Genomic DNA, 57,671 nt, shown 5'->3' with positions numbered 1-57,671 from the left:
AATAAAATTGAGGTAGCCACGTTAGCGGGCGTGATTAACCCTGATTATGACAAGAGTATCGCTAACGGCTGAGCGGACCTAGCGCCACTCAGCAGCACAGGAAGCGTTCTGTCGACCAATGAATGGTAAGACCAATGCACCACGGTCTAGACAGACGCGCAAAAAAAGCCCAAATTGAAACCACGTGGCGCAAACGCGCTGTACGTGAAATATGCACGTGCCTGAAATATGTTCGTGAAAATAGCCAGCGTTATCCTTTAATGACAATAAGCATGGGATGTCATCATGAATATCCTCTTTGATGAGCGCCTAGATGGTCCGCTCGTTAGCCGTGATAAAGCAGAGGTTTTAAACGACCTGCAGCAATCCATTCCCGCAATGACACTTCTGCATCGTGAGGAAGACCTGAGACCTTTTGAGTGCGACGGGTTAGCAGCCTATCGCGTATTGCCCATGTTGGTGGCGCTGCCTGACTCGCTTGATCAGGTGGAAAAGCTGCTCAAACGCTGTCATGCACTCAGCGTACCCGTTGTCACCCGCGGTGCAGGCACCGGGCTTTCAGGCGGCGCGCTGCCGCTGGAGCAAGGTGTACTGCTAGTGATGTCGCGCTTTAACAAGATTTTGAAAGTCGACCCTGATGCTCGTTTAGCGCGTGTTCAACCCGGCGTGCGCAACCTGGCTATTTCTGAAGCCGCCGCGCCCTACTCGCTCTACTACGCGCCCGACCCTTCATCGCAAATTGCCTGCTCTATTGGCGGCAATGTGGCTGAAAACGCCGGCGGCGTGCACTGCTTAAAATATGGTCTTACGGTGAATAACGTAATGCGCGTTGACGTGCTCACCATTGAGGGCGAGCACATGACATTGGGGGCTGAGTCGCTAGATGCGCCCGGTTTTGACCTGCTGGCACTAATGAACGGTTCAGAAGGCATGTTGGGGGTAGTTACTGAAATTACCGTCAAGCTATTGCCCAAACCGGAAACGGCTAAAGTGCTGATGGCAAGCTTTGATGACATCGAAAAAGCCGGTCGGGCCGTTGGTGACATCATTGCCGCAGGCATTATTCCCGGCGGCCTAGAAATGATGGATAAGCTCGCCATCCAAGCCGCTGAGGATTTTGTCAGAGCTGGCTACCCACTCGACGCCGAGGCAATTTTACTCTGCGAGCTAGACGGCGTTGAGGCTGATGTCGACGACGACTGCGCTACCGTACGCCGAGTATTGGAAGATGCCGGGGCCACCAACATCCAGCAGGCTCGCGATGAAGTCGAGCGTGCCAAGTTCTGGGCGGGGCGTAAAAATGCCTTTCCCGCAGTGGGCCGTATGTCGCCGGATTACTATTGCATGGATGGCACGATTCCACGCCGCGAACTTCCCCGGGTGCTTAAAGGCATTGCCGCCCTTTCACAAGAAAGCGGGTTAGCCGTGGCCAATGTGTTTCACGCAGGCGACGGCAATATGCATCCGCTGATCCTATTTGATGCCAACCAAGAGGGCCAGCTGGCGCTTGCCGAAGAGGTGGGTGGCAAGATTCTTGAGCTCTGCGTGGCCGTGGGCGGCTCTATCACCGGCGAGCATGGCGTTGGTCGCGAAAAAATCAACCAAATGTGCAGCCAGTTCCAGCCGGATGAAATTAGTGTTTTTCATGCGCTAAAAGCGGCTTTTGATCCACAGCGGCTGCTGAACCCAGGTAAGAACATTCCGACGCTGGCACGCTGCGCTGAATTTGGTGCGATGCATGTGCATAACAACGAGTTACCACACCCGGAGTTGCCACGTTTTTAACATTTACCCTAGCCACGATAATAACTAGGCAAGACCCAAAACTAGGAAAGACCATGACCGAACGAGCGATGCATGCCGCCGACCGCGATATCGCTGATGCCCTGTGCGAACAGGTGCGCAGCGCGTATGCCGAACGCACCCCGCTACGTATTGTAGGCGGAGACACCCGCGCTTTTTATGGCCGCCCCGTGGAAGGCCAAACACTGCAAATGACCGAACACAAAGGCATTGTGAGCTATGACCCGGTAGAGTTAGTGGTAACCGTGCGCGCTGGCACGCGTATTAATGACTTAGAGGCCGTACTAGCAGAGCAGAATCAAATGCTGGCATTCGAGCCACCACTATTCGCTGAAAGCAGCACCATTGGTGGCGCCGTCGCCACTGGGCTTTCCGGACCTCGCCGCCCCTGGGCGGGTGCGGTGCGCGACTTCGTGCTGGGCACGCGAGTGATCACTCAAGAAGGCAAGCTGCTCCGCTTTGGCGGCGAAGTGATGAAGAATGTCGCCGGTTACGATCTTTCGCGCTTAATGGCTGGTGCACAGGGCACTCTAGGCGTACTGACCGACATTTCCTTTAAAGTGCTGCCGATCCCCACAGCCACTCACAGCCTGCGGTTAACGTACAGTCTTGATGATGCGCTCAAAAAACTCGCCGAACTGGGCCGTCAGCCGCTGCCAATCACGGCGGCTGCCTGGCATCACGGCGAGCTGTTTCTACGCTTAGAGGGCGGCAAAAGCTCGGTTCAAGCGACGCAGGAACGCTTGGGCGGTGAGTCGCTTGATGCCAGTTTCTGGCGCGAGCTACGCGATCATACTCACACGTTCTTTCAGCCCGACGATGATCAAGCGCTGTGGCGCCTATCGCTGCCGCCGAACACGGCGCCTCTAGCCTTGGATATTCCTAAAACAAATATCTTTTACGACTGGGCGGGCAGCCAGCGCTGGGTAAAGACAACGTTGGATGCAAACACGCTGCGCGCTACCTGCAACGCCGCGGGCGGCCATGCGACCTGCTACACACCTCATTCCCAGGGCGGCGCCGTAGATCCCTTCACACCGCTAAACGCGGTAGTGGAAAAATATCATCGTAACCTGAAGGCGGAACTGGATGCCCATGGCATATTTAATCCCGGTCGTCTTTATGCGGCGTTTTAATCAGGAGAGCTGACATATGCAGACGCACTTTACCGATGCCGATCGTCAAAAGCCGCATATTCAGGAAGCGGAGCGCATTTTACGCACCTGCGTTCACTGCGGCTTTTGCAACGCCACTTGCCCAACGTATCAACTGCTAGGCGATGAGCGCGACGGCCCGCGTGGACGCATCTATTTAATGAAGGAGTTGCTCGAAAGCCGCGACGATGACGACCAGGTCACCGATGAGACTCGCCTACACCTTGACCGCTGCCTGACGTGTCTTAACTGTGAAACCACCTGCCCTTCGGGCGTGGAGTACCATAAGCTGCTTAACATTGGGCGTGCTGAAATTGAGCGCCGCGTACCCCGCCCGCCCGGTGAGCGGGCTCAGCGCTACGTACTGCGCAAGATGATGGTTGATCCTAAACGCTTTCAAGCGCTCTTGAAGCTTGGGCAAACCTTTAAACCGCTGGTGCCTGCCAAGCTGCGCAGTAAAATGCCTCCGGCCCCCGTGGATGCCGGTACTCGCCCCGATGCCCACAGCCACGCTCGCCAAGTATTAATGCTAGAAGGGTGCGTACAGCCGGGGCTGTCACCGAATACCAATGCCGCTACCGCGCGCATACTTGATCGTTTAGGTATTAGCGTAACGCCTGTTTCTGAAGCAGGCTGCTGTGGCGCGGTGGATTTTCACCTCAACGCCCAAGACGACGGCCGCACCCGCATGCGCGCCAACATCGACGCCTGGTGGCCGTACATTGAACAAGGCACCGAAGCTATTGTACAAACCGCCAGTGGCTGCGGCGCCTTTATTAAAGAGTATGGTTACATGCTCAAGGATGACCCCAGCTACGCGGTGAAAGCGGAAAAGGTCAGCGCTCTGGCTAAAGATATTGTCGAAATCTTGCGCGATGAGCCGCTAGAGGCGTTGAACGTTAACGACTCAAAGCGGCTGGCCTTTCACTGCCCGTGTACGCTACAGCACGCTCAGAAACTCAATGGAGCGGTCGAAGGCGTGCTTACTAAGCTAGGTTTCTCTTTAACGCCTGTTCAGGATGGGCACCTTTGCTGTGGGTCGGCGGGCACATATTCTATTACCCAGCCTGAGCTTGCCACGCAGCTGAGGGACAATAAACTCAATGCACTTGAGGCAGGCAAGCCGGACGTTATTGTCACGGCCAATATCGGCTGCCAGACGCACCTTGCCGGCGCAAACCGAACCCCAGTGCGCCACTGGGTAGAAATCGTCGATGCAGCACTTCCCTAACCCTTAGCTTTTAAAACTTAACCCCTGCGCCGCGCTGCTACTTAATAGCGCGGCGACTCACTCCCTCCCTTAAAAAGGATTACACCATGCAAACAAAAGCCATTCTTGCCCAAGCCGATGTGATTAGCGTACTGGATGCTGCACAGAAAGAAGCCGATAGCAATAGCTGGCCCGTGACCATCGCGGTAACTGACGACGGCGGCCACCTGCTGGGCCTGCGCCGTTTAGATGGTGCTGCCCCCTTCAGCGCTGAAGTAGCTACGCAGAAAGCGCGCAGCGCAGCGCTAGGCCGTAAAGAGACACAGGTATTCGAAGAGATGATCAACGGCGGACGCACTGCGTTTATTTCTGCGCCGCTGCAAGGTCTTCTCTCAGGAGGCGTGCCGATTATTGTCGATGGTCATGTAGTGGGTGCCGTCGGCATTTCAGGCGTCAAACCTGAGCAAGATGTGCAAATTGCTAAGGCGGCCGTTAGCGCCATTGCTTAATACTCGCGCGCCGCTAAGCGGGTAGACGCAATAAAAAAGCCCGGATCAATGATCCGGGCTTTTTTGAATTTGTTCGGCTAATGCCGATATAGCTTTTACATCATTACGACATCTTAAGTGCTTTAATGGCGGACCGGACGAGACTCGAACTCGCGACCTCCGGCGTGACAGGCCGGCATTCTAACCGACTGAACTACCGGTCCACGTTAAGACACTTCTATCATACCCATTACACAGCTACTATTTGCAAGCGGTTCAGAGGCGCTCTTAAATCTTAGCGATAATGGTGGGTGGTACTGGGTTCGAACCAGTGACCCCCAGCTTGTAAGGCTGGTGCTCTACCAACTGAGCTAACCACCCAATCTAGCTGACTATCTAATCTAGCTTACTATCCATCAGTGTTATCGTGGCGGACCGGACGAGACTCGAACTCGCGACCTCCGGCGTGACAGGCCGGCATTCTAACCGACTGAACTACCGGTCCGAAGTGCGATAACATACTTTTACTGCAACATCTATTCTAGAACATCTTTGTTACAACAGCATCAGTGAAACAGTATGCAAGCTGGGTAGCGATGTGATGTTGGCGGACCGGACGAGACTCGAACTCGCGACCTCCGGCGTGACAGGCCGGCATTCTAACCGACTGAACTACCGGTCCGTTATGCACATCAATACTTAATTTCACTTGGCTTACTATTACGCTATTACTGCTTTTCCTACAACGTATCTTTACCATCTAAGATGGTGGGTGGTACTGGGTTCGAACCAGTGACCCCCAGCTTGTAAGGCTGGTGCTCTACCAACTGAGCTAACCACCCGCTGGACACGTGGCGCTGAATTCTACAGAAGACTTGTTCAATGTCAACATGCTACGTTTAAAACTGTTCTTAAAACGATGCTTTAAACCCGCGTGCTGCTCTGCTTCTGTGAAGCCTTAGCCGTAAGCGCGGACGAAGGATGCCGCAATTTGGGTCGCTTCGTCAATCAAAACCTTATGCGTTTGGCCAGAAGAGCGGCGAGGCCTGAAATCATGGTCGCCATCTTCTAGCCATGCGAGGTGGGCATTGGCTGGCAAATCATAGCTTGCGACGTCATTGCGGGTGCCGAACGGATCTCTCTCGCCTTGTAAAACAAGCAAAGGGCACTCAATGGCTGGCCAGTGGTCCAGTCGAAGCTTGTCAGGCGCTTTAGGCGGATGAAACGGATAGCCAGCCACCACGACCCCAGGACATGCCTGCTGGCTCGCTAGCAGCGTTGCCACACGCCCTCCCATTGATTTCCCCCCGACCCACAAAGGAAGCGCCGACAGTGGGCTGAGCAATGCATGCCACTCAGTCAACTGCACAAGTGTTTGGGCAATTGGCGGAGGCGGTCGGCGCTTACCCGACTCTTGCATCTGCTGCATATACGGAAAGTCGATACACAGCACTTGCACTCCCTGCTGGGCCAAAGAAGTGACAAATTGCTGCATGAACGCTGACTGCTGGCCGGCCCCCGCCCCGTGGGCAAACAGTAATCGCCCTACCTTGGCCTCGCCATGTACTGAGAGCGGCCCCCTATCTTGCACCAAAAAACGCCCCGCTGGCTGGCGACGAAACGCGTCGCTCAAAGCCTCAGGGCGTACCGTGTTATATCCAGATAACGCATAGTGTGACACGCACGGCTCCTAGCTATTCAATTAGGCTAGCCAACGTTAAAGGCCTGGATACGCCCCGCCATCAACTCCGCTTGCTTGGCCTCTAAGCCTTCGAAATTGAAAAGGCTGCGGTCTGCCAACTGTGATGGCGCAATGTTGGTAACGGCTTTAAACATGCTTTCCAGGCGGCCGGGGAATTTCTCATCCCATTCGGCGAGCATTTCTTTGACCACTTGGCGCTGCATATTGGGCTGAGAGCCACACAGATTGCAGGGGATAATCGGGAATTCCATTAGTCGCGAGAATTCAGCAATATCGGCTTCTTTGCAGTAGGCCAGCGGCCGAATGACCATGTTTTTACCGTCATCGGACAGGAGCTTAGGGGGCATTGCCTTCAAGCTGCCGCCGAAAAACATATTCAGAAAAAGCGTCTCAAGAATATCTTCGCGGTGATGCCCTAAAGCAATCTTATTGGCCCCAATCTCTTCAGCAAAACCATACAGCGAACCACGCCGTAGGCGTGAACACAGTGCGCAGGTGGTTTTACCTTCGGGCGTTTTCTCCTTCACCACCGAGTAGGTATCACGCTCCACAATGTGATACTCCACGCCTTGCTTATCCAGATAGGCAGGCAGCACGTGCTCAGGAAAACCCGGCTGCTTTTGATCTAAGTTGACCGCTATCAGCGAAAAATTGATCGGCGCGCTGCGCTGTAAATTGCGCAAAATTTCCAGCATGGTGTAACTGTCTTTACCACCAGACAGGCACACCATTATGCGGTCACCCTCATTGATCATTTGATAATCAATAATCGCATTGCCCACTTCTCGGCGTAAACGCTTTTGCAGTTTGTTAAATTCGCGCTTTTTCTTGGCGCCAGCAAAATCCTCTGAGGCGCCCTGCGCAGGATTAACGTGAGCCGAGGAAAGATGAGGATCAAAATGATGAAGAGATTGCATGGTATAGGCACTACCGAGGGTGAAAGATGCTGAAAATGAAAAGCAGCTGCCATTCTAGCAACACTCGCTGCATTGACCCAACATTCAACCTCGCCGCTCGGCGCCAGCCCTTGTCTAAATAGCCTCTGCCATAACGCGCTGCAGGCGCATGTACAGCAGTGCGCTAGCCGTGGCCTCACCTAATATGCCTTGGGCAGCCCCCATTGCGGGCACCTGCCAGCAGGCCAGCGCCTGGGCAAAGCTGCTTGGCGCGTCAACCTCAGGATGCACGCGCCGTAGCTGGCGCTGGTGTAATTTCGCCACATCGACCTGGGCATTAGGCAGCTCAAAGTTTAGGCGCGCGCTTAGCAGCGCATTGAGCGCTCCAATTCGCTGATCCAACTGCCAGCCCACAACGGGGCGATTACCGATGAACTCCACTAACGCACTTAAGTTACCGCTGCTTGGCGCCGTTATCTCACCTGCTTGCCACAGCAGGCGATGGCGGCGCAGCGACGCATTATCAGCCTGGCCCGGCGTGCCTAACGTCAGCACAAAGGCCTGGCTGGTCAGTATCCGTTGCTGATTAAACACGATAGCCGCCAAGCTAATGACCGGTGATGACCCTGTTGGCGTTACACAACAGGTGAGCGCCACCAGCTCTTCTCCCATGTAGGGTTGAAATAGCCAGGCGTAGGGGGAGCCAGCACAACGCCTCCGGTCGCTTTCACGACGCAGCAACGTGCGTAGCGAGCCGCTAAACAGCGCCACGTGCCGGTCTAGCAGCCATATTCCACTCACGAATACTCCAAATGATAACGATGCGAAAGACGCTGTTTAAAGTCTTTAACAATGTGCAGCGCCTGACGCAGTAGGTCGCGCTCTAGTGATGAAAGCGATTGCACCACGACACGATTAGCTCGGCTTGCCTCTTGAGCTCCGTGAAGCGTTCTTTGGTCACTCACCGCTTCTAACGCATCAAGCTGCTGCTTAAGACGCAGCTCGGCAAACAGCGATAGCGCCTCTCCGAGATCCTCAGCAAAGCGACGATCCAAGCGACCATCTGAAGCCAAAGCATCAAGTCGGTCTAGCGTCGAGGTCGCGTTGATACGCCGCTCAAGTGCCATGGTGCGCACACCGTGAACAATAGGAAAAATACCGCCCTTTTTAATATCGATACCGTGCTGAGGCTTTTTTAACGAGCCAAATAGAGTCAAGGGCGTTGAGAAGCGCAGCGCCGTACGGGCAAAATAGGACAGTAACAGCTCGTCATTTGAACAACGTGCAAACAGCTCTTCTCTGACGCTTTCAAGTAGACTTGGATTGCCCGCGACGGCGTGAGTATCAAGCATAATCGCCAGCTTCATCAGGCTATCGCCATCGCGCTCACGGGCCCACTTTGCAATACTGGCTTTCCACTGCGATACGGTGCCCACCCACTCAGCATTAGACACCATAATATTGCCGGGACATGTCGGGTAACCGAGCTGAACCAAGCTGCTAGTAAGCCTTTTCATATCGGCTGAAAGATCAGGCCACTGGACATCATCAGCAAGAATAAGCCCGTTATCTTGATCCGTTTTCAGAACTTGCTCGCCGCGCCCTTCGCTACCCATCACCATCATGCAGCTATGCTCACGATATCGCTCGTCGACGATAAACTCCCAGGCTTTACTTATGATGCGGCCGTTTAACGCAGCGAGTAGATCCATCGCAAAACGCAGTTTAACGCCCTGAGCCATGAGCGCCTTAACAAGCTCTGGAGTGCGCTGGCTAGCCGCCGCCAGCGCCGCCAAGCTGGTCGCCTGCTCAACCTGCAGGCTCACAACAAAACTGCGGCTTGAAAAGTAGCTAAGTACATCGGTAAGTTCGACAACGCCGGTTAAAACGCTGTTTTCCATCACCACTACTCGGGCTACTTGATACCGTGTCATTAGCACCAATACTTCAAACAAGTACTGACCCGGCTCAACGGTCACTAAATTGAAGCGGGCAATCTCATTAAGCGGCGATGTCACATCGCAACTACCCAGTACCAAGCCATTGAGCAGATCGGTTTTGGTCACCATTCCCAGCGTACCCTGGGTGTCCACCAGTAGGCTGTCGGCATGGCTATCGTTAAGCTGCTTCACGGCACTAGCAATATCGGTAGATGCTGCAACCAGCAGCGGCTCGCGCATGCACTCGCTGACCTTAGCCAGCATGAAACCCGCCATGGCGACGCCCCCTCCGGCGCGCTTTTCAGTCAGCAAGCGCGCCTTGTGGGTCAACGATTGACGAAAGAAGTCATTAAAGGCTGGGTAGCGATGGCAAAGCTGCTGAAACAGCGCTTTGGGCAATAAATAGCAAAAGCACTCCTGCTCGGCCTTAAAGCGATAGCGGCTTTTACCGTTCAAAATACTGATCGCGCCAAATATATCGCCTGGCGTGTAGTGGCCGATACGCGAGGTAGTCGATGGAAGGGTGGCATCTATTTCAGCCACTTCCCCTTTATGGATTAGGAAAACAAACTCACCCACTTGGCCTGTCTCTAAAATAATTTCGTCGCGATCAAAATAGGCGAGATCAATGCCACGGCGAATGTGGTCACGTCCTTCATCATCAAGAAGCGTAAACGGCAGTTGGGATAAGTCCACCTCAACCATTGTGCATGACCTCATTCAACTAAAAGGTGGGCTAAAAAACGTGGCATAACGCTCAGCGCTGACCCGAGGTAGTCAATCCTTACTTCTACGCGATAAAAAACCCGCTGTTATTATTTGAAACGCGCTATACGGGTATAAAGGATTCACTTCCCAATAGGCAAGCAGAAGGTTGTTATACCTTTAGCTATCACGCTAAAGTCGAAGCGACTTTAGCGACGCGACCAAAGTATTGATATGTTTCTATCAGCATTAGACTAAAAACAAAGTATTTATTTAAAGCAGCCAATAACGCACCACTTACTTACCTACTAGACTATCGTCCTATAGCTCTCAGAACGCCGACCAACTTCGCTCAAATAGCGGTTAAAAATTCTTATTTTCAAGAACATGCACATCACCCATCGATATCTAGCTACACATTGATACCAAAGTCTGGGATTTATTTTTTTGCATTTATTAGCCACTATTAGCACTGAGCCATGCAGGGTAATCGCACGTTACTAACTCACTCAACTTTGTCTTCTTGACAATAAGCTGACTTACTAAAAAATATCAGTTCGTCAGCCCTAAAACTGAGTAGTTTTCGACGTACGATTACCTTGATGGATTACACGCTATTTCTCGTGAACTTTCCCAACCTTAAAAATCACAAGTGGAGAGAAACACAATGGCAGACGACAAAAGCAATGCTGCTGAATACTGGAAAGCTAACGTCCGCTTAATTTATGGATGCCTAGCCGTTTGGGCATTCGTTTCTTACGGATGCGCTATCCTTTTTCGCCCTCTCCTGGCCGGCATTCCGGTTGGCGGAACTGACTTAGGCTTCTGGTTTGCACAACAGGGCTCAATTCTGACCTTTATCGTGCTGATCTTCTTCTATGCCTGGAAGATGAATAAGCTCGATCAAAAATATGGCCTTGGGGAGTAAGCCGGTATGAGCCAGTTTGCAATTAACTTACTGTTCGTCGGCTCTTCCTTTGCCCTTTATATCGGCATCGCGATTTGGGCACGAGCAGGCTCGACGAAAGACTTCTATGTGGCCGGCGGCGGCGTTCATCCTATCACCAACGGGATGGCTACCGCGGCGGACTGGATGTCAGCGGCGTCGTTTATCTCTATGGCTGGCTTGCTCGCCTCTGGAGGCTACGCGAACTCCACCTTCTTAATGGGCTGGACCGGCGGCTACGTGATTCTGGCGATGCTGCTAGCGCCTTATTTGCGTAAGTTTGGTAAGTTCACCGTGCCAGACTTCATCGGTGACCGCTTCTATAGCAATACCGCGCGTCTCGTCGCGATTGTATGTTTGATTATCGCCTCCGTTACTTACGTTATCGGTCAAATGACCGGCGCAGGTGTTGCCTTCTCTCGCTTTTTGGAAGTTAGCAACACTTGGGGTATCTGGCTTGCCGCGCTAATCGTTTTCCTCTACGCCGTATTTGGCGGTATGAAAGGCATCACCTACACCCAGGTTGCTCAATACGTGGTGTTGATTGTTGCCTACACTATCCCTGCGGTGTTTATTGCCATGCAGTTAACTGGCAACCCCATTCCGATGTTCGGGATGTTCAGTACGCATACCGAATCCGGCGTGCCGCTGCTTGAGAAACTGGACAGCGTCGTAAGCGCACTTGGCTTTCAAGACTACACCGCTGACGTAGATAACAAGCTCAACATGGTGCTGTTCACTCTGTCGCTGATGGTCGGTACTGCCGGTCTTCCTCACGTTATTATTCGCTTTTTCACCGTGCCTAAAGTGGCCGACGCGCGCTGGTCTGCCGGCTGGGCATTAGTCTTCATTGCACTACTTTACCTCACCGCACCAGCGGTAGGTTCCATGGCTCGCTTGAATCTGATGACCACGGTCTATCCAGAGATGGCGGGGCAGGTTGAGAACTACGAAGAAGCGGCGCAAACGCCGATCCTATACGAAGAGCGCCCTGAGTGGTTCCGTACCTGGGAAGACACTGGGCTGATCACCTACAACGACATCAACAACGATGGCCGCATTCAGTTTTACAATGATGCCGTTGACTACACCGATCGTGGTTGGGAAGGTAACGAGCTCAGCGTGAATAATGACATCCTGGTACTCGCTAACCCTGAAATCGCCAACCTACCCGGCTGGGTAATCGGTTTGATTGCAGCAGGCGGCATCGCAGCGGCGCTTTCTACCGCGGCGGGCTTGCTACTGGCCATCTCTTCAGCCATCAGCCACGATTTGATCAAAACGATGATCAACCCAAAAATCAGCGAAAAAGGCGAGATGCTGGCGGCAAGGATTTCAATGGGCGGTGCGATATTGTTGGCCACCTATTTGGGGCTCAACCCGCCTGGGTTTGCAGCACAAACGGTCGCCCTGGCCTTTGGTATTGCCGGTGCATCGCTGTTCCCAGCGCTGATGATGGGTATTTTCTCTAAGCGGATGAACAATTCAGGCGCGATTGCCGGCATGCTGGCAGGCTTAATCAGCACCCTGCTGTATATCTTCACCTATCTGGGCTGGTTCTTTGTTTCGGGTACCAACATGCTGGCAAACACGCCTGACAACTGGTTCCTAGGCATCTCGCCACTCTCCTTCGGTGCAGTAGGTGCAATGATTAACTTTGCCGTTGCCTTTGCGGTCTCTAGCGTGACAAAAGCTCCGCCGCAAGAAATTCAGGACCTAGTGGAAAGCGTTCGCTATCCGAAAGGTGCTGGCATGGCAATAGATCACTAAGTCATAATCGTTCCTGGCGTGTTAGCGTAATGCGGTGATCACGCCTTGGAATCGACCCACCATCGGGCTTCCTCAGGGAGGCCCGATGTCTTTTAATAAGGATAATTTATGATATGGCATTTGATCGCCGCCGTGTTTGCGGGCCTGGCGACCGCAGGGATCGGTTTAATACTGCGTACGCTGAGCGGCAAACGGCTACCCAAATGGATAGTGCCAGTATTTGGCGGGCTGGGGATGTTGGGCTATCAGGTTCAGGTGGAATACAGCTGGTTTGAGCATAAGCAGGCCCAGCTTCCCGCTACCACCACGGTGATTTCCAGCGACACCTCCACGGCAGTATGGCGCCCATGGACGTTTGCGATCCCCATGACCACGAAGTTTAGCGTGATCGACAGCGAAAACATTCGTCTCAGCGAGCAAAATGGCGCCCGCTTAGCAGAGTTTATCCTTTATCAGTTTGAACGCCATTACACGGACATCATCATCACCCAGCCTTATCTGCTTAACTGCGAAAACCGCGAATTAGTCCCACTCGATAAAGAGACACGCGCCCCCATCCTTGAGCAGATACGCACGTTGCGCGATAGCTCCCCCCTGCTTCTCAACGTCTGTGCCACATAGGCTTTAACTGTCGCCAGCAAACCTGCGTATCAATGATCGTACAGCGCGCGATATTTCGCCTAGAATAAGGCCTTTTATCAGCAGCGCACGTTAAGCGGATCGCAAACTCTGGCGGGAGAAAAGCATGTTTCACGGCGGGCTACTGGTCGCGGTATCGTTCCTCTATATTGCCGTTTTGTTTTGCATAGCATGGTACGGTGACCGCCGAGCGCGCACGCATGGCGCCACCCGCCGGCGTCCGATTATCTATAGCTTAGCGTTGGCGATTTACTGCACTTCATGGACCTTTTACGGTGCCGTAGGGCAAGCCGCTACAGCCGGCTGGTCGTTCGCCAGTATCTTTGTTGGGCCCATATTAACGTTTTTACTTTTCTGGCCCGTGCTGGCCAAAATGATCCGTGTTGCTAAGCACCAAAACGTTACGTCTATTGCCGACTTTATTGCCTCCCGCTACGGCAAAACTCAATCGTTGGCCGCCTTTGCCAGTCTCGTTGCGCTGGTCGGAACCCTTCCCTACATTGCTCTACAGCTGAAAGCGGTTTCCACCACGTTTAGCGTACTCACCGACGCCACCGATGTAACTCATACGCCGTTGTTTGGCGATACGGCGTTCTATGTCGCCATTGTCATGGCTATCTTCGCGATTTTATTCGGCACCCGGCACACTGATGCCACCGAACATCACGAAGGATTAATTCATGCGGTCGCATTTGAATCGCTGGTCAAGCTGCTGGCTTTCGTGGTGCTCGGTGCCTTTGTCACCTGGGGTATGTTTGGCGGTCTAGGGGAATTAATGGGCCATGCCGAGAGCCAGCTTCAGCTCCAGCGCCAGCTCGCCAATCAGGACTTTGGCCAAAGCTTCTGGGCGCAAACACTACTCGCCATGCTGGCGATTCTTTGCTTGCCGCGCCAATTTCACGTGGCGGTGGTGGAAAACATCCACCCTGACGATGCCTCCAAAGCCCGCTGGCTGTTTCCACTTTATCTGCTAGCCATTGCGTTTTTTGTAGTGCCCCTAGCCGCGGCCGGGCTACTGTTATTTTCTGAAACCGGCGTAGAGCCCGACACCTACGTCCTGGCGCTGTCGGTGGCGTCAGGACACCAGTGGCTGACGCTACTCACCTTTATTGGCGGATTTTCTGCTGCAACGGGCATGGTGATTGTCGCTGCGGTGGCGGTATCCATCATGATTTCCAACGAAATTATCATTCCAGCGCTCTTTCGCCTGCGCTGGTTTGATACCAAAGCACGCGACTATGGCCGTCTGGTGCTGCGCACTCGTCGCCTGACGATTGTCGCTGTACTGGCCATGGCCTACGGGTTTTACCAGCTGCTTGCTGAGTTCACCTCGCTGGCCTCTATTGGCATGCTGTCGTTTGCGGCCGCAGCGCAGTTTGCACCCGCAGTGATTGGCGGGCTTTACTGGAAGCGCGGCAATCGGTTCGGGGTTATCGTCGGCATGAACGCAGGCTTCGCGATCTGGGTATATAGCCTGCTAATGCCCGCCATGATCAATGCCGGCGTGCTGCCAACCCTGTGGCTTGAAGGTGGACCGCTTGGGCTTAACTGGCTATCGCCAACGGCACTCTTTGGGCTTAATTTGGGCGATAGCTTTACCCACGGTGTGATGCTGTCCCTTGGGATTAACCTGTTTTGCTACATTTTTGTCTCCCAGGTCACCTCTCAGCGAGTAGTTGAGCGTATTCAGGCATCACTGTTTGTCGATAGCGTGGAAACACGCCAGACCTCGGTCAACCGGCCCTGGACCGGGGCAACCACCGTGGGCGATTTAAAAGTGCTCTGCGAGCGTTTTCTAGGCGCCAGCCAAGTGGGTCGCGCTTTTGAAGACTACGCCCGCCGCACGGGCAAACCGCTGGATGACGGCACCCGCGCATCGATTGATATCATTCAGTTTACCGAGCGTTTTCTGGCCTCAGTGCTCGGCGCATCATCTGCTCGAATTGTGGTCAACTCGGCGCTTCAAGGCCGCGGCATCGGCATTTCGGACGTGATTTCAATTGTCGATGAAGCATCACAGGTATTGGAGTTCAACCGAGCGCTGCTGCAAGCCACTATCGAAAATATCAACCAGGGCATCAGCGTAGTCGATCAGAATCTGCGCCTGGTGGTCTGGAACCAGCGCTACCTGGAACTATTCCGCTTCCCTGACCATCTCATTCGCGTCGGGGCGCCGATTGATCGCATCTTCCGCTACAACGCCCACAACAGCGAATATGGCCCGGGAGATCCAGAAGAACATGTCCAGCTTCTGCTCGACAATATTCGCGAAGGCCAGCCCCATCGCTACGTGCGCTATCGCCAGGACGGCAGCGTGCTGGAAGTTCAGGGCAACCCGATGCCGGGTGGCGGTTTTGTTTATACCTATCAGGATATTACCCAGCAAAAGCGTATCGAAGAGGCGCTGATCCGCTCGGAAAACAATATTCGTATTTATACCGACAACGTGCCCGCGCTGATCGCCTATTTCGACAAAGAGTGCCGCTACCTGTTTACCAACCGCGCCTACGAGCAGGCTTTTAATATTGATCGCAACGCGGTCATTGGCCGTCGTTTTGAGGACGTGCTTCAGGTCAAACAGGCTGAGGAGCGCACGCCCTGGGTTACCCGCGCACTAAGCGGAGAGCGCGTGATTTTTGAAGTCTCGCTGCGCGTTAACGAGGCCATGCGCTATATGCTCGTGACCTACACGCCCCACTTTGGCGACAGCCAAACTATTTTGGGTTTCTTTGCCCTTTATCAAGATATTACCGAGCGCCGCCAAGCTGAGATTGCCCTAGAGGAAACCAACGAAACGCTTGAAGAGCGCGTTCGTGAGCGAACTCAGGCGCTTTCGGAGGCCAACGCAGCACTGCGCCAGGAGAACCGAGTGCGCGCGGAGGCAGAGCTCGCCCTGCGCCAGGCTAAACAGCTGGCGGAAGATGCCAACGCCTCTAAAACGCGCTTTCTCGCCGCGGCCAGCCATGATTTACTGCAGCCTCTTAACGCTGCCCGGCTGTTTACATCGGCGCTAATGCAAAATGTCACTACCCCAGATACCCAGCGCATCGTTGGCCATATCGATAACTCGCTCCAGGCGGCCGAGGAGCTGCTCAGCACCCTGCTGGATATCTCTAAACTAGATGCTGGCGCCTTAACGCCACGTCGCAATCACTTCCCGCTGGCGGATATCTTTCGCCCACTGCGCGCCGAGTTTGAGGTAATGGCTGACGACAGAGGGCTGGATTTAGAAGTAGTGCCGACCCAGCTGTGGGTCGACTCAGATCCTCAGATGCTGCGGCGTATCGTACAAAACTTCTTATCTAACGCTATTCGTTATACCCAAGAGGGCCGGGTACTGCTGGGCTGTCGCCGCCAAAATGGCTGGCTCTCTATTGAAGTGTGGGACAGCGGCCCTGGCATTCCTGAATCTAAACTGACCGAAATTTTCCAAGAATTCCGTCGCTTGGATCAAGTCTCGCGGCATAAAGAAAGCGAAAAGGGGCTGGGGCTAGGTCTCTCGATTGCTGATCGCATGAGCCGTGTGCTGGATCATCCTATCAAAGTGCGCTCTACGGTAGGCAAAGGTGCAGTTTTCTCGGTCAGCGTGCCAACAGTGGCGGCCCGGGAAGCTAACGCATCCGATCTAGAGCCTCAAATGCGCCGTGGTGGCCATAAATTGAACGGTACGCGTATCGTGTGTATCGACAATGAAACGCTGATTCTAGAAGGCATGACGGCCATGCTAAGCGGGTGGGGCTGCGAAGTATTTACGGCCACTAGCATTGGGGGAGCGAAATCCATTCTGCGTAATATGGACGGTGAGCCCGATGCTATTCTGGCTGACTATCACCTGGATAATGAAGTGACTGGCTTGATGGCACTGGAGGCGCTTAGCGAGCGCTTTGAAGGAGCCGTGCCGGGCATTGTGATCACCGCTGACCGAACTGAAGCTGTTGCTGAAGAAATCAAACGGGCGGGTTACCAACTGCTGTTAAAGCCGGTTAAACCAGCTGCGCTGCGGGCGCTATTGACACGTACGTTACAGGCCAATCGCGCGGCGCGTTAAGCGCCGCGTAACGTGCTAGTAAGCGCTTACGATGCAACCTTCGGTGGCTCAACTTCCAACTTCTGTGCAGCAATGACGGCCTGGGTACGTGAGTGCACGCCCAGCTTACGCAAAATCGCGGTCACGTGCGCTTTGATCGTCGCTTCCGAAACGCTCAGCTCGTAGGCAATCTGTTTGTTCAGCAGCCCTTCCGTCAGCATATTCAATACGCGAAATTGCTGGGGGGTAAGCGAAGCAATCGCTTCAGCAAAGCGCGACTCCTCTTCACTGGTTTCTTCCAGCACGTTGGCTAATGCCTCGGGCAACCATACTTCACCCTTAAGAATTTCACCGACGGCCTCAGCAATTAGTTGTAGAGACGAAGATTTAGGGATAAAACCCGACGCGCCGTAGTCAATAGCACGACGAACGACGTAAGGCTCGTCGCTTCCAGATACGACAGCAACGGGAATATCGGGCATTTGGCCACGTAACTGAATCAAGCCAGAGAAGCCGTGGGCCCCAGGCATATGCAGATCCAAGAGAATCAAGTCAGCATCCGGGTGGCGATTCACCACTTCATTAGTGGCTTCCATGGTATCTGCTTCGACAATTTCCGCCTGGGGAGCTAACTGGCGTAACGCTTGGGTCAGCGCTGCACGAAACAGCGGGTGATCGTCAGCGACGATAAACTTATGAGCTACTGCCATGGATATTTCTCCGGTTCCTTGAACAGCGGGGCTGTCTGCTACCCCGACGCTAGGCTCTTGCGGTTGTGAAGCATGGTACCCCATGGGCCTCATCATGCCCAAGCATCACATGCATAATTTGTAATCGATCGATCGATCGTACCATTGAAAACTCATACAAAGAAAAATTCATATCAACCAACACAACAGTGCCGACCTACTCGGGTCGGCACTGTTTAATTAAAACGGCGCATTACCGCCAATGTTATTAAAAGAATGTTGTTGAAAGAAAAATATCGCCGCTATTGATTCGCGCGATGTTCAATCAACTGGTCGACCACCGATGGATCAGCCAAGGTGCTGGTATCGCCTAACCCATCGCACTCGTTTGCGGCTATCTTGCGCAGAATGCGCCGCATGATTTTACCGGAACGAGTTTTCGGCAAGCTTGGCGCCCACTGAATGACATCCGGCGATGCAATCGGGCCGATATCTTTCCGAACCCACTGCGTCAGCTCTTTTTTGAGCTCGTCAGTCTCCTCGATACCGTCATTCAAGGTGACATAGATGTAGATCCCTTGCCCCTTAATATCATGCGGAAAGCCTACCACGGCCGCTTCAGCAACAGCGCTGTGTGCTACCAATGATGACTCAATTTCGGCGGTCCCCATGCGGTGACCAGACACGTTAAGCACGTCATCAACGCGCCCGGTGATCCAATAGTAGCCATCCTCATCGCGGCGGCAGCCATCACCCGTGAAATACATACCGTCATAGGTCGAAAAATAAGTCTGGATAAAGCGCTCGTGATCATTCCAGATAGAGCGCGCCTGCCCCGGCCAAGAATCGAGAATAGCCAGGTTACCTTCGGTGGCACCCTCAAGTATCTTGCCTTCATTGTCGACCAAGGCCGGCTTCACGCCAAAGAACGGTACGGTCGCAGAACCAGGTTTAAGCGGAGTGGCACCCGGCAGCGGGGCAATCATGATCCCGCCGGTTTCGGTTTGCCACCAGGTATCGACAATTGGGCAATTCTCGTTGCCGATAACCCGATAGAACCATTCCCAGGCTTCCGGGTTGATCGGTTCACCCACAGAGCCAAGCAGGCGCAGGCTGTCACGCTTGCTCGAATCCATAACGTTGTCGCCGTGCGCCATTAATGCACGCACCGCCGTGGGCGCTGTATAAAGAATATTAACGTTGTGCTTATCAACGATCTCGCCCATCCGACCGTGGGTCGGATAGTTCGGCACGCCCTCAAACATAAGGGTCGTCGCGCCGTTAGCTAACGGGCCATATACGATATAGCTGTGGCCCGTTACCCAGCCCACATCCGCCGTACACCAGTAAATTTCACCATCCTGATAGTCAAACACATACTGGTGAGTCATAGCGGCGTAGGTCAGGTAGCCACCGGTGGTGTGTTTGAGTCCTTTCGGCGCACCTGTAGAGCCTGAGGTATAAAGAATAAATAGCGGGTCTTCCGCTCCCATGGCTTCGGCTTCGCACTCGCTTGACTGTTTGTCGACAAGCGCATCAAACCAAATATCACGACCTTCTTTCCAGTCAATGTCACCGCCGGTGCGCTTCACCACCAGTACATTTTTGCATACGTCAGTGCCTTCGCGGGTCAGTGCGGAATCCACGTTTTCCTTAAGCGGCACGTGCTTGCCACCCCGCACCGACTCATCGGCCGTGATCACTAGCTTGGAGTCCGAACCAATCACGCGTTGGGCAACCGCATCCGGAGAGAAGCCGCCAAATACCACCGAGTGCACCGCACCAATGCGCGCACAGGCAAGCATCGCCATAGCGGCCTCAGGAATCATCGGCATATACAGCGTGACGGTATCGCCCCTACCAATCCCTAGCTCTTTTAGCGCGTTGGCTAGCTGGTTCGTACGTGCGTACAGCTCGCGATAGCTAATGCGCTTGGATTCATTGGGATTATCGCCCTCCCAAATAATCGCAGTTTGATCGCCACGCTTGTCTAAGTGGCGATCCAAACAGTTGGCGCTGACGTTAAGCAATCCATCTTCAAACCAACGGATATCGACGTTATCACGCGCAAAGGAAGTGTTTTTGATCTTAGTAGGTGCCTTAACCCAGTCAAGGCGCTGGGCCTGCTCTGCCCAGAAGGCTTCCGGATCGTCCAGCGACTGCTGATACATAGCCTCATACTTGGCTTTGTCGGCCCATGCTTTGGCGGCGAAATCGTCGCGCACCGGATAGACTTTCTGTTGATTGCTCATGACATTGCCTCTGTGCGTGAAAATGCACTTTCTAAATAAATGATCGTGCTAAAGAAACTGTCGTCGACATCTGTCTTTATGACGTGGGCTGAGTATTATCAGGCCTATCGACTGCCAATAAGGTTCCTCTAGCATAAACCTCCGTGAGCAAGCTTCCCTTTAGACATTGGTATTAAAAACTTTTACTTAAAAAACATATGCTTAAATTAACATCAGGACGTATTTTCTGGTGCGTAGACCAAGGTCTTAACACAGTGTCGGCAGCGATACCCACGTCCGCTTGCCGCTAGCGCGTGGCGTCTTGGTGTAAAACGATGAATTCGACAGCCACACTGATAGCGATAAGGTGCCGACTGCGCCTGCTGAATATCGAACTGATGCGTCACACGTGGCGCCAAACCGAACAGATCCCGCATCACCGTTTTCCACTCACGTCCGTGAGGCTTCAAGCGTGGGCCATTATCTAAATGAAATACCAGCCAGTGGGCCATTTCATGTGGGATAACGTCATCAAAAAAAGCCGTGCGGTTTTCACTTAGCAGCACCGGGTTTAAGCGTAAGCCGCCACGGCTGAGATGCGCCTGGCCAGCGCAGGCGCCTCGTAAGTCAAACCAAACCTTCGGAGCGGGCAGCGGCGGGCATACCTCACAGCAGCGTTGCCACGCCTGCTCTACGCGCGTGCACGCGGCATGGTGCAAATCGGTTGTCGTCATGGCGGCCAGTTCGGCAGCAGGCCATGGAGGCAGAGGTATAGTACTCATTAGTGATAAACTAGCCGTAATAGGTACACGTTGATAGGGATACATAGTATCCGATGATGACCGATTCGCATTAATGAGGCTTTACTCATGGCAGAGCGTAGCGACACCCAAGAACCGAACACGCCACCGCACCCCCTGCTCGACGATGAGCAGTTGGATAGATTGGACGACTTCCTTGCTTCAGATCAAGTGGATGAAGACGCCCTGGATCTAATCTCCGCCCATGGATTCTTAGTCGCGCTTGCCGTCGCGCCTAGTGAGCTGCCGCCCGGCCAGTGGCTGGCCGAGCTGTTCCAAGGAGAGCCGCGTTACGCCGATGACGCCGAGCGCGATGAGATTATTACACTACTCACCCTGCTGCGTGACAATGCAGTGGCGGTATTGGAGCAAGGCGGCTTAACGGAACTGCCTTTCGAGCTGACGCTAGGCGGCGAACCTGCTGAAGACACCCCGATTGGCGACTGGTGTGCGGGCTTCATGGAAGGCGTTTTCAGCGATGAGAGCGCCTGGTTCCAGGACGATGAAGAGGCTGCGGCCACACTACTACTGCCGTTCATGCTGCTATCGGGCCTGTTCGACGACGAGCCAGACATGGTCGAACTAGCCAAGGACCAGCAGCGCCAAGAGTCGCTGGTGGTACAGCTGCCAGAGCTGGTGCTGGATCTTTACCTGCACTACCGCGTGCCGCCGGAAACGCCTAAGCCTAAACCACGCAAGAAGACGCCCGCTAAAGGTAAAAAACGCTAGGCGCTCTTGCAAACTTCCATGTGCTAATTTTCAAAGCGGGTTTCAAGAACAGGTCTCGAGAACAGGTCTCAAGAGCAGGCTTCAAGAGTCAGTTTCAAGCGCTATTTAAGACGCGTCACCATCGCATCTAGGACCCCATAGACCCACTCTTTGGCGCGCTGCCCCCAGGGGCGCGCTGCCCACGTTTTCGCATCCACTTCTTGGCTGGTGGCGAAGTTGCGCTCAAAAAGCTGGCGTACTTCAGTTGCCAGCCGTGGGTCCATTACCTCTTGATTGGCCTCGAGGTTCCAGTGCAAGTTCCAGTGATCAAAATTACACGAACCGATACTGACCCACTCGTCGGCGAGCACAAACTTGGCATGAATAAATGTCGGCTGGAACTCAAAGATACGCACCCCGGCCTTGAGCATTGTCTGATAAAAACGCTGGCCGGCAAAACGAACGCCGGGATGATCATGCTTGGCACCGGGCAGCAGTAAGCGCACATCAACACCTCGACGCGCCGCTCGAACTAAGCGGCGGCGCAGGGCAAACGTGGGCACAAAATACGGCGTGCATAGCCATAGCTGTGTTTTGGCATTACTCACACGCCCGTGCAATGAATGGCGAATAGCTTGATAGCGATAGCCCCGTGCCGACATCGCTCGCCCGGGCATGCCGTTAAGCTGCGCCTGCGGCTCGCGTCTTTCAGGCAACCCGACCGCACGTTCGTCACCCTTTTCAGCGCGGGTTAGACGCGAATGCCACAGCCGCCGAAATAGCAGCTCCCAATCAGCCACAACCGGGCCCTCAATACGCAGCGCAATCTCGTACCAAGCATTGAGAAACTCATCGACCGCACCAAAACCACCGGTAAACGCCTGCTCACCGTCAATAACAACAATTTTACGGTGATCGCGGCTCAAGTTCAGGGCTAAAGAGTGAAAGCCTAGCGGGTTAAAAAAGCGTAGCTGAACACCGCCCTGCTTCAACCGCTGTCGATCATCACGGGACAGCCCCATCGAGCCGTAGCCATCGAGTAGCAAACAGACACAGACGCCGCGCCCTGCAGCGCCAATGAGCGCATCAATAGCTTGACTCGCAAGCTCGCCAGACTCCATCAGATAAAGTTCGACCAGCACATAGTGCTGCGCGGCATTGACCGCTTCAAACATGGCCGGAAGAAAGCGCGTGGCTTCTGGCAGCAACGTAAAATGATTCCCTTCTCGCCACGCATTCTGCATGGGTACTCCTTGCGTTACCGGTGAGCTACCGTACTAACGAACGATGGACGTATAAATCATAGCGACTGGTTTTGCCTTCTAGCGTGTGCTGAGGCGCAGGCCCAGCAATAGGCGGCGCCTTGCGCGGACGCTTAACGACCACGCGATGCGTCGCCACATCCAGCGCTGCCTCAAGCAGCCGCGGGGCATCGTTATCATCACCGGCGAGCTCGCGAAACAGGCGCATCTCTTTTTTCACCAGCGCGGACTTCTCACGGTGGGGAAACATAGGATCAAGATGTATGACCTGCGGCGTAAAACAGGCGCTGGCAACCAGCTGCGCCAACGATTGAGCAGCATCGCCGTGTGTGAGCATCATGCGTGCAGCAATATCTGCCGTCTCGCTATGCTTCAATGCCCGCTTTAAGCCATCTTCCAGCAGCGCTGCAATCGCCGCTACCCGCTCAATTAACAGCACCTGCGCACCGAGGCTTGCGAGTACAAAGGCATCGCGCCCCAGCCCTGCAGTTGCATCAACAATGCTCGGCGATACGCCTTTGCTCAGCCCGCAGGCTTTGGCGACTAGCTGACCACGCCCACCGCCAAAGCGGCGTCGATGGGCAGCCTTGCCCGCCGTAAAATCGACGCTTAGCGGCTTCCCGTAGCGATCCTCATTACCCACCAGCGCCAGCCCTTCATCGCCTTGTATTAGGCGCAAACCCGCTGGCAAAGCGATGTTATTAATATCGCTCTCAAGGTCACTCGGCACACCGATCACGCGGGCTTTTTCCAAGCAACGTCATTACGCAGATAAACCGGTTGAATCAAATGCGCCGCTTGGCCAAGCCCAGCAGCAAAGTCACGCGCCGCTAGCCATACCATTTCTTCAGCGCGAGGCTCAAGGTCACACAAGTGCTGGGGCATACTAAGCTGCACATCAGTTGTGAAGCGCTCCCATAACGTAAAGCCGCTGCCGACGCCGACCCAGTCGGTTTCTCCGCTGGGCAGGCGCATCGCCTCTGGGGCTAACACGGCCTCCGCGCTCATCACCGTAATAGTGTCTTTCAGGCAATGCCACGTTGCAGCATAGATCTCGCCCATACGGGCATCGATAGCCGTCACAACATGGCGCAGGTGATAGCGCCGGTGTGCCTGAAGGGCAAGGGCTTCCAGCGTAGAAATACCCAGGAGCGGGCGGTCCAAACCAAAGGCAAGCCCCTGGGCAGCACCTGCGGCAATGCGCAACCCGGTAAACGACCCTGGGCCGCGACCAAACGCTACGGCGTCAAGCTGAGCTGGGGTTACCTGCGCCTCGGCAAGCACTTCATCTACCATCGGCAGTAATCGACGCGTATGGGCGCGAGGCGTCATTTCAAAACGCGCCAGGCATTCGGTCTTCGGATGTTCTGGCGTTAAGTTCTCGGGCGCTAGATGCCCAGTGTCAGAGGCATCTTCTTGGCGCAGCAGAGCGACGGAGCAAGCGCTCGATGAGGCGTCAAGGGCAAGCAAATATAACGGCATAGCAAAGGGCCACTCGAAAGAAACATTGCGACATTATACCCACACCACGCTAACACGACGATGGCCCGCTTAAAGCGAGCCATCATCAAAGTTCTGTATATAGCCAATGTAGTGCGTTTTGCGACTTAGTTCAGCGCTTCTTTCACTTGGCGGGTAATGTCGGTCACACTGCCTACACCTTCAATACGGTGGTATTGCGGGGCGCTTTCAGCATCTTCCGTTGCCCATTGCTGATAGTAATCGACCAACGGGGCCGTTTGATCATGATAAACCGATAAACGATTACGCACCGTGGACTCTTGATCATCTTCACGCTGAATAAGCGCTTCGCCAGTGACATTATCCTTGCCCGGCTCTTTGGGTGGATTATGCTCAACGTGGTAGACACGGCCAGAGGCTGGATGAACGCGACGCCCGGCTAAACGATTGACGATTTCTTCATCGGGCACGGCAATCTCCACTACGTGATCCAGCTTTACACCGCCTTCTTTCATCGCGTCAGCCTGGGGGATCGTGCGTGGAAAACCATCGAATAGAAAGCCGTTTTCGCAGTCCGGCTGGCCGATGCGCTCTTTAACCAGATCGATAATAATGTCGTCTGACACCAAGCCGCCGCTGTTCATGATCTCTTTTACTTTTAGGCCCAGCTCAGTGCCATCTTTAATGGCCGTGCGCAGCATATCCCCGGTGGAAATCTGAGGAATCTTGAATTGCTCACAAATAAACTGAGCTTGAGTCCCCTTCCCGGCGCCGGGGGCACCCAACAGGATTAAACGCATGGCACTGCTCCTTGAAGTTTAAAAATATGAAAAAATGTATTACTCGACAATAACCGTGCCCACCAGACGACACAACTCCCCAAAAGCCTGAGAGACCCGTTTTTATTCCACTTTTTTAAATTAAAACAGCTAGGTGAGCACAAATAGCCGTTTAAAACTCTACTTTGGTCGCTTTTAGAACTGAAAATGCCAATATCTGCACGACGTATTCAAACCAAACACAAGCGGCGCCCCAAGGGGCGCCGCTTGTGAAGCTTTAATTCTATCGATTACAGAAGTAAACGACGAATATCAGTCAGTACGTCTGCCAAGAAGGCGGTGAAGCGTGCTGCATCAGCTCCGTTGATCGCTCGGTGGTCATAAGAGAGCGAAAGCGGCATCATCAAACGCGGTTGGAAAGCATTGCCATCCCATACCGGCTTCATCTGCGCTTTCGACACACCCAGAATAGCGACTTCCGGCGCGTTGACGATCGGTGTAAATGCCGTACCACCAATAGAACCGAGGCTCGAAATAGTGAAGCAACCACCGGTCATTTCATCACGCTTGAGCTTTTTGCTTTGTGCTTTTTTGCCCAGATCAGCCATGTCCTTAGCAATCTCAATCAAGGACTTTTTATCAGCATCACGCAGCACAGGCACCATCAGGCCATCAGGGGTATCAACAGCGATACCAATATGGACATAGTTCTTCCATACCAGCGTTTCACCATCGCCCTTCAAGCTGACATTGAACTGCGGGAATTTACGCAGTGCAAAAGCACAGGCTTTGACCATAAACGGTAGCGGCGTGAGCTTAGCCCCCTGCGCTTCGGCTTCAGCCTTCATGGCCTTGCGGAAGGCTTCAAGCTCGGTAATGTCCGCTTCGTCAAACTGCGTGACGTGAGGAACATTGAGCCAGCTGCGATGCAGGTTGGTAGCGCCCATTTTGAGCAGACGCCCCATCGGCTTCTCTTCCACTTCACCAAACTGGCTGAAGTCGACGGCGGGGATTGGCGGAATACCCGCGCCGCCAGTCGCCGCGGCGGCGCCTTGTGGAGCAGCTCCCTGATTGGCAATTGCCTGCTTGACGTAAGACTGCACGTCTTCTTTGAGCACGCGATCTTTCGGGCCGCTAGGCTTCACTAGACCGATATCGACACCCAGCTCGCGGGCCAGCATACGTACCGCAGGTCCGGCATGAACTAACTTGCCATCACGGGGCTTGTGTGCCGCTATCTGTGCTTCAGGGCTTGGCGTACCCGCCGGTGAGGCAGAGGCCTTATCGCTGGCTGGGCTAGCACTGCCTTTATCTTTTTCAGGCGCAGCTTTCTCAGGGGCGGCCTTTTTCGGCGCGGCTTTTTTACCGCTGGCAGCCACTTCGATATAGCCAATCACATCGCCTTCAGAGACGGTGTCGCCCTCTTTAACGGTTAGCTCAATGAGCTTACCTTTATAGGGGCTGGGCACGTCCATCGAGGCTTTGTCAGATTCCAGCGTGATCAGCGCATCTTCCACGTTGATCTCATCGCCTGCGGCCACGCCAATTTCAATAATCGGCACGTCAGAGGCACCCGACATCTCCGGCACGCGAATTTCTTTGCGCTCCGGCTCGCCGCTTGTAGCCTCGTCTTGATCATCGTCTTCTTCAGACGACTCTTCCGGCTCGCTGCTGGCTTGGCTAGAAGCTTCCTCGTCAGATGCTTCCTCAGTCTCTTCTTCGCCGCCTTCACCCGTGACTTCCATCTGGCCAATAACATCGCCTTCGGAAACGGTATCGCCCTCTTTCACAGTGAAGGTAACGATTTTGCCACTATAAGGGCTCGGCACGTCCATGGAGGCCTTATCAGACTCCAAGGTAATCAGCGTGTCTTCAGCCGCTACTTCGTCGCCTTCGCTTACAGCGACTTCAATAATTTCGACGCTATCAGAGCCGCCCAAGTCAGGCACTATGATATCAACCGTTTGCTTACCACCGGCCGCCTTTTTAGCAGCAGGCTTTTGCTCTTGGGACGGCTTTTCAGCTTTATCTTCTTTCGCCGGCTCGGCCTCTGACTGGCTTTCAGCGTCAGCATCTGGCTGCGCATCGTCGCCCTCGTCACTACTTTCGCCGCCGCCTTCAACTTCTAGCTCAACGATATCGTCCCCTTCGGAAACGGTGTCGCCTTCTTTGACCAGCACTTTAATGACCTTGCCACCTTTCGGAGCAGGCACATCCATGCTGGCTTTGTCAGATTCCAGAGTGATCAGGGTGTCTTCCGCTTCAATGACGTCGCCTTCTGACACCGCAATCTCGATGATTTCGACATCGGTATCGCCACCGATATCGGGAACTTTGATGATTTCGCTACTCAAGGTCGCGCTCCTTCCAAATCGGATCGAGCCGGTGGGCACTTGCCCACCGGGCAGCGGTTTAGCTAGTCAGCGGATTAGGCTTACTGGCATCAATGCCGTACTTCTTCAGCGCTTCGCCGACAAGCTTGCGATCAATCTCGCCACGGTCTGCCAGCGCACGCAGCGCAGCGACGGTGACGAAGTAACGGTCAACTTCGAAGAAGTAACGCAGCTTCTCACGCGTGTCCGAACGACCATAGCCATCGGTACCTAGTACAGTGTAGTCGCCCGGCACCCAAGCACGCACTTGATCAGCGTAGAGCTTCATGTAATCGGTCGAAGCAATAACCGGTCCTTCACGACCTTCCAAGCACTTCGTGACGTGCGGTTTGAGCGCTTCAGCATCTGGGCTTAGGAAAGCTTCACGATCTAGCAGCAGCGCTTCACGACGCAGCTCGTTAAAGCTGGTCACGCTCCAAATGTCGGCGCCAATGCCCCACTCGTTTTCAAGCAGCTCGGCCGCCGCTTCTACTTCACGCAGAATGGTGCCAGAACCAAGCAGTTGAACCCGGCCTTTGTCACCCTTGGTTTCGCGCAGCAGGTACATGCCTTTGACGATATCGTCGACCGGCACGTCTTCCAGCACAGGATGCTCGTAGTTCTCGTTCATCACGGTCAGGTAGTAGAAGCAGTTCTCCTTATCGGTGAACATGCGTTTCAAACCATCCTGAACAATAACCGCCACTTCATGCGCATAGGTCGGGTCGTAGCTACGGCAGTTAGGAATGAGCGACGCCTGAAGCAAGCTATGGCCATCTTGATGCTGTAACCCTTCGCCGTTAAGCGTGGTACGCCCCGCCGTGCCGCCGACCATAAAGCCGCGCGCCTGCAGGTCACCCGCCGCCCAAGCTAGGTCGCCAATACGCTGGAAACCAAACATTGAGTAATAGATGTAGAACGGCAATAACGTCACATGGTTATTACTGTAGGACGTTGCCGCGGCGATCCAGGCAGACATCGCGCCCGGCTCGGTAATACCTTCCTCAAGAATCTGACCTTTCTGATCCTCGCGGTAGAACATGATCTGGCCTTTATCGACCGGCTCATATTTCTGACCTTCAGCGGTATAGATACCTAGCTGACGGAACATGCCTTCCATGCCGAAAGTACGCGCTTCATCAGGGATAATCGGCACAACATACTTGCCTAGCTTCTTATCCTTGACCAAGCCGTTGAGTATCCGCACAAAAGACATAGTGGTAGAGACTTCACGACCTTTCGAACCAACCATTTGCGAGGCAAAGGTTTTATCTTCCAGCGAAGGGATTTCTAAGGCTTCGAAATCACTGCGACGGCTGGGCAGATAGCCATTCAAGCGTTCACGCTGAAGATGCATGTACTTAAGCTCGGGAGATTCATCATCCGGCTTGTAGTAAGGCACGTCTTTCAACTGCTCGTCGGTCAGCGGAATGCCAAAGCGGTCGCGGAAGGTCTTGAGCGCTTCGTGTTCCATGCTCTTGACCTGGTGCGCGCCGTTTTCAGCTTCACCATCGCCGCTACCCATACCGTAGCCTTTAACGGTATGCGCTAAAATGACCGTCGGCTTGCCGTTAGAGGTGTTAACCGCTTCGTTGTACGCCGCATAGACCTTGAACGGGTCGTGGCCGCCGCGGTTGAGCTTCCAGATATCGTCGTCAGACAGGTCTTTAACCATCTCTTCGGTTTCTGGATACTTACCAAAGAAGTGCTCACGGGTGTAGGCTCCGCCGTTGGCTTTGTAGTTCTGATACTCGCCATCGACCGCTTCGTCCATGCGATTTTGAAGGATGCCTTTTTTATCCTTCTCGAACAGCGGATCCCAGTGACGGCCCCAAACGACCTTAATAACGTTCCAGCCAGCGCCACGGAATACGCCCTCGAACTCGTCCATGACGCGCGAGTTACCGCGAACAGGACCGTCAAGACGCTGGAGGTTGCAGTTGATCACGAAGATCAGGTTGTCTAGGTTTTCACGACCCGCCAATGAAATAGCGCCCAGCGATTCCGGCTCGTCACACTCGCCGTCACCCATGAAGCACCAGATTTTACGGTCGTGCATATCCTTCAGCTCGCGATGATGCAGATACTTCATCACGTGAGCCTGGTAAATCGCCTGAATCGGCCCTAGCCCCATCGATACCGTGGGGAACTGCCAGTAATCGGGCATTAGCCACGGGTGCGGGTAAGAAGAAAGTCCATCGCCATCGACTTCCTGGCGGAACTTATCCATCTGCGCTTCGCTTAGACGTCCTTCTAAGAAAGAACGGGCGTAGATGCCTGGCGCCACATGACCCTGGATATAAATCAAGTCACCGGCAAAATCATCTTTAGCAGCGCGGAAGAAGTGGTTAAAGCCTACGTCATATAGCGTTGCAGATGACATAAAGCTGGCAATATGGCCACCCAGGCCCGGCTTGGCACGGTTATTACGAATAACCTGCGCAATCGCATTGTAACGAATCAAAGAGCGGATACGGCGCTCCATGAACAAATCACCAGGCATCGGCGCTTCGCGATGAACCGGGATCGTATTACGGTGCGGGGTTGTCACCGAGAAGGGTACCTTCATCCCATCCCGGCGCAGACGATCCGCCAGGCGGGTCATTAGGTAGCGGGCACGATCTTCGCCCTCACGATCCAACACCGATTCTAAGGAGTCTATCCATTCCGTAGTTTCGATCGGATCGAGATCTTCTCTTGTCTTCAGACTCATAGAGGTCTCTCCGAATGACGATAAATGACAATAATCCCCGCTACCCGGTAGGGCCTGGGGCGGTGGTGTGGCATACCACTACGCACCAACATTCAGCCGGCAAATGGTTGCCGGATAGGTTTTCGCTCTACATTCAACAAGCTACGTACATCTTGATGTAGTAAAGCTACACAAATGTCGTAAAAGTTAGCCTTTTGTATAGGTGAAGATACCGCAAAGTCGCCACGCTGCCAATTCTAGATCAACGTAAAAGCCTATCGAAAACAAACTATTGCACTGCAACATAAGCGATTTATAGAACATCAGCCAGTATGACTAAATGCCTGCATCCCGTAATTAAACTACCGTTTTATTATTTCACTAATGAAGCACTTATATGGATGCGCTTATAAACGTCAGCATTCACCACTATTCTTTTAGCAGTCTATAAAAATACGCCCAATCAAATGCTGGGCCAGGGTCTGTTTTACGCAGTGGTGCGACATGCGCATGGCCGGTGATACGCCTACTATCCAGCTGTGGGTAGCGGCTCATTAACCACTTTGTCGCCCGCCCCAGCGTTTGATACTGCGCTTTGGTAAACGGCGTTACATCATCCCCTTCTAACTCAATACCCACTGAGAAATCATTAAGCGTCGTGCGCCACACCGCTTGCCGCGCATCCCACCAGCAAGAACGCCCTGCATGCCAGGCACGCTGGTCGGTATCAACAAACTGGACGCACTCGCCATCGCGGCGTATCAACAAGTGAGCAGATACGCGCAGGTGGGCAATGCCAGTAAAAAAAGGATGCTCATCGATCACCAACTGATTGGTAAACAGCGCTTCGATCGCAGTACCGCTAAACTCGCCCGGCGGTAGGCTGATCGCATGAATAACCAGCAGCGACACCTCGCCGCCAGGCCGATTATCAACGTTAGGCGAGACGACTTTTCGTGCACTTTCCCACCAGCCGCTAAGCGTTTGTTGATTTTCCACGCGCAAGGCCTCCTCTTCGTTAGCGCTCTCATTCACCACTTTCTTTCATTATACTGGCCGTACACATTTTAAGATGCCTAGAGAATCCAACGCTATGCACTATCAATCTGCTCTTGCCGAAGAAATCCGCGCCAGCGCTGCTCGTCTGATAGCAGAAGACGTTGGCCCTGGCGACATTACCGCGCAATTGATCCCTGAGCACCAGTGGGCCACGGCAGATATTATTACCCGCGAAGCCGCCGTGCTATGCGGCGCAGCCTGGGTGGACGAAATCTTTCGCCGCCTGGATAGCCGTGCAAGCTTAAGCTGGCACGCCGCCGACGGTGATAAGCTTGAGGCAGGCCAGTGCTTCTTAACCCTAGAAGGTCCCGCTCGAACACTGCTCACCGGCGAACGCGCGGCCCTCAATGTGCTGCAAACACTGTCTGCTACGGCCACCGCAACGCGCACCTATGCCGACCTGATTGAAGGCACCAACGCACGCCTGCTCGACACACGCAAAACACTGCCTGGCATGCGCCTAGCGCAGAAATATGCAGTTACCTGTGGCGGTGGCCACAATCATCGGCTTGGTCTCTGGGATGCGTTTTTGATCAAAGAAAACCACATCGCCGCCTGTGGTGGTATTCAAGCGGCGGTCGCCCAGGCACGGAAGTTGGCCAGCGACCTGCCCGTGGAAGTGGAAGTCGAAACCTTTGAGGAATTGGATCAGGCGCTGGCCGCCGGTGCCGATATTGTGATGCTCGACAACTTCGCCATTGAAGACCTTTACGTTGCGGTCGAAATTAACGGTGGCCGCGCCACACTGGAAGCCTCAGGCAACGTGGATGCCAACACGTTGCGGGCGATTGCCGACACCGGCGTCGACTGTATCTCTAGCGGCGCGCTCACCAAGGATATCGCCTCGATTGATTTATCGATGCGCATTACACGCAGCTATAGCGTGTAAGGACTCATTATGAATCGACCTACGTTTCAATGGCGCTAAGAGACTTTGATAGCCGGTAACGCTGGAGCCGCTCTCCACTGCGCTCCACCCACTGTTCGCCGTGGCTCTCCCAGCCGCGGCGCAGCAGGCGCTCATATAGCACCAGGCTCGCCTCTATCTCCACGCGCCCTTTGCCTTCTTCAAGCAACATTCGCTCTGCGTGGACAAGCAACGTCGCGCCAATGCCGCGGCCTGCTAATGACGGCCATACATAGAGCGTCTCAATTCGCCCTGTGGATAAGCCCAACTCCAGAAACCCGACGCACCGGCCATCGCAAGTAGCTACTAGCGTGGTATACAGCGCTTGGCGCACCGCCCACGCACTGCCCTCTCGTGGCAGGGCCTGAGCCCACGCACGCCTCTCGGAGAGCGTGTAATGAGCCGCCGCGCCCTGCATCACAGCATGATAAAAGACTTCAGCCTGATCAGCCGCGTCGCGTGCCAACGCTGCGCGATAAATCACTCGCGCGCCTGTGGGCACTACCGTTTTGTGCTCCTCGGTATTGGTCATACGTCACCTCTGAGCTGTTCGGCGTACATTTGAAAAAGGTTCTTTCGATAAAGGATCATTCGATCACACTTAATTTACCGGCCTGCTTTATACTACGCGGCCAGTTTCCAGTAAAAGGCAGTGTGATGGACGACGCCCTGCACAACGAGCATTTTACGCTATCTCCCATTGGCCATGTGGTGAGCGACTACCCGGACAAGTTCGGCATTCCGCGCCAGCCCGGGCTCGCACCAGCCGCACAGGCCAGACTTGTACTCACGGCCCCTTACAACGACCCGTTAACAGTGCGTGGCCTAGAAGATTTCAGCCATCTCTGGTTAACCTTCATTTTTCACCAGAGCCCTGAGCGCTGGTCGCCGTTAGTACGACCACCGCGCCTGGGAGGCAACAAAAAGGTGGGCGTTTTTGCCAGCCGCAGCACGCACCGCCCGAATCGCCTAGGGCTTTCACTGGTAGCTTTAACAGGCATTAACACTCAAAACGGCGTGACGCTGACGCTATCAGGCTGCGACTTGGTCAGCGGCACTCCGGTAGTGGATATAAAGCCCTACCTGCCCTGGGCCGAAGCATGTCCTGATGCGCGCTCAGGCTTTGCGCCTAGTACGCCGCCATTGATTGAAGTCACTTTCCATCCAACGGCCCTAGCAGCGCTTGCCCAACGGCAAGATGGCGTTACCTTACACGCACTAATAGAACAAGTGTTGAGACAAGACCCGAGACCAGCTTATCAGCAAAAAGGCGCTGCCTCTGGCCGCCTATATGGCGTGCGCCTGCGTGATGTGGACGTTAAGTTTCAGCCATACCAAAACAGCGAAGCCACCACACTAGAGGTGGTGGCTATCGAATCTTACGAGACGCCATGAAGCAATGCTTAAGCTTTAAGCGGGAAACGTAATCCCCAGACGGCGGCCAACTTCTTCGTAAGCCTCAATCACACCGCCCAACCCCTGGCGGAAGCGATCTTTATCGAGTTTTTCACGGGTGTTGGCGTCCCATAGGCGGCAACCATCCGGTGAGAACTCATCGCCCAGCACTATTTCACCTTTGAATACGCCAAATTCCAGCTTGTAATCCACCAGCAGCATATCGCCCTCTGCGAACAGTGCTTTGAGGATATGGTTAACCTTAAAGGTTAATACCTTCATTTGAGCTAACTGCTCAGGCGTTGCCCAACCAAACGTCTCCGCTAGCGACTCGTTTATCATCGGGTCGCCCTTCTCGTCATTCTTCAAGAACAGCTCAAAGGTGGGAGGGGTAAGCGCGCCCCCCTCCTCAATACCTAGCCGCTTGACGAGCCCCCCTGCGGCAATATTGCGCACGACACACTCGACGGGAATCATCTGCATCTTTTTAACTAAACTTTCCGTGTCAGAAAGCTGCTTTTCAAAGTGGGTTGGGATACCGGCTTCCTGTAACCGCTCCATAATGAAGGCGTTAAAGATGTTATTGACCATTCCCTTACGGGCCAACGACTCCACTTTTTTGCCATCAAAGGCACTGGTGTCATCCCGAAAATTGAGCACCAACAAATCCGGATCGTCGGTGGTATACACAGATTTCGCCTTACCGGCGTAGAGTTCTTGGCGCTTTTCCATGGGGGCTCCGAAAGGGGGCAAGGGTAGTCAAATTAACGTAAATAGCCGGAAACACGCTCAAGCAGCTCGCGCTGATCATCGGCACTGAATACACGTTCGCTGGCGTTGACAGCTCGCAGAACGGTCTGATCGCCATTGGATTGCAGCGCCAAGCGAATTTCTTGAGGCGTCTTGCGAACATCGCGGCTGAAGACAATTTGTAACGGGTTACGGTCACTCTCGGCTTTGGTCATATATTCGACTAGGAATGCGTAACCATTGGGGTCAGCGGCAAGCAAATCACGCTGGCCTTCCTGGGCAAAATCCAACTCGAGATAATGGTTCAACTCAGCCCAAACGCGGTCTATCGACTGTGGAATAACGACTTCCCACTCGTCGCCCTGCTGGCGGATTTGTAACGTTTGCTCATCGGTAAGGCGCTGCGCAGTCCACGAAGAAGACACGCTCGCAGATGCACTGCGCGAGCTCAAATGGCTTTCCAATGCATCCAAGCAGCTTGCCATGGCTTGCCCGCCACGCTCACAGCGTACTTCACTGCTACCGGCGCGGAGTGCGCTTTGTAGCCGTATGTCCGCCTGGGATGTAACGATAATGCCCTGCGAAGCACTGCTGTCCTGCACGGCCAGTTGGCGGCTACGCACAAACTCTTCGAGCTGCGGCCACACGGTACCTGTATCAGCCGCGACCACTAGCCAGACCTGATCACCCACTTCGCGACGCTCAACATACTCAGGCTCTAGCCCACTGCCAATCGCCAATGACTGCGGGGGGCGAATATCGGCGGCTTCATCAAGCCGTGTACCTTGGGAAGCGGCTTGAGGCACCGGTAGTGCATCGCGGTAGCGCTGGGTATTACGGGTCTCTGGCAATACCAACGGCGGTGCCGAAGTGGCATCGGTATAGTCCAGGTTGCGGTCATCGTAAAAACCATCCCGCGCGCAACCTGTTAGTGTAACGGCCGTTGCAAGAGCCAGCGGTATCCATTTAAGCGCACGTTTTTCAAGCACAGAGCTCATCAAGCCACCTTAAGTCAACAAATCAGGTATCCAGCGCAGCATGAGCGCGCTGGATAAAAAGGTATCGCGTCAGATTACTCCTCCACCACACCCGCGAGCTGAAGCGCTTCACTAACCGTGGCGTGATATTTTTCTGACAACCAAGTCATCGGCAAACGAATGCCCGCATCGGCATAGCCCATGCGATTCAATGCCCACTTCACCGGAATAGGATTGGACTCTATCCCTAAATTGGTATGCAGCGGCATCAGCAGCGTATTAATTTGATGCGCTTTATCGGCATCACCAGCGACAGCTGCCGCGCAAAGATCGTGCATGGCTTGGGGCGCAACGTTGGCCGTTACAGAAATATCGCCATGCCCCCCCATCAGCATAAAGTCACAGGCGGTCGCATCGTCACCGGAGTAGAGCATAAAGCCAGTACCCTTGAGACGAGTGATTAGATCTTCCGCACGCTCGAGGTTCCCCGTGGCGTCCTTTAAACCAATAATATTATCCACTTCGGCAAGGCGTAAGACCGTTTCATTGTATAGATCAGAGCAGGTACGGCTCGGCACGTTATACAAAATTACCGGCAGTTTACTGCCCTCGGCGACCGCTTTAAAATGCTGATAAAGGCCTTCTTGGGTAGGCTTATTGTAGTAAGGACAGACAGATAAACAGTAGTCGGCCCCGACTTCACCGGCGTAGCGCGCCAGCTCAACGGCCTCAGACGTTGCGTTGGCCCCAGTTCCTGCAATCACAGGAATACGGCCATTCACTTCTTCCACGACGGTGCGAATCACGTCAAAGTGCTCCGCAAACGACATGGTCGTTGGTTCGCCTGTCGTGCCAGCAGCAACAATGGCATCAGTGCCATTCTCGAGATGGAAATTCACCAGACGACGAAGCGCCTCCCAGTCGATGTCGCCATTGACTTTCATTGGCGTCGCCAGGGCGACGATGCTGCCTGTGATCATCCGTTTATTCCTCACCAGCCAAGAATTGTGTTATCACCTGTCGGCATATGTACCGAACTGTTTTTTCGATAACAACTATTTTTTCGACAACAAATGTTTTTTCGACAACAAGCGCTATGCAGAGCCTCTGTATCAGGCAACCGCATCGTACTGAGATGCAAATGGTACTCAGGCGACTCAAGCCTGTACAGCGCAAACCTGCGTGATTTTTCCGCTCACCTAGTTTGAGCTTTGACAATGCCCCTTGGCTTACGTGTAATCGCACTCAATAATCGATCTTAACACCCATACTGAAAAAGGACGCATTATGCCTATTGAAGTCGGCCAACCCGTTGCAGATTTCTCCGCCACCGCTACCGGTGACACTACCGTGACGCTGTCGGCACTACGCGGCAAAAATGTCGTGGTTTACTTCTACCCGAAAGCCAGCACGCCCGGCTGCACCACCGAGGGCGGAGACTTTCGTGACCGCAAACCGGCATTCGATGCTTCCAACACGGTTATTCTCGGGGTCTCTCGCGATAGCCTGCGTGCTCAGGAAAACTTCAAAGCCAAGCAGGGTTTTAATTTTGACCTTATCTCTGACCAAGATGAAAGCGTTTGTACGCTTTTTGACGTTATCAAGCTAAAGAAAATGTACGGCAAAGAGCATCTAGGTATTGAGCGCAGCACGTTCTTAATCGACAAAGACGGCAAGCTCGCCAACGAGTGGCGCGGTGTTAAAGTCGCGGGCCACGTCGACGAGGTGCTGGCCGCGGCCGAAGCGCTCAACGCGGTCCACTAACTCGTAAAGTCTGCTTGCACCCGCGCGTTGATTACTTGAGCCACCGCGCGGGCGTAACAGGCAGTGCTACTTATCCTATTGGGCCGGGGCTTCAGGCCTATCGTCCTGCGGCCTACGATCTTGCAAAACAATAGACTGATCACGGCCTTGTATGCTGCGCGGCCAGGCGTAAACCAGCGCTTTAAGCAGCGTCGCCAAGGGGATCGCAAAGAAAACGCCCCAGAAGCCCCAAATGCCGCCAAAAAACAGCACTGCTACGATGATCGAAACGGGGTGAATATTATTCGTTTCAGAGAAGAGGATCGGTGCCAGCACGTTGCCATCCAGCGCTTGAATAACGCCATAAGCCACCATCACATACATGAACTCTTCACTAAAGCCGAAGTTAAAGCCTGCGACTGCCGCAACGGGCAGCGTAGCCACCGCCGCGCCGATATAGGGCACCAGCACTGAAAACCCTACCAGCACAGCGAGCAGCGCCGTATACGGCACTCCAAGAAGAGTGAAGACAAAGAACGTCACCGTGCCCACGATAATAATTTCGATAAACTTGCCGCGAATGTAGTTGGCTATTTGATTATCCATCTCACGCCATATCCGCGACAGCAACGTACGCTTCTGCGGTAGTAGCGAAAGCATAAAGCCTACCAATACTTTGCTGTCTTTCAGCATAAAGAAAACCAAAATCGGCACCAGTACCAGGTAAATAATCAGCGACATGATATTACCCAGAGAAGCCAACGATAGCGTTAAGGCACGCTGGCCCAGTTGGCTAATCTCACGACTGGCAACGCCTATCCAGTTCTGCATAAGATCCGGCGTGATAATATTCGGGTAGCGCGCCTGCAGCTCATCCAGCCAGCCCTGGCCACTCGCGAACATTCGCGGCGTCTCTTGCACCAGCCCCACCAGTTGATTCCAGATCAGCGGCATCAAAATAAACGCCAGCGTCAGCAATACGCTGATAAAGGCTAAAAAAATCATTATTACCGCGAGCAGGTGCGGGACGCCTCGGCGAGTAAGCGCACTCACCACACCTTGCAGTAAAAATGCGACGACTAGGGCCGTAAAAAACGGCGCCAACATGCGTCCAAACCAGATAATCGCAGCAAAACCTGCGACTAAAACCACCAGTAGAATGAGCGCCTCCTCATCTGAGAAATAGCGCTCAACCCAGCTTTTTAGAATCGTGCGCAGAGTCATCGGTGCGCGTCTCCCGCTTTACGTATCCAGTAAACATAAACAGCGTCACGCTGCTCTCGCCCTTCCAGCGTGTGCGCGCTCTGCTCGGCGAATGATGCCATATCGCGCCACGAGCCCGCGTCGGTTGAACGGACCTCAAGCAGCTTGCCTGCTGACAGGCCGGCCAAGGCCTGCTTGGCCTTTAGTAAAGGCAGCGGGCAGTGTAGGCCACTAGCGTCTAGCACCATGTCGGGCTGAAAGCCCCCCGTTGATTCAGGCCGTTCTTGCTTAGACATAGCCCCTCCTTTAAAAGAACCTGCATATTCACAGCATTGTTGCATAGACTGCTGTGTAGACTGCTGCATAAACTGTTTATTTAGCGGCTGATCTCATAGGCTATCGATTTAACGGCACTTCCCCGCCTTTATCAATGTCATAGCTCTAATCACACCACTGCGCTTAACCACTACCGATGAGGATGCCATGCTGCCCCTTCGTACTGCTTACCCAGGTTGGATATGTGCGTTCGCTTGCGCCTGCGGCAGCTTACTGTTTAGCCCTCAAAGCGCAGCTATCAACGACTACGGCTTGCCAAGCCTAGGCGCAGCGTCTACATCGGTGAGCAATGAAGAGTATCGCCTGGGGCGCGCCTGGCTTCGCCAGTTTCGTGCCCAAGCCCCCCAGTGGCAAGACCCTATCACTAATGATTATTTACAAAGCCTCATTGCCCGCCTAGCCCCGCATAGCCAAATTAACGGGCTGCGCACGATCACTGTCATGGTTGATAACGGCTCTCTTAATGCCTTTGCCGTACCCGGCGGCGTGGTGGGCATTAATTCGGGGCTCTTCGCATTCGCGGAGGATGAGGGCGCCTTTGCCTCGGTGCTAGCCCATGAACTGGGCCACCTTTCGCAACGCCACTATGCTCGGGGCAGCGCTCGCGCGTCGCAGACTCAACTGCCTGCCATGGCCGCCATGCTAGCAGGCATGCTCATCGCCGCGAGTGGCGGCGGCGATGTCGGCATGGCCGCCGCCATGGGTTCTCAAGCGGCGCTCATTCAAGACCAGCTAAGCTACTCGCGCCTGTTTGAACAAGAAGCCGACAACATCGGCTTACAGGCAATGGCCAGCGCCGGCTACGACCCAGAAGCCATGGTGCGCATGTTTAGAGCCATGCAGCGCTTGTCTCGCCTGCAGGGTGACACGCCGCCCGAATTTTTACTGACTCACCCCGTCTCAGACAGCCGATTAAGCGCCGCCCAAGCCCGTGCAGCTCAGCTGAATATTGCCGACGCTTACACCAGCAACACGCTCTACGACATGATACGCGCCCGTGCGCTGCTGAGCATCTATGCCAACACGCCTCAGCGTGCAGCCACACGCCTTGCCCAGGAAGGCGGCGACCAAGCTGCTCAGGACTACTTAGCTGCGCTGATCGCCGCACGCAACGGCCAGAACGACAACGCTCTAGCGCAGCTGGATAAGCTTGCTAGTGAGCACCCCGATTTTGCCATGCTGCCCACCTCTGCCGCGACCGTCACGCTAGAAGCTGGCCGCTACGATGATGCCATTCAGCGTAGTCAGCGATTGCTGCGCTTTATGCCCAGCTACCTCCCGGCTCAGCTGATATTGGCTGAAGCACAGCTGCAGCGTGACCCTCAGGCGGCCTATCAATTACTTAACGACATTACGGCTCAGAACCCCGAAGACCCACAGGGCTTTAACCTGCTCGCCGAAGCTGCGGGCCGAAGCGGACACAACAGCTGGGGGCATTTAGCCCGCGCAGAGTATCTCCAACTGACCGGCAGTGTAGACCGCGGCATTCGACAGCTTTCCATCGCCAAAGATGCCGCTGAGCGTGAGTACGATGAGCGAGCACTGGCGCGCATTGAGCAGCGCCGTGAAGACTTCATTGAATATCGCGAGGCACTTGAGGATTTTAATTAAAGCGTCTCGATGTAAACGAAAAGTGCCCGCGCTGCTACCAGCACGGGCGCTCAAGCTAAGACATTCAAGCTAAGACACTCAAACTAAGCATTGAAGTTCAGCATTCGCTGAAGAGGCTTTAACGCTTTTAGCCGCAGCGGCTCATCCACTTGAATCTCCCCGGCGCCTTCTCGCAACGCATCCGACAAATTCTCTAAAGCATTCATCGCCATCCAAGGGCAGTGCGCACAGCTGCGACAGGTCGCGCCATTACCGGCCGTCGGCGCCTCAAACAGCATCTTATGCGGCACCGCCTGCTGCATCTTGAAAAAAATGCCTCTGTCGGTTGCCACGATCAACCTCTCGTTAGGCAGCTCTCTGGCCGCCTTGATTAGCTGAGACGTGGAGCCTGCTACGTCGGCAAGCCTCACCACCGGCTCTGGGGACTCGGGATGCACCAGCACCGCTGCATCCGGATATATGCGCTTAAGATCCTCAATGCCTTTGGCCTTAAACTCTTCATGAACGATGCAAGCACCGTCCCACATCAGCATATCCGCGCCGGTCTTGTTTTGAATATAGCCGCCCAGGTGTTTATCGGGCGCCCACAGGATCTTCTCGCCCCGAGCCTGCAGATGCTCAATGACCTCTACCGCAATCGAAGAAGTCACCACCCAGTCTGCTCGCGCCTTAACCGCAGCCGACGTATTGGCATAGACCACTACCGTACGATCAGGATGCGCATCACAGAAAGCGCTGAACTCATCAGCCGGGCAGCCAATATCCAGTGAGCAGGTCGCCTCTAAGGTCGGCATTAAAACGCGCTTTTCAGGCGAAAGTATTTTGGCGGTTTCACCCATAAAGCGGACACCGGCGACAACAAGCGTTGTTGCGGGGTGGCGGGCACCAAAGCGGGCCATCTCTAGTGAATCAGCAACACAGCCGCCGGTCTCTTCGGCAAGCTGCTGTATCGCATCATCGGTGTAATAGTGAGCAACCAAAACGGCATTATGGGTTTTCAGTAGCCGCTTAATATCCTCAACCCGAGCCTGATCTTCCGCGGGAATACGGGTCGGACAATAAGCAAGGGGCAACGGCACTTCACGCTCGGCCTGCAGAGTCATCATAGTCATTGTGTCTACCGCTGTGACGAATAGAGCTTTGGAAAAAATTAATCCGTTTTTAAAAAAAACTATCTTAGGTCATTTTGGGAGAAAAATATTGCAAGCTGCAAACAGCAGCCCTTCATCCATATTTTCTGCGGACATAGCAAAACGCCCCTGGCAGCAGTTGCCAGGGGCGTTGAATTTGGTGGGTCGTGTAGGATTCGAACCTACGACCAATTGATTAAAAGTCAACTGCTCTACCAACTGAGCTAACGACCCAAATTTGCTTTCTTTTACCGCTATCGCATGTTCAGCCGCTGATTCAAACGATCTGCTGCTTGAATGGTGGGTCGTGTAGGATTCGAACCTACGACCAATTGATTAAAAGTCAACTGCTCTACCAACTGAGCTAACGACCCGCCTGAACGGATGCATATACTACAGGGACCATCAGCATCTGACAAGTGTTTTTGAAGCTTGTAACTAAACCACTCGACGAACCAAGGTATCGCTCGGCACACTAATGACACGAGCTAATTAAAATGTGATATTAGGTCAAAATATCTAGCGTAAGCGGGCGCGCCGCTATCATCGAATAAGAGGTAATGCGCTGCGCTGCACACCTTATTCGTAGCGACCCTCTAGCCAGGCCCGGAGCGGCGATACGACTAACACTTTACGCTCCTGTTGATTTATCGGTGATATTGAAAAGAGACGCCAAGCATGCGCCAACACTCAACACCCAAAAAGCCTATCTTTGCACCTGGCGCCACACCAAAGGCCAATCAACCTCAGGTGCGTAGCTTAATTAGCCAGCACTCCGCACAAAAGCTCTCCGAGCTCCTTGTACAGGCAAAAGCGCCCCTGGAAGCAGAGCTTTCAAAGGCTCTCTTGTCAGCAGATAAAATACTTACATTATTTTTCTCATTTACGGATGGCTTACAACGCGCAACTGTTGTGCATTTCTCAGGTAAAAACCTCGCAGAAGTATGGAAAAAACTGGCTGATTGGCAACAACGAAAGTTTCAAGAATCACCGAAGGTACGCTGGCTACGCATCGACTGGGTCACTGAAAAAAGGGCCATGCCATGGGCAGACTGCCTAAAGGAAATGCACAGCGTAAAGCGCAACTACTTCCGCTATGGCGTCTCCCTAGACGCCAACTTCCGCTACGCCTTTCTTGAACAAGAACTCAACGCTAATGCCATGCTCTACCTGGGCGCCAATCAGCCTAAAGCCGCACTTAACAAGAAAAATTTTCTCAGCTATGGCGTAAAGCGCTACGGCAAACATTTCTCGTTACCCGCCCTGCAGAACCAAGCTTTACTTTTCACTACGCAAGCTATTTTAGTGCAACCCGACCAGCCACATGAGCTCCTGCACGGCTATAGCGGCGGACAAGAAGGCCGCAATACCGGCCGACGAGTTATCGAGGAGCTCAACCCAATACAGGTTACCTCATTAATCCAGCAGTCCAGCCAGTTTCTGGCCGAACAAGTAGATCCTAAAGGCCGCTTTATCTATGGCATACACCCCTGCTTCGACAGAGAAATCAAGGCCTACAATACTCTGCGCCACACCAGTACCACTTATTCGATGCTTGAAGCATGGGAAGTCACGCAAAGCAGCGAGTTAAAGTCTGCAATAGACCGATCGATTCAATATCTGGTTAATGACCTGATACACCAATACGTGCTTCCTTCGGGCGAAACGCTCGCCTATTTGCAGGATGAGAATAACGAAATAAAGCTTGGTGGCAACGCGGTCTGCTTGCTGGCACTCGTTAAATACACAGAACTGACAAACGACCAGCAGTATTTGTCTCTCATGGAGCAGCTAGCGCTCGGCATACAGCGTATGCAAAATCAAAACAACGGCCAGCTCTATCACGTGTTAAATGCAGACGATCTCAGCATCAAAGAGGAGTTCCGCATTATCTACTACGATGGTGAAGCTGCTTTCGGACTAATGCGCCTATACGGTCTCACTAAAGACGAACGCTGGCTAAACACGGTTGAAAACGCTTTCGAGTATTTTATCGAACAAGAACACTGGAAAATTCACGACCACTGGCTTAGCTACTGCGTCAATGAACTAACTTTGTATCGGCCAGCAGAGCGTTACTACCAATTTGGTATCAAAAATGTTTCTGGACATCTTGATTTTGTGATGGGCCGCATTACCACCTTCCCCACGTTGCTTGAGTTAATGATGGCAGCCCACAAAATGATTACACGCTTGAAGAACAGCGACCAACACCGGCACTTGCTGAACCAGATTGATCTGAAAAAGTTTTATCGCGCACTAGAGGCGCGAGCACACTACCTACTGAATGGTTTTTTCTGGCCCGAAATAGCCATGTACTTCCAAAATCCACAGCGCATTTTAGGCAGCTTTTTCATTCGTCATCATAGCTTCCGCGTACGGATTGATGATGTAGAGCACTATCTATCAGGGTACGTGGCATTCCTGGTCCACTATCTAAAGGGGCACTGTGCAGAAACCCTCGTAGCCAACGAGCGCGTCTGGACTACCCGTCACTTAGAGTCAGCCACTGGTGGATGCTGGTCTCGAAGGCCCGCGAACGATTGGTCCGCCAAGGGTGTTAAGTACTTTGCACCGAGTGTCAGCTGCGGCGACCTGGTGGTAGTGAGAGGCGAGAATGAAAAGGTCGGCATACTACCAAGCCTCGTACACACCTTGCCAACACCCGCGGGTATTATGGTGAACTCATCCTCCTTATCCGCGAGTGAGCTAGAGAACAACACCCTCCCAGTGCTTGAGGTCGACAACAGTGGGGAAGCAATCCTAGCTCTCGGTCACTATGCAAGAAATCAAATGAGCGGTGTTGTTATCGGAGTGACTGGCAGCTCGGGCAAAACGACTGCCGTGGCTATGTTGGCACATACCCTAGCAGCCCGAGGTGAAGTTTATGCCAGTGCTCATAATGCAAATTTACCTCATGGCGTGGCCTGGAATCTGTCTTCAGCAGGATGGGATACGCCACATCTCGTACTAGAAATGGCAGTAGGCAGGATGCCGACCAGTGCCAGGATGGCACGGCCGCATATTGCTGTCTTCCTGAACGTCCATCCGGCGCATATAGGTAATTCACACACAGTTGCAGATATTGCTCGCGTCAAAAGTGCCATTTTCGAGGGTATGTCGCCAGGTGGGACCGCTGTCATCAACCGAGACATGCTCGAGTTTGAAATGGTCTACTCGGCCGCGATTAAGAACAAGCAACGCGTCATATTATTCGGCGAGCACGAGAAGAGCGACATACAGTTGATTGGCTATGATAACGCAACACAAGTTGCTGCATTTTCACGCTATGGTGGGCCACAGGAAAACGTTGAAATTGGAGCAGCTGGCCGCCATATGGCTTTGAATAGCCTTGCAGTGATAGCTGTCTTTACAGCACTGGACTACCCCGTCGCACCGGCACTAGAACTCCTGAAGACGTTCCACTCTTTACCAGGGCGCGGGGCGGAGAAGTCCCTTCATTTCATGGGCCGTAGACTGACGGTAATCAATGATGCCTACAATGCCAATCCAGGCTCAATGCCTGTAGCACTGGATCGCCTGGGGCATCTCAATGTTACAGGCCGGCGAGTCGCTATACTGGGCCAGATGGAAGACCTGGGTGCATCAGCGGAGCAGTACCACACGGCTCTTTTGGGAGCTGTCGAGCGTGCAAAAATTGATGCCCTGTATGTGGTCGGACCCAATTACCGCACATTTTGGGCGCGATTACCTGCTACGCAGAAAGGCGCCCATTTGGCTTCTATCGATGCGTTGAAAACAGTGCTGGAAAAGGCCCTCGGCGATGGCGATGGCGTACTTGTGAAAGGCTCTAACAGCACAGGAATGCATAAAGTCGTCGCTTGGATGGAAAGCAAAATGCCTTGAACTTGAAAGGGTATACACACAAGGCGGGGTAATGGCTCGCGCTAAGGGCAGTTTGCAAACCATGCAGGGCTTCTCATGTGTAGCTGCTTTAATCGGCAAGCATGCTCTTGCAATCTACCCCATCACTCACTGAGGCAGAGCAACTCTTAATTAACAACAAGTACTGCCCTAGGCAATGATGGCCCCAAGCCCCTCAGAGACAAAAACTTTACTTGTAAATTCACAGCCACCGTACTCTATAGATACACTAAACTGAAAGCTCTGCGTCATGTTCTCAAGCTGGATATTATTAAAAGGAAAAAATTCAGCATGATTAATAATATCAAAAAGAAAACTCGATGGTACATTATCGATCTTAAAGCCAGACTAGGGATAGGAAGTGCCGAAATCCTACGCCGGGGAAACCTACCGGCTTATTCCCCACAAGAGCCTCGCCTACTGTCAATCCCACTTGGAGATGAGAATTTCAGCTTAAGTGATGTGTTGCACAGCACTTTCTGCACACAAGAACACGCCGCTAATGCCCCCTTTTCCTTATGGGTAAACACTCAGCATGCGAACGAGTGCATTCGCTACTATCCTGCCGGGCTAAGTCCAGCAGAAAATCCAAAAATTATGGTTTATTTTTCAGGCGATTTACTACTCAGAACAGCAAGAGGTGAGCGTTTAGTAGCTCCTAGCTATAAAAAAAACTCACCCCAAAACGTCTTACAAATGATGCAACAGTGGTCTGATGATGGCAACGTACCAGCTATTCTCATCGGGCGGCCTGGCACTTTTGGCTCCTCAGGAAATCACGACAAAAGCCGCCAAATAAATGAAATAGAGCTTATGAACCAATCTCTTAGCCTGATAAAAGAAAAATACCGGGTGAAAGAGTTTATAGTCGTCGGGCAGTCAGGAGGGGGGCAAATAGCCGCTGCAATGCTGAATCTGCGTAAGGACATATCTGGCGCTGTCCTAACGGCCAGCCTGCTACCGGTACATCTATTATCTCGCCGATGGAGAAAAATTCGGCGCACTCCTGGAGTCAAAAAGCATCCGCTTGAAACTCTGTATGACCCAACGGAGCACATTGCGAACATTCCTAAAGATCGGCAACCTACTATTATCGTTATCTCAGACCCAAGGGATCTAGTGATTCCCTTCGACTCACAGGTGCTCTATGTCAAACAGCTTAGAAAAGAGGGGTTGCTTGCTCACCACATTTTCGCCCATGCCCCACCACCAAAACAGCACATACTTGGCACTCACGGGCAAAAAGCAGCGGCATTACTAGCCAAAGAAGCAGGCATCAAAGATATTCGCATTGCCATGATCAGTGAAGATATAAAAAACATCCCCTAATCGAATAATAGAAAACTATTAAAGGCCTTATATGCACAGCATGCGAAAGAAAATAGCCATTACGCTGGTTTTCTTATTTTCCTACTCAGCATTCGCACAAGGCGAAGAACAAAATGAATGCACTAACCGCACATCGTCTGATCACTACCAACAGCATTATAGCGCCGAAGAATTTGTCATTTTCTATGATCTGAGCGGAGACAATACACTTGCCGATCAGACAGATTTCAACAATAACGATATCCCGGATATTGTTGAAGACACTATGTTGCAACTAATTACCATGCGTGACGTGCTGGAGGCTTTAGGCTTTACACATCCGTTTGATCAAGATCGCTATGAGCGCGCGAGCGTTAATCAGATTTATATAGGCATGCGTGACCTGCGTGGCAATGGAGTGGCATTCGATCCGCCACATCGCGATGTAACAGCCCTAAATAAGCCCTGCGTACTACTCATAGGACTTTCCAACGAGCTTCAAACAGGTAACCTCACACCTGCCCACGAATTATTCCACCTTTATCAATATGGCTATACTGTATTCAAAAATAGTTGGTACTTAGAAGGAATGGCGCGCTGGGCGGAAGGCCTATTAGGCGAACGAGAGTACCAAATGAACCATATACCAGATACACAGGAAGAAGAGGCCGTACTGTTTGCGAAGTCCTATAACGCCGCTCCTTTTTGGATGACATTTATAGGCATTATCTCGCCGTCAACGCCAGGAGAGCAGAACTACTCTGAAAATTTAATGGCGCGGCGCTATCTCGATGGAAGCCAGGTTATACACAGTCAGGCAAGTACACATGGTGCCACAGCAATCATTAATGCTTTAGCATCCTTTGACAGACTTGATCGCCAAATCAGTAGCAATACGAGGCGAAGGCCAAAGTCATGGTCCAATACAGACCGCAGCGATCCAGCAAATGACGTGCTGCTGCTTAACGTTTTATATAGCATCATGAGCGATTTAAAACGTTAAGTAATAAAGGCAAGGTATTTGGGGATTTCACCACTACCTTTCCCTCATTGCCTCTCTGGCCTTATTCATTGGTTTTATCAAATACTCCAAGACCGTTTTGCTTCCCGTACGTATATCCACAGTTGCAATCATGCCTGGCACAATAGCAAATTTCGTACCTGTATCATTTGCTAAAGAGTCGCTTTCAGTTCTGACAAATACTCGGTAATAAAAAATATTGGGGTCCACTTCATCCTGTACCGTGTCAGGAGAAATTGTCACGACCTCCCCTTCCATACCACCATAAGTGCTATAATCGTAAGCTGTTATCTTAACGCTGGCAGATTGTTGTGGATGAATAAAAGCAATATCTCGTGGCGAGATACGCGCTTCAATTAGCAGTTGGTCATCCAAAGGTACAATGGTCATTAATCGGCCGTTGGGTGGAATAACTCCGCCGGTCGTTGTCACCTCAACATCTTTTACCACTCCTCTTACTGGGGAGAGCATTGTGAGTCGAGAGAGCGTATCTGAGCGCCCCCGGACCACAGAAGAAAAGGCCTCAACGTCAGCAAGAGCTTTTGATAGCTCTTCCCTCGCTAAAACAAAGTACTCTGACCTGACATCAGCAGCTTGGAGCTGTAACTCTGACTCCTGGCGACGTAGCCTTAGCACTTCCACATTACTTGCTGCCCCAACCTGAACCAGCGACCTTGTTAAGCCTAGCTCTTCACGCACTATCGCTAACGTATCTTCAATACCTTCAAGCGAGCGCCCTAATGCTCTCGTTCTTGTGGCGTACAACAATCGTTCACTGGTCAGTAAGGAGGGATAAGCATTAAGCTCTTCCGAAAAGATCAAAGGCTCTTCATTTACTTCCGACTCTAATCTATTGACTCGTGCCAAGGCTGCGTGGTATCTAGCCGCCGTTTCACCAACGCTAGATTCAGACTGTGTCGGGTCTAGCTGAGCAAGTACTTGCCCAACCTCCACGATATCCCCTTCCCTTACATTAAGGGTAGTCAAGATACCACCCTCAAGTGACTGAACAACTTGCTCTCTGGAGGAGGGAATCACTTTGCCACTACCCGAAGACACTTCGACAAGCTCTGCAAAATAGGACCATACACCCAACCCCAAAAAAACGGCCAATACCCACCAGATAATACGCGTTGATCGAACCACGTTCGCATCATCAACCTCTTGGCTGTAGCGCGTGTCCCCATCAAAATCAAGAAAGAGCGCATCTTCTGAACCTGTTTGGCGATTACTTGGCTGCATCATGATGGCTCCTCCCCACCCTTACCTTGCCGATTTTGCGGTGAGCCTGCCCTATCTTTGGCAGTAGCCGGTTTACGCGTCAGTTGGGCAAGTACTTTATCTTTCTTGTCGTCCATCACGATACGCCCATTATCAATCACAATAATTCGCTCCATCAGGCTCAATAACGCCATTCTGTGCGTTGCAATAACGAGTGTCTTACTATTAGACAGTGAGCTAAGCGATTGAATAATTAGCTTTTCGGAACCTTCATCCAGCGAAGCAGTGGGCTCATCAAAAAGATATACGTTGGGCTGGCGAAGAAAACTGCGTGTTAGTAGTAGTACCTGCTTCTGCCCCCCCGAAAGGCCTGCACCACCTTCTAGAACAATATGATCCAAACCATCAGGAAGCTTCCGAATGAAACCCATCGCACCAGACATTTCCAAAGCATCAATTAGATCTTGATCAGATGCTAATGGCTTAGCCATCAATAAGTTTTCACGGATAGTGCCATGAAACAATCGCGCATGCTGGCTAAGGAAAAAAACATCGCGTCTTACATCAGCAGGGTCGATATGTGAAAGGCGGATGCCATCTAACGTCAGCTCGCCCTCATGGGGCTCTAACATGCCTGAACAAGCCTGCAGTAGAGTAGACTTTCCCGCGCCATTACGGCCAAGCACAGCAATTCTTTCCCCAGACTTTATCCGTAGCGCCTTAACGTACAGTGAAGGAGTTTTGGCATCATCGCTATATTTAAAGATGGCTTCATTAAAATGGAATTCACCGTTCACCACCGGTCGATGTACGCTTTTTTCTGCTTCAGGGTAGTCAGTAGAGCGCTGCATTATTTTGTTAAGCCCTTCAGTGGCCACCTTAGCTTGTTGCCATTTTCCAAGCACTTGTGTCAAACCTGACATAGGTGAAAGCATTCTAGAAGACAAAATAGAAGCTGCTACTAACGAACCGGTGGTTAGATCGCCAGACATTACCATTGGCGCCCCAAATAGCACCACTGTAGCAAACACACCCGTGATAACAGTGTGCCCCCAGACGCTCAAAGAGTTTGTAATATATCTTAACTTAAGATTTGAATCTGCCACCTCTGCATTATAATGGTTCCATTGATTTTGAAATCGCGGCTCTGCTTGAAGAGCTTTTATATCATCTATGCCCTGAACAGATTCAACCAGCATTGCATTTCGCAATGACGATTCACGCATTGACTCATTAGCCAATTTTTTCAACTTACGCTGAGCTATAAATGCAGGTAGTAGCATCACAAAAAGAGCAACTATAGGAACGAATACTAAAGAACCTGCAACATACCAAAAAACAAAACAAAAAAGAATAAAAAAAGGCATATCTGAAAAAGCGGTGACAGTTGTGGATGTCATCATCTCTCTGACACGTTCCAATTCACGAATCTGAGAAATAAACGTACCCGTTGAAGTAGGCCTCTGTGAGTTTTTAATTCGAAGCGCATGTCCAAATACTTTATCAGACATGCGTAAATCGGCACGCTTCCCAAGCAAGTCTGTCACTCGCACTCGTATTCGTCTCAAAAAGAAATCAAAAATCAGTGCAACGACAACACCGCTAAAGAGCACGTAAAGTGTCGAGAGTGACTCAGCGGGTATAACGCGATCATACACTTGGCGTGTAAATATGATGCCAGCTAGAGCTAAGACATTGGCAATCAAGGCAGCCAACATAATATGACCGTACGGCTTTAAATCTCGAAGAACAATTTTTCTTAACCAGTTTTTCTCGTATGGTTTTACATATTCATCTACACGTGAATCTGGCACCGAACGTGCCGGACGAGGTATAAAAACGCCGACGGCATGTTGTTCAAGAATACTCAGGGCAAGCCTATTTTTGACACTCCCATCCCCACAATAGACTAAGCCTACCTCATTTTGACTGCTGAGTGTTTCAACAACCGCCAACTGCCCATTTTCAAACTGAACAACAACCGGCAATTGCCAAGGAGTAATATACTTTGCTTTAAAAGGCTGGATAGTTAGCGTCATACCAAGTTGATAAGCAATGCTGCGAAGTGCGTCTGGCAGTGCTATTCCTTGATTCCAGGCCGAGCTTGTTTTTGCATTTTCCGCTGAGTAATCTAGACGGTAATGACGTGCTACCATCACTAACGCTTCTATCCAATGATCAAAATTTACTTCTTTCGCCTCACGAATGCTTTCAGTGTACTCACTTGACATTATATATACCTTAAACTCTAAAAAGATTGAAGTAAAAAACCCGTCGATGAGGTTTTAACGCTATGGCGAAAGACTAACCCCTTGAACAGCTTCATCACTTATCTCAAACATACTGCGAAAACCTGACGACGCATAAAGGCAATCAAGTTGAACAGAATACATGTCGTAACGCGCATTTTCTTGATCAAAGCGTGACTGGTGTATTTCCTCTTCTGCGTTTAACAAATCCAGCAGCGAGCGAGTTCCCAATGACAGGTATTGCTGGCGATATAACTCCTGCGTTCTCACTATACTGCTAGCCCTTGCCTCTAAAATACTAATACGACTTATGGCGCTTCGTGTTTGCTCCTGGGCATCCCGAATACTTCTTTGTAGATCAATTAAAATGTTATCTTTAGATGCTTCCAGTGCTTGTAGCACATAGTCTGCGGAGCGCCGTTGCGCACGAGTAGCTCCTCCTTGATAAAGACTGCTGGATAAATTCAATCCCAACGAGACATCAGTATCGTCTCCATCACCCGTTTGGTTAATGAATTGGTTGAACCTTGCCTGCGCCGAAATAGTTGGGTAAAAATCTGCTTGGCGCCTCGCGATTTGTGCTCTTGCTTCTTCACGCTGCGCATCGGCCACCATAATTTCTGGCACGTTGTTAAATTGATCCGAAGCTAATTCGCATAGCTGCGTTAAACCATTAGGAAGAGAGTCACTAACACTGATGAGGCCTTCAGCCCCTATAAGCCTACTTAAATTATTGCGCCAAATATTCAGCTGAGACTGAAACTGTTCGCGTGTCGCTCGAGCCGCCTCCACGCGTGACTGTGCCTGTATCTCATCCGACTGTGTGCTAGCACCTAGCTCTGCACGCTTGGCCGCCAGTGCCTGAATGTCACTTACACCACTCACTTGTTCGTCTGCAATAGCTAATAATGTTTCAAAACGCAGAATTTCAACAACTGTTTGCCCTGCCTCAAGTGCTAGCTGGTCTATCGCCAAAAGTACCCTGGCTTGGTCACGCTCCACACCAAACAGTTCGGCTTTCACGTCATTAGACACTTTACCGAAATCATAGAGAAGCTGTGAAGCAGTAACATTAAAGGCATCTTCGGTTTGGCTGCTAGACGTTCTGTACTCCGATGATATGCCCGCATTGACCTGGGGTAGATACCCCGAACGCGCCACGGCCACCTGCTCATTTTGCTGATATAAACGTCCCAGCGTTTCCGTTATAGAGGGGTACCACGCAACTGCTTGCTGCACGGCATCTTTCATTGTCAGATTTTGAACACCATGTGTTTGTTGGCTAATTACACCATCCAGTGCTTGCTGATCGCCCTCCTGTCCCCAAGCATTATGCACCCCTCCCCACGACACAAAACTGACTGTCAATACCCGTACGATATACAAGGCCTTATTATTTCGTTTGTCAGCATTAGGCACTCTCATATCTCGACTCACTCCCCACACCTTTTGTCTATTTTTCTTGCTTGGCTGACGTTTTTAATTTGATTCAAGCGTTTTCCCAAAAACACCGTAACTATCAAGCGATATAGATGGCAAAAAGCTTTGCTAATTGTTTGTGCTAACCGTAGATACTAATTACCGCAGTTACCTTAAAACACACCGGGCCCTAAGGCCCGGTGCTTTGGCGGTTTTTATGCCAACGTTAAAGTACTAATCAGTACACATACGAGCTCTGATCAAACTCATCAGACAATGGATCCTGAGGCTCGGAGAAGTCACCCATCGGTACCTCCTCAGCGCTTTCAGCCCCACTTGCTGCTAGCTCACCCTCTTCTATGCTGTCCTCAGACTCTGGGAATACCAGCTCATCGGCATTATCACCGAAGTCCATATCTCCAAGACTAAAGCTACTCAGCATCATTGGTGGCACGTAAGGACCATCACCATGCTCAACATCAATCGATAGCGTTGCATCGTCGACGGTGCCGTTCGGATGCTCAAGGCGATAAGTGAAACTATCAACTCCACCAATATCCTCCAGATCCGAATTCGGTTCATAAACGTAGCTGCCATCAGCATTGATGGTCAGTGTCCCGTGATCCCCGATAACAGTCGTGCCGTCGACCACCTCCACCCAATCACCATTCTGCTCAACCTGCAGCACAGTAAATGACGAGCCAAGGTTGTCATCAGCCAACACATTTCCTATAGCCGAGCTGGTGTCTGCGGCCACAAACTCATCAAGGAATGTGGTGCTGTCAGTTTCGTAAGAGAGCGACAGCGTACCGCCAGTGCTAATGCCATTTGGACGCGCGTAGGTGGCGGTTACGTCATAAGAGCCTTCCTGAAGCCCACTTAGCTCTTGCGCAACGCCCAATCCTCCCAAACCAAGGAGTCCTCCCACACCGCTAAAGCTCTGAGTGAAGCCGCCAGGCCCCGTAATCGTGACCACCAGTGAATCACTTAACAATGCTATGTCTGGCGACAATGCTGTTAGTGTGATGCCTGTTTCCCTGTTTTCATCCACCGTAAACGTTAGAGACGTCGAACGGGTTAAGCTTCCACCAAACGGATTGGCATTAGCAGCAATGCTCTCATCCAGTGCTGATGCATCGGGGCCGCCACTCTCCACGCGGAAAGTCGAGTCAATGCTTGCAATACCGTTATCATCATTGGCCACAACATCAAGCTCAGCCAGCACGTCCTCCCATCCTTCGACACTATCTGGATGCGCCTCAAGGTCGATGGTGAGCGTTGCCTCCGACTCATCACCATTCGGGTGGGTCAGTTTGTAGGTAAAGCTGTCAGTCTGACCAATCCCGTTGAGGTTGTCGCCATTGGGTACGTACTCGTAATCGCCGTTAGACATGATGGTCAGTTGACCATACTCGCCCTCGACCACCAGACCACCATGCCCTGGAATGACGAACACACCATCCCCATTCATCACGCTAACCGCAGTGTTATCGGACCCAAGATGGTCGTCAACGATGACATTACCCGAGGCACCAGACACATCACCCGCCACAACTTCTGTCAGGTGAGTCGTCTCGAAGGACACGCCGGCAGTGATGTTAGTGAGTAGTCCAAGGCCAGCGTTACTGACCTCCAACCGATACTCACCCGCGGCCAGAGCTTCCATGGTTGCCTGGATAGAGTCCGCGCCGATACCAATGATATCGATTAGACCACCATCACTACCATCTGCAATCTGAACCCATTGGCCATCAATCATCTCAGACAGCGTGAAGTTCATATTCGTCAGCAGATTAGCCAAACCGCTTGAGCTAACATCGATAGTGACATCCGATACCGTCTCATCGCTGATAGAGAAGTCGAAAGTGCCAGAACCACCAAAAAGTAGTACAGAGGTATACTGAATCGCCGTTGGCACTTCTTCTGTGGTCACTATGTTGACTACTTCGATCTGAGCACTATCTAAATCGTCGTTCGCCTCCACTGTGACCGCTGGTGCAGACAGATCGCTGTCATCCCAGACTAGGTCTGCATCCTCGCTATCAATACGGATGTACAGATTTGCCGTATCGGTAGTGCCATCAGGATGCACTAACTGATACTCGAAAACCTCAACCTGACCAACGCTCTCGGCATCTCCGTTGGGCTCATAGGTGTAGTTGCCATCAGCATCGATGGTTAATTGCCCATGCTCGCCTTCAACCACCGTTCCAGTGCCTGCGTCAACGAACACGCCATCCACTAAGATATTCAGCCCCGCTAGGTCATCGATACCCAGTTGGTCTTGCTCGCCTTCAACGAAACTGGGGTCAGTAATCACGTTCCCGCTGATCGGATCCCCCGGCAAACCGGAAAAATCCGTCAAGCTAGTATCAGTGACCTCTACCGCCCAGTTGATGGTCGAGCCAGCAGCCAGAACATTAGTGCTTCCATATACCACACGATATTCACCAGCTTCTAACTCGCTTGCTTCAACTTGAGCAGACGAACCGAAGATCCCGAGCACATCGATCAAGCCTAAACCACTATCCGAGTCTGACAGAGATATCCATTCGCCGTTCTCCATGACTTGCAAGTCGATGAAAGCACCATCGAACAAACTAACCAGGGAGCCGACATTAGCATCGAAACTCAAACCACCCACTGAGCCTTCTTCGACTGTGAACTCGTAGAATTCTGAAGCCCCGAATAGATTAAGCAGCAAGAATTGGCTGCCAGAGTCCACGCTGGTTGATACATCAGGCGCAAGGCCTACATCGGCATATGCCAGGTCATCGTAGGCGGTGACATCAGCATCAGCATCAGCATCGGCGTCGGCGTCGGCATCCGCATCCGCATCAGCGTCCGCATCGGCATCGGCGTCGGCGTCGGCATCGGCATCGGCGTCGGCATCGGCGTCGGCATCTGCGTCGGCATCGGCATCTGCATCTGCATCTGCATCTGCATCTGCATCTGCATCTGCATCTGCGTCAGCGTCCGCATCCGCATCGGCATCTGCATCTGCATCTGCATCTGCATCTGCATCTGCATCTGCATCTGCATCTGCATCTGCATCTGCATCGGCATCCGCGTCCGCATCCGCATCCGCATCAGCGTCTGCATCGGCGTCAGCATCCGCATCGGCATCGGCATCGGCATCGGCATCGGCATCGGCATCGGCATCAGCGTCTGCATCAGCGTCTGCATCTGCATCTGCATCTGCATCGGCGTCAGCATCCGCATCCGCATCCGCATCCGCATCCGCGTCGGCATCGGCATCGGCATCAGCGTCTGCATCTGCATCTGCATCGGCGTCAGCGTCAGCATCAGCATCCGCATCCGCGTCGGCATCGGCATCGGCATCCGCGTCAGCATCGGCATCCGCATCCGCATCTGCGTCGGCATCTGCATCAGCGTCGGCATCCGCATCTGCATCCGCATCTGCATCGGCATCTGCGTCGGCATCTGCGTCAGCGTCAGCGTCCGCATCGGCATCGGCATCGGCATCAGCATCTGCGTCGGCATCTGCGTCGGCGTCGGCGTCGGCGTCGGCATCCGCGTCGGCATCGGCATCGGCATCGGCATCGGCATCAGCATCAGCATCAGCATCAGCATCTGCGTCGGCATCTGCATCGGCATCTGCATCAGCGTCGGCATCAGCGTCGGCATCCGCATCGGCATCCGCATCGGCATCTGCGTCGGCGTCGGCGTCGGCGTCGGCGTCGGCATCTGCATCTGCGTCTGCGTCTGCGTCCGCATCCGCATCCGCGTCGGCATCAGCATCCGCGTCGGCATCGGCATCAGCATCGGCATCAGCATCTGCATCTGCATCGGCGTCAGCGTCAGCATCCGCATCCGCGTCGGCGTCGGCGTCGGCGTCGGCATCAGCATCCGCGTCGGCGTCGGCGTCGGCATCAGCATCCGCGTCGGCATCGGCATCAGCATCAGCATCTGCATCGGCATCTGCATCAGCGTCGGCATCAGCGTCGGCATCCGCATCGGCATCGGCATCGGCATCGGCATCGGCATCTGCGTCAGCATCTGCATCGGCGTCAGCGTCAGCATCCGCATCCGCGTCGGCATCGGCATCAGCGTCTGCATCGGCATCAGCATCAGCATCGGCATCGGCATCAGCATCTGCGTCGGCATCTGCATCGGCATCTGCATCAGCGTCGGCATCCGCATCGGCATCTGCGTCAGCATCAGCATCAGCATCTGCATCGGCGTCAGCGTCAGCGTCAGCGTCAGCGTCAGCATCCGCATCCGCATCCGCGTCGGCATCGGCATCAGCGTCTGCATCGGCATCGGCATCGGCATCAGCATCGGCATCAGCATCAGCATCGGCATCGGCATCGGCATCAGCATCTGCGTCGGCATCGGCATCTGCATCAGCGTCGGCATCCGCATCGGCATCCGCATCGGCATCTGCGTCAGCATCAGCATCTGCATCGGCGTCAGCGTCAGCATCCGCATCCGCGTCGGCATCAGCGTCTGCATCGGCATCCGCGTCGGCATCGGCATCTGCATCTGCGTCGGCATCTGCGTCAGCGTCAGCGTCCGCATCTGCATCGGCATCTGCATCGGCGTCAGCATCAGCATCTGCATCTGCATCTGCATCTGCATCGGCGTCAGCGTCAGCGTCAGCGTCAGCATCCGCATCCGCGTCGGCATCGGCATCGGCATCGGCATCGGCATCGGCATCGGCATCGGCATCAGCATCGGCATCTGCGTCCGCATCTGCATCCGCGTCGGCATCCGCATCGGCATCCGCATCGGCATCGGCATCTGCGTCAGCATCTGCGTCAGCATCCGCGTCAGCATCCGCGTCGGCGTCGGCGTCGGCATCAGCGTCTGCATCGGCATCCGCGTCGGCATCCGCGTCGGCATCCGCGTCGGCATCGGCATCGGCATCGGCATCGGCATCCGCGTCAGCATCGGCATCCGCATCCGCATCTGCATCTGCATCTGCATCCGCGTCAGTATCATCGCCAAAGTCGACTATGGCCGAATCGGAGACATTGCCTGCATCATCAATGGCTACTACGTCATACTCTTCACCGTCCGCCAACGGCTCATCGGTGGTGATTTCGTAGTTACCGTTTTCGTCCGCTTCCCCTGTGCCGATGACGTTGCCGTCTGCATCACGGATCTCAACTGTACTGCCCGGCTCAGCCATACCACTTACCGTGGTGCCGTCTGGATCG

Annotated in this window: 42 protein-coding genes and 7 tRNA genes (1 of these 49 running past the window's edge); 17 read left to right on the top strand and 32 right to left on the bottom strand. The window is 53.0% G+C overall.

All coding sequences use genetic code 11. From position 1 onward, the window contains the following. The 5 genes from ACT3RP_RS04940 to ACT3RP_RS04920 all read left to right on the top strand — a co-directional run. Positions 1 to 72: the 3' portion of a GntR family transcriptional regulator gene (locus ACT3RP_RS04940; protein WP_096278271.1), read on the top strand. Its footprint begins 612 nt before the window's first position; 72 of the gene's 684 nt are visible here — the last part of the coding sequence; the start codon falls outside the window, past its left edge; the stop codon is at positions 70 to 72. A 213-nt stretch (positions 73 to 285) separates the two neighbouring features. After that, on the top strand, positions 286 to 1,785 hold the full coding sequence (gene glcD, locus ACT3RP_RS04935; protein ID WP_096278269.1) for a glycolate oxidase subunit GlcD: 1,500 nt from the start codon (positions 286 to 288) through the stop codon (positions 1,783 to 1,785). Positions 1,786 to 1,838: 53 nt separating this feature from the next. Beyond that, positions 1,839 to 2,939 (top strand): glycolate oxidase subunit GlcE, encoded by a 1,101-nt coding sequence (glcE, locus tag ACT3RP_RS04930; RefSeq protein ID WP_441686227.1) that lies wholly within the window; start codon positions 1,839 to 1,841, stop codon positions 2,937 to 2,939. A 16-nt stretch (positions 2,940 to 2,955) separates the two neighbouring features. Next, entirely contained in the window at positions 2,956 to 4,188 is a 1,233-nt protein-coding gene (gene glcF / locus ACT3RP_RS04925) for a glycolate oxidase subunit GlcF (protein WP_441686225.1), read from the top strand. A gap of 86 nt (positions 4,189 to 4,274) precedes the next feature. After that, the gene (locus ACT3RP_RS04920; RefSeq protein WP_096278263.1) at positions 4,275 to 4,676 is read left to right on the top strand and encodes a heme-binding protein; all 402 of its coding nucleotides are present in this window, start codon (positions 4,275 to 4,277) and stop codon (positions 4,674 to 4,676) included. A 126-nt stretch (positions 4,677 to 4,802) separates the two neighbouring features. Here ACT3RP_RS04920 and ACT3RP_RS04915 read toward each other — a convergent pair. From ACT3RP_RS04915 to ACT3RP_RS04875, 9 genes are all read right to left on the bottom strand, one after another. Beyond that, positions 4,803 to 4,879: transfer RNA gene (locus tag ACT3RP_RS04915), tRNA-Asp, on the bottom strand. 81 nt (positions 4,880 to 4,960) lie between these two features. Next, positions 4,961 to 5,036 (bottom strand) — tRNA-Val (locus tag ACT3RP_RS04910). Positions 5,037 to 5,083: 47 nt separating this feature from the next. Beyond that, positions 5,084 to 5,160: transfer RNA gene (locus tag ACT3RP_RS04905), tRNA-Asp, on the bottom strand. Between the two features lie 100 nt (positions 5,161 to 5,260). After that, positions 5,261 to 5,337, bottom strand: a tRNA-Asp gene (locus ACT3RP_RS04900). A gap of 84 nt (positions 5,338 to 5,421) precedes the next feature. Further along, positions 5,422 to 5,497: transfer RNA gene (locus tag ACT3RP_RS04895), tRNA-Val, on the bottom strand. Between the two features lie 116 nt (positions 5,498 to 5,613). Further along, the gene (locus ACT3RP_RS04890; protein WP_096278260.1) at positions 5,614 to 6,336 is read right to left on the bottom strand and encodes an alpha/beta fold hydrolase; all 723 of its coding nucleotides are present in this window, start codon (positions 6,334 to 6,336) and stop codon (positions 5,614 to 5,616) included. Positions 6,337 to 6,362: 26 nt separating this feature from the next. Beyond that, the gene (ttcA, locus tag ACT3RP_RS04885; RefSeq protein ID WP_096278258.1) at positions 6,363 to 7,274 is read right to left on the bottom strand and encodes a tRNA 2-thiocytidine(32) synthetase TtcA; all 912 of its coding nucleotides are present in this window, start codon (positions 7,272 to 7,274) and stop codon (positions 6,363 to 6,365) included. A 114-nt stretch (positions 7,275 to 7,388) separates the two neighbouring features. Continuing rightward, the gene (locus ACT3RP_RS04880; protein ID WP_255249090.1) at positions 7,389 to 8,054 is read right to left on the bottom strand and encodes a 3'-5' exonuclease family protein; all 666 of its coding nucleotides are present in this window, start codon (positions 8,052 to 8,054) and stop codon (positions 7,389 to 7,391) included. Next, a complete protein-coding gene (locus ACT3RP_RS04875; RefSeq protein WP_483393379.1) occupies positions 8,051 to 9,898 on the bottom strand; it encodes a DUF294 nucleotidyltransferase-like domain-containing protein in 1,848 nt (615 codons plus the stop codon). The genes ACT3RP_RS04880 and ACT3RP_RS04875 overlap by 4 nt, the downstream gene beginning before the upstream one ends. Positions 9,899 to 10,565: 667 nt before the next feature. Between ACT3RP_RS04875 and ACT3RP_RS04870 the strand changes: the two genes are divergently transcribed. The 4 genes from ACT3RP_RS04870 (at position 10,566) to ACT3RP_RS04855 (ending at position 17,301) form a co-directional block, all read left to right on the top strand. Continuing rightward, complete coding sequence (locus ACT3RP_RS04870; RefSeq protein WP_096278254.1) at positions 10,566 to 10,826, top strand: DUF4212 domain-containing protein; 261 nt, start codon at positions 10,566 to 10,568, stop codon at positions 10,824 to 10,826. A 6-nt stretch (positions 10,827 to 10,832) separates the two neighbouring features. Beyond that, positions 10,833 to 12,614 carry a sodium:solute symporter family protein gene (locus tag ACT3RP_RS04865; RefSeq protein ID WP_096278252.1) on the top strand — a complete coding sequence of 594 codons (1,782 nt, stop codon included), beginning with the start codon at positions 10,833 to 10,835 and terminating at the stop codon, positions 12,612 to 12,614. A 108-nt stretch (positions 12,615 to 12,722) separates the two neighbouring features. Then, complete coding sequence (locus tag ACT3RP_RS04860) at positions 12,723 to 13,235, top strand: hypothetical protein (protein ID WP_441686292.1); 513 nt, start codon at positions 12,723 to 12,725, stop codon at positions 13,233 to 13,235. A 124-nt stretch (positions 13,236 to 13,359) separates the two neighbouring features. Then, complete coding sequence (locus ACT3RP_RS04855) at positions 13,360 to 17,301, top strand: hybrid sensor histidine kinase/response regulator (protein WP_483393378.1); 3,942 nt, start codon at positions 13,360 to 13,362, stop codon at positions 17,299 to 17,301. A gap of 26 nt (positions 17,302 to 17,327) precedes the next feature. Here the strand turns inward: ACT3RP_RS04855 and ACT3RP_RS04850 are convergent, their stop codons facing one another. From ACT3RP_RS04850 to ACT3RP_RS04840, 3 genes are all read right to left on the bottom strand, one after another. Further along, on the bottom strand, positions 17,328 to 17,990 hold the full coding sequence (locus ACT3RP_RS04850; protein WP_096278245.1) for a response regulator: 663 nt from the start codon (positions 17,988 to 17,990) through the stop codon (positions 17,328 to 17,330). A 281-nt stretch (positions 17,991 to 18,271) separates the two neighbouring features. After that, on the bottom strand, positions 18,272 to 20,221 hold the full coding sequence (gene acs, locus ACT3RP_RS04845; protein ID WP_483393377.1) for an acetate--CoA ligase: 1,950 nt from the start codon (positions 20,219 to 20,221) through the stop codon (positions 18,272 to 18,274). A 212-nt stretch (positions 20,222 to 20,433) separates the two neighbouring features. Continuing rightward, positions 20,434 to 20,982, bottom strand: a complete 549-nt coding sequence (locus ACT3RP_RS04840) for a SprT family zinc-dependent metalloprotease (RefSeq protein WP_483393376.1) — start codon at positions 20,980 to 20,982, stop codon at positions 20,434 to 20,436. Between the two features lie 87 nt (positions 20,983 to 21,069). Here ACT3RP_RS04840 and ACT3RP_RS04835 point away from each other — a divergent pair, with 87 nt between their 5' ends. Next, positions 21,070 to 21,729 (top strand): YecA/YgfB family protein, encoded by a 660-nt coding sequence (locus ACT3RP_RS04835; RefSeq protein ID WP_441686300.1) that lies wholly within the window; start codon positions 21,070 to 21,072, stop codon positions 21,727 to 21,729. Between the two features lie 101 nt (positions 21,730 to 21,830). Here ACT3RP_RS04835 and ACT3RP_RS04830 read toward each other — a convergent pair whose 3' ends face one another. From ACT3RP_RS04830 to ampD, 7 genes are all read right to left on the bottom strand, one after another. Further along, positions 21,831 to 22,952, bottom strand: a complete 1,122-nt coding sequence (locus tag ACT3RP_RS04830; RefSeq protein ID WP_483393375.1) for a phospholipase D-like domain-containing protein — start codon at positions 22,950 to 22,952, stop codon at positions 21,831 to 21,833. 25 nt (positions 22,953 to 22,977) lie between these two features. Then, positions 22,978 to 23,700, bottom strand: a complete 723-nt coding sequence (locus tag ACT3RP_RS04825) for a class I SAM-dependent methyltransferase (RefSeq protein ID WP_483393554.1) — start codon at positions 23,698 to 23,700, stop codon at positions 22,978 to 22,980. A gap of 5 nt (positions 23,701 to 23,705) precedes the next feature. Further along, on the bottom strand, positions 23,706 to 24,452 hold the full coding sequence (gene tsaB / locus ACT3RP_RS04820; protein ID WP_483393374.1) for a tRNA (adenosine(37)-N6)-threonylcarbamoyltransferase complex dimerization subunit type 1 TsaB: 747 nt from the start codon (positions 24,450 to 24,452) through the stop codon (positions 23,706 to 23,708). Between the two features lie 125 nt (positions 24,453 to 24,577). Then, on the bottom strand, positions 24,578 to 25,231 hold the full coding sequence (gene adk, locus ACT3RP_RS04815) for an adenylate kinase (protein ID WP_192536235.1): 654 nt from the start codon (positions 25,229 to 25,231) through the stop codon (positions 24,578 to 24,580). A gap of 269 nt (positions 25,232 to 25,500) precedes the next feature. Next, complete coding sequence (aceF, locus tag ACT3RP_RS04810; RefSeq protein WP_483393373.1) at positions 25,501 to 27,564, bottom strand: pyruvate dehydrogenase complex dihydrolipoyllysine-residue acetyltransferase; 2,064 nt, start codon at positions 27,562 to 27,564, stop codon at positions 25,501 to 25,503. Positions 27,565 to 27,622: 58 nt separating this feature from the next. Continuing rightward, positions 27,623 to 30,295 (bottom strand): pyruvate dehydrogenase (acetyl-transferring), homodimeric type, encoded by a 2,673-nt coding sequence (gene aceE, locus ACT3RP_RS04805; protein WP_483393372.1) that lies wholly within the window; start codon positions 30,293 to 30,295, stop codon positions 27,623 to 27,625. A 408-nt stretch (positions 30,296 to 30,703) separates the two neighbouring features. Then, positions 30,704 to 31,273 (bottom strand): 1,6-anhydro-N-acetylmuramyl-L-alanine amidase AmpD, encoded by a 570-nt coding sequence (gene ampD / locus ACT3RP_RS04800; protein ID WP_483393371.1) that lies wholly within the window; start codon positions 31,271 to 31,273, stop codon positions 30,704 to 30,706. A 94-nt stretch (positions 31,274 to 31,367) separates the two neighbouring features. On the opposite strand from ampD, the gene nadC reads away from it, so the two are divergent. Next, positions 31,368 to 32,222, top strand: coding sequence for a carboxylating nicotinate-nucleotide diphosphorylase (gene nadC, locus ACT3RP_RS04795; RefSeq protein ID WP_483393370.1), 855 nt, complete (start codon positions 31,368 to 31,370; stop codon positions 32,220 to 32,222). Positions 32,223 to 32,241: 19 nt separating this feature from the next. Here the strand turns inward: nadC and ACT3RP_RS04790 are convergent, their stop codons facing one another. Continuing rightward, the gene (locus ACT3RP_RS04790; protein ID WP_441686808.1) at positions 32,242 to 32,772 is read right to left on the bottom strand and encodes a GNAT family N-acetyltransferase; all 531 of its coding nucleotides are present in this window, start codon (positions 32,770 to 32,772) and stop codon (positions 32,242 to 32,244) included. Between the two features lie 125 nt (positions 32,773 to 32,897). Here ACT3RP_RS04790 and tsaA point away from each other — a divergent pair, with 125 nt between their 5' ends. Next, positions 32,898 to 33,635, top strand: a complete 738-nt coding sequence (gene tsaA / locus ACT3RP_RS04785) for a tRNA (N6-threonylcarbamoyladenosine(37)-N6)-methyltransferase TrmO (protein ID WP_444625110.1) — start codon at positions 32,898 to 32,900, stop codon at positions 33,633 to 33,635. A gap of 15 nt (positions 33,636 to 33,650) precedes the next feature. Here the strand turns inward: tsaA and purC are convergent, their stop codons facing one another. The 3 genes from purC to dapA form a co-directional block, all read right to left on the bottom strand. Beyond that, a complete protein-coding gene (gene purC / locus ACT3RP_RS04780) occupies positions 33,651 to 34,367 on the bottom strand; it encodes a phosphoribosylaminoimidazolesuccinocarboxamide synthase (RefSeq protein ID WP_483393369.1) in 717 nt (238 codons plus the stop codon). Positions 34,368 to 34,399: 32 nt separating this feature from the next. Further along, the gene (bamC, locus tag ACT3RP_RS04775; RefSeq protein ID WP_483393368.1) at positions 34,400 to 35,383 is read right to left on the bottom strand and encodes an NlpB/DapX family lipoprotein; all 984 of its coding nucleotides are present in this window, start codon (positions 35,381 to 35,383) and stop codon (positions 34,400 to 34,402) included. A gap of 74 nt (positions 35,384 to 35,457) precedes the next feature. Continuing rightward, the gene (gene dapA / locus ACT3RP_RS04770; RefSeq protein WP_096278217.1) at positions 35,458 to 36,342 is read right to left on the bottom strand and encodes a 4-hydroxy-tetrahydrodipicolinate synthase; all 885 of its coding nucleotides are present in this window, start codon (positions 36,340 to 36,342) and stop codon (positions 35,458 to 35,460) included. A gap of 307 nt (positions 36,343 to 36,649) precedes the next feature. On the opposite strand from dapA, the gene ACT3RP_RS04765 reads away from it, so the two are divergent. Continuing rightward, positions 36,650 to 37,126 (top strand): peroxiredoxin, encoded by a 477-nt coding sequence (locus tag ACT3RP_RS04765; protein ID WP_483393367.1) that lies wholly within the window; start codon positions 36,650 to 36,652, stop codon positions 37,124 to 37,126. A 75-nt stretch (positions 37,127 to 37,201) separates the two neighbouring features. Here ACT3RP_RS04765 and ACT3RP_RS04760 read toward each other — a convergent pair whose 3' ends face one another. Further along, positions 37,202 to 38,329: an AI-2E family transporter gene (locus ACT3RP_RS04760; protein WP_483393366.1), complete on the bottom strand. Its 1,128-nt coding sequence runs from the start codon at positions 38,327 to 38,329 to the stop codon at positions 37,202 to 37,204. After that, the gene (locus ACT3RP_RS04755; protein WP_483393365.1) at positions 38,326 to 38,604 is read right to left on the bottom strand and encodes a sulfurtransferase TusA family protein; all 279 of its coding nucleotides are present in this window, start codon (positions 38,602 to 38,604) and stop codon (positions 38,326 to 38,328) included. Before ACT3RP_RS04755 ends, ACT3RP_RS04760 begins: the two co-directional genes overlap by 4 nt. Before the next feature lie 187 nt (positions 38,605 to 38,791). On the opposite strand from ACT3RP_RS04755, the gene ACT3RP_RS04750 reads away from it, so the two are divergent. Continuing rightward, a complete protein-coding gene (locus tag ACT3RP_RS04750; protein WP_483393364.1) occupies positions 38,792 to 40,255 on the top strand; it encodes a M48 family metalloprotease in 1,464 nt (487 codons plus the stop codon). A gap of 83 nt (positions 40,256 to 40,338) precedes the next feature. On the opposite strand, the gene nadA is transcribed toward ACT3RP_RS04750, so the two are convergent. The 3 genes from nadA to ACT3RP_RS04735 form a co-directional block, all read right to left on the bottom strand. Next, positions 40,339 to 41,367, bottom strand: coding sequence for a quinolinate synthase NadA (gene nadA / locus ACT3RP_RS04745; protein WP_483393363.1), 1,029 nt, complete (start codon positions 41,365 to 41,367; stop codon positions 40,339 to 40,341). 176 nt (positions 41,368 to 41,543) lie between these two features. After that, positions 41,544 to 41,619, bottom strand: a tRNA-Lys gene (locus ACT3RP_RS04740). Positions 41,620 to 41,683: 64 nt separating this feature from the next. Next, a tRNA-Lys gene (locus ACT3RP_RS04735) sits at positions 41,684 to 41,759 on the bottom strand. 304 nt (positions 41,760 to 42,063) lie between these two features. On the opposite strand from ACT3RP_RS04735, the gene ACT3RP_RS04730 reads away from it, so the two are divergent. The 3 genes from ACT3RP_RS04730 to ACT3RP_RS04720 all read left to right on the top strand — a co-directional run bounded on the left by ACT3RP_RS04730 (position 42,064) and on the right by ACT3RP_RS04720 (position 47,581). After that, on the top strand, positions 42,064 to 45,252 hold the full coding sequence (locus tag ACT3RP_RS04730) for a UDP-N-acetylmuramoyl-tripeptide--D-alanyl-D-alanine ligase (RefSeq protein WP_192536312.1): 3,189 nt from the start codon (positions 42,064 to 42,066) through the stop codon (positions 45,250 to 45,252). Between the two features lie 309 nt (positions 45,253 to 45,561). After that, positions 45,562 to 46,599: an alpha/beta fold hydrolase gene (locus tag ACT3RP_RS04725; protein ID WP_192536313.1), complete on the top strand. Its 1,038-nt coding sequence runs from the start codon at positions 45,562 to 45,564 to the stop codon at positions 46,597 to 46,599. Between the two features lie 31 nt (positions 46,600 to 46,630). Next, positions 46,631 to 47,581, top strand: a complete 951-nt coding sequence (locus ACT3RP_RS04720; protein WP_192536314.1) for a hypothetical protein — start codon at positions 46,631 to 46,633, stop codon at positions 47,579 to 47,581. Between the two features lie 33 nt (positions 47,582 to 47,614). Here the strand turns inward: ACT3RP_RS04720 and ACT3RP_RS04715 are convergent, their stop codons facing one another. The 4 genes from ACT3RP_RS04715 to ACT3RP_RS04700 all read right to left on the bottom strand — a co-directional run. Then, positions 47,615 to 48,844: a beta-barrel domain-containing protein gene (locus tag ACT3RP_RS04715; protein ID WP_225734543.1), complete on the bottom strand. Its 1,230-nt coding sequence runs from the start codon at positions 48,842 to 48,844 to the stop codon at positions 47,615 to 47,617. Beyond that, positions 48,841 to 51,051, bottom strand: coding sequence for a type I secretion system permease/ATPase (locus tag ACT3RP_RS04710; protein ID WP_192536315.1), 2,211 nt, complete (start codon positions 51,049 to 51,051; stop codon positions 48,841 to 48,843). The genes ACT3RP_RS04715 and ACT3RP_RS04710 overlap by 4 nt, the downstream gene beginning before the upstream one ends. Before the next feature lie 60 nt (positions 51,052 to 51,111). Further along, positions 51,112 to 52,506, bottom strand: a complete 1,395-nt coding sequence (locus ACT3RP_RS04705; protein ID WP_318781733.1) for a TolC family outer membrane protein — start codon at positions 52,504 to 52,506, stop codon at positions 51,112 to 51,114. Positions 52,507 to 52,726: 220 nt separating this feature from the next. Then, a partial coding sequence (locus ACT3RP_RS04700; RefSeq protein ID WP_483393362.1) for a BapA/Bap/LapF family large adhesin occupies positions 52,727 to 57,671 on the bottom strand: 4,945 nt, incomplete at its 5' end.

Origin of the sequence: Halomonas sp. AOP5-B2-8 (assembly GCF_052376475.1) — a bacterium.
GTDB lineage: Bacteria > Pseudomonadota > Gammaproteobacteria > Pseudomonadales > Halomonadaceae > Vreelandella > Vreelandella casei.
Note: the sequence above shows the minus strand (reverse complement) of the source record. Positions and strands in the feature narration are given on the sequence as shown.

Excerpts from the sequence above, each read along its gene's own strand:
- glcD (WP_096278269.1), top strand. The coding sequence starts at position 286 with ATGAATATCCTCTTTGATGAGCGCCTAGATGGTCCGCTCGTTAGCCGT.
- glcE (WP_441686227.1), top strand. The coding sequence starts at position 1,839 with ATGACCGAACGAGCGATGCATGCCGCCGACCGCGATATCGCTGATGCC.
- glcF (WP_441686225.1), top strand. The coding sequence starts at position 2,956 with ATGCAGACGCACTTTACCGATGCCGATCGTCAAAAGCCGCATATTCAG.
- ACT3RP_RS04920 (WP_096278263.1), top strand. The coding sequence starts at position 4,275 with ATGCAAACAAAAGCCATTCTTGCCCAAGCCGATGTGATTAGCGTACTG.
- ttcA (WP_096278258.1), bottom strand. The coding sequence starts at position 7,274 with ATGCAATCTCTTCATCATTTTGATCCTCATCTTTCCTCGGCTCACGTT.
- ACT3RP_RS04875 (WP_483393379.1), bottom strand. The coding sequence starts at position 9,898 with ATGGTTGAGGTGGACTTATCCCAACTGCCGTTTACGCTTCTTGATGAT.
- ACT3RP_RS04870 (WP_096278254.1), top strand. The coding sequence starts at position 10,566 with ATGGCAGACGACAAAAGCAATGCTGCTGAATACTGGAAAGCTAACGTC.
- ACT3RP_RS04865 (WP_096278252.1), top strand. The coding sequence starts at position 10,833 with ATGAGCCAGTTTGCAATTAACTTACTGTTCGTCGGCTCTTCCTTTGCC.
- ACT3RP_RS04860 (WP_441686292.1), top strand. The coding sequence starts at position 12,723 with ATGATATGGCATTTGATCGCCGCCGTGTTTGCGGGCCTGGCGACCGCA.
- ACT3RP_RS04855 (WP_483393378.1), top strand. The coding sequence starts at position 13,360 with ATGTTTCACGGCGGGCTACTGGTCGCGGTATCGTTCCTCTATATTGCC.
- ACT3RP_RS04850 (WP_096278245.1), bottom strand. The coding sequence starts at position 17,990 with ATGGCAGTAGCTCATAAGTTTATCGTCGCTGACGATCACCCGCTGTTT.
- acs (WP_483393377.1), bottom strand. The coding sequence starts at position 20,221 with ATGAGCAATCAACAGAAAGTCTATCCGGTGCGCGACGATTTCGCCGCC.
- ACT3RP_RS04840 (WP_483393376.1), bottom strand. The coding sequence starts at position 20,982 with ATGAGTACTATACCTCTGCCTCCATGGCCTGCTGCCGAACTGGCCGCC.
- ACT3RP_RS04835 (WP_441686300.1), top strand. The coding sequence starts at position 21,070 with ATGGCAGAGCGTAGCGACACCCAAGAACCGAACACGCCACCGCACCCC.
- ACT3RP_RS04830 (WP_483393375.1), bottom strand. The coding sequence starts at position 22,952 with ATGCAGAATGCGTGGCGAGAAGGGAATCATTTTACGTTGCTGCCAGAA.
- tsaB (WP_483393374.1), bottom strand. The coding sequence starts at position 24,452 with ATGCCGTTATATTTGCTTGCCCTTGACGCCTCATCGAGCGCTTGCTCC.
- adk (WP_192536235.1), bottom strand. The coding sequence starts at position 25,231 with ATGCGTTTAATCCTGTTGGGTGCCCCCGGCGCCGGGAAGGGGACTCAA.
- aceE (WP_483393372.1), bottom strand. The coding sequence starts at position 30,295 with ATGAGTCTGAAGACAAGAGAAGATCTCGATCCGATCGAAACTACGGAA.
- nadC (WP_483393370.1), top strand. The coding sequence starts at position 31,368 with ATGCACTATCAATCTGCTCTTGCCGAAGAAATCCGCGCCAGCGCTGCT.
- ACT3RP_RS04790 (WP_441686808.1), bottom strand. The coding sequence starts at position 32,772 with ATGACCAATACCGAGGAGCACAAAACGGTAGTGCCCACAGGCGCGCGA.
- tsaA (WP_444625110.1), top strand. The coding sequence starts at position 32,898 with ATGGACGACGCCCTGCACAACGAGCATTTTACGCTATCTCCCATTGGC.
- purC (WP_483393369.1), bottom strand. The coding sequence starts at position 34,367 with ATGGAAAAGCGCCAAGAACTCTACGCCGGTAAGGCGAAATCTGTGTAT.
- bamC (WP_483393368.1), bottom strand. The coding sequence starts at position 35,383 with ATGAGCTCTGTGCTTGAAAAACGTGCGCTTAAATGGATACCGCTGGCT.
- dapA (WP_096278217.1), bottom strand. The coding sequence starts at position 36,342 with ATGATCACAGGCAGCATCGTCGCCCTGGCGACGCCAATGAAAGTCAAT.
- ACT3RP_RS04765 (WP_483393367.1), top strand. The coding sequence starts at position 36,650 with ATGCCTATTGAAGTCGGCCAACCCGTTGCAGATTTCTCCGCCACCGCT.
- ACT3RP_RS04760 (WP_483393366.1), bottom strand. The coding sequence starts at position 38,329 with ATGACTCTGCGCACGATTCTAAAAAGCTGGGTTGAGCGCTATTTCTCA.
- ACT3RP_RS04755 (WP_483393365.1), bottom strand. The coding sequence starts at position 38,604 with ATGTCTAAGCAAGAACGGCCTGAATCAACGGGGGGCTTTCAGCCCGAC.
- ACT3RP_RS04750 (WP_483393364.1), top strand. The coding sequence starts at position 38,792 with ATGCTGCCCCTTCGTACTGCTTACCCAGGTTGGATATGTGCGTTCGCT.
- nadA (WP_483393363.1), bottom strand. The coding sequence starts at position 41,367 with ATGACTATGATGACTCTGCAGGCCGAGCGTGAAGTGCCGTTGCCCCTT.
- ACT3RP_RS04730 (WP_192536312.1), top strand. The coding sequence starts at position 42,064 with ATGCGCCAACACTCAACACCCAAAAAGCCTATCTTTGCACCTGGCGCC.
- ACT3RP_RS04725 (WP_192536313.1), top strand. The coding sequence starts at position 45,562 with ATGATTAATAATATCAAAAAGAAAACTCGATGGTACATTATCGATCTT.
- ACT3RP_RS04720 (WP_192536314.1), top strand. The coding sequence starts at position 46,631 with ATGCACAGCATGCGAAAGAAAATAGCCATTACGCTGGTTTTCTTATTT.
- ACT3RP_RS04715 (WP_225734543.1), bottom strand. The coding sequence starts at position 48,844 with ATGATGCAGCCAAGTAATCGCCAAACAGGTTCAGAAGATGCGCTCTTT.
- ACT3RP_RS04710 (WP_192536315.1), bottom strand. The coding sequence starts at position 51,051 with ATGTCAAGTGAGTACACTGAAAGCATTCGTGAGGCGAAAGAAGTAAAT.